The following is a 54,565-nucleotide window of genomic DNA, read 5'->3' on the forward strand; positions in this document are numbered from 1 at the left end:
CGCGTGGCCGGGACGGCGGAACGAAAAATGCTGGAAAACCCGCGTCGCGGGTTTTCTTTAAAGATTCTCAAATCTTTGTAATAATTATGCAGATTGGTTTTTAATCAGGAGAAAACCCGCGACGCGGGTTTTCCAGCATTTTCCACGCTGGCGTTCCGTCCACGCGGAGCCGATGAGGCGAAGCGTAGGAACGCGGCCGAGGAGTGAAACGACGAGGACAAGAAGACAGCGTAAGGAAAATGCGATTCGCGTAGATTCGCGATTATTCGCGGTGGGATATCTCATGTATCTAAACTTATGTCATACCCTTCACGAATTGAATTGAGAGCACACCGCGTAACTCCTATCAAAAAAAAGAAAAGTTCCTCTGGACGTCAATGATCCGCCAGTCTGAGTTCGTGACGCTCGAGGTATTTTCCGAAGGTCTTTGTGTGCAGTGCATGCATATGGGGCCCTTCGATGACGAGCCGGCGACGCTTGAGATGATGGATGCCTTCATCCGCGAAAACGGTTTTGTCCATGACTTCGCCGGCCGCCGGCATCATGAGATTTATCTCTCGGATCCGCGAAAGACCGTGGCCGGCAAAATGAAAACCATTCTCCGGGTCCCGGTAAAAAAAAGTGTGAGCGGTTATCCGGTTTCCCGGATGAACTGTTCCACTCTGCTGCGGATCTCTTCGGGGGAGAGGGGAATATTCGGCGATGCAGAATTTCCCGGGCGGATGAGCAGATGAACGAACGAAGTTCCTTTGACCACGGCGCTGGATATCTCGCCCGGGGTCGCGGCCCGTTCGACCGAGCCGATCCCCGCCGCACGTGCGAGCATCCCGATATCGGCGGTTTCATACGCCGGACTGATCTGATTCCCGGTGCTGCCGAATGTGCCGTTGTCCAGCGCCAGTATATGCAGATTTTCGCATTTCTGTGCTGCGATCACCGGCAGAACTGCCGAGCCGAGCAGACTTCCGTCTCCGTCTATCACATACACGGGCGTTTTCGGTGAAGAAAACGCACAACCGAGCCCGATCGCGGACGCCTGCATGTAGCTTCCGAGCATGTAGAAGTTCCCTGTCCGGTCCTTTGCCGCAAAGAGTTCCTTGGAAGGAACCCCGATGTTGGAGATGATGACCGCGTTTTCCGGAACCGAGGAAACGATCTCTTTGATCGCTTCAAGCCGGGTGAGCTCCGGTTCGGCGTATCCCGGCAGGAAAAATGTCCGGTCCGGAAGCGAACGTTTCGGGTATGTGATGGGCGCATCCTCCTGAGGGTCCCAGCAGGACGGAAGGATCAGGGCGACATAGGGCGTCTGCTCTGCAAACGCACCTCTGATGACCTCTCTGATCCCTTCCAGATCCTCCGCCGATCTGCAAATCCGGTAGGGAATGTTGTACACATCCAGCAGTTTTGGGAGGGGAGCATTGAACGGGATCTGAGCGCAGATCTTCTCATCGCACACGCCGCGCCAGCTTGCCAGGATCGGCAGAGGGAAGTGATACACGCAGGAAAGCGACAAAAGGGCGTTGAGCATATTCCCAAGCCCCGAGCTCTGGATCGAGACGAGCGGACGTTTGCCGGCGAGGACTACCCCTGCCCCGATCCCGACCCCGTCCTCTTCGCGGGCAAGGTCGATGACCGGGAACTCCGTTTCTAATAGCGCAGTGAACCGCTTGTTTTTATCGCACGGCAGCGAGGCGACCATGTCAACTCCCTCTTCGTGCATGATCTGAAGGACCGTCTCTTCGTTCATAATGCCGGCACCTCTCCTGGATCGACAGTTCTGTAAACGCCTATCTGTGCAATCTCGCAGTCCTTTTTCACCCGCTGATATCCCCCGCCGGTGATATTCAGCAAAATGCTCGCATTTTTCCGGATGGAGCCCTCTTCGGCGGCGGAGATGAGGGACGCAAAGGCAACGGCGGCGGCAGGATCGATGTCGATCCCGTTTTCCGCTTCGGCGAAGATTTTGGCGGCACTCGCCGCATCGCTGTTTTCTACGGCATACATCCGCCCGCCGCAGGATCTCATCGCATCATACACCCCGCCGCGGATCCCGTAGGGGGGCGTACGGTTGGTCAGGACATGGGCGGATACCGCGTTGATGGAGGCCTGCGCATTCGGCATATCCTCATCGAGAATATGATCCCTGCCGGCATTCCATGCACGGACCATTGGAACGAACGGAAGATTTTGTGAAAGATGGAGCTCAGGGAACACACTGCCGAAGCGTCCGTCTCCGATCAGGCGGGCAGTAGCTTCCCATGCGGCGATCCCTCCGGTGCCTGAGCCGACCGCCTGGAAGTAATAGTCGGGCAGTTTTCCTATCGTGACGGCGGCATCGAGCATCACACAGCCCATCCCGTCCCGTCTGGCGATGTTTTTGCCTCCGCCTTCCGGGAAATATCCCGGGGCTTCGCAGATCTTATCGGCCGTTTTGATCGCGTCGGTGTAATCGCCGCGGACCGTGATAAGCCGAATACTGCTGTGATCGAAGTATCCTGCGGTCCAGAGCTTGTCGGCCGAACTTTCCGGTACGACTAAAACGACAGGTGTCCCGAATTCCGCTGACATCTGGGCAAACGCCCGACCAGTGTTTCCGGCGGATGCCACGACCAGCGTTCCCCCTCCTGCCTCTTTCAGTCGGACGATCGTCGGCAAAGCTTCCAGCTCCTTGAACGAACCGGTCGGCACATAACAGCCGCATTCCGGATAGTAGCCGGTAAACGTGATCCAGAGGTTCGGCAGTCCGAGTTCGCGGCAGAGCTCCCGGTTTTGAAAGGTCACGGGCCTTGATCGTGTCGGGACCGAGCCGCGGACTGGGAGCCAGTCACTGAAACGGAATACGCCCGGCAGATTCTTCCGGACGGTCAACTGCGCGGCTGTATATTCTGCACGGACAAAACCCGGATGATTGGGGCAGGCAAGGGTATAATGGTCTTCGAGAAGTTCCCCGCCGGCAAGACAGCGTAATACATAATCACCCATCTAAAACCTCCATTCTCCGGAAGAGATCCGGTCACGAACCAGGGCAGCCGCCCGGTCTCCCCGCACGCGGTCGGACTGGCGAAGACCGATTCGAATATCCGCATCGGGAATATGCAGCGTTCCTGCGTTTGCGGAAAACACCTGATGTCTGCAGACGGTCACGCAGGTCAGGCAGCCCATGCATGCTTTGCCGATCGAGAGGTCGGGCCGGATCGCCGCGACCGGACAGAGATCTTTCGCGCATTCCGTGCAGTCATCCACGCAGCGCGAAGCATCGACACGGACCCGTCGGCCGGTGTTCTGCCAGATATCCGCGTAGGTCGCGGCCGCGAATGGAGTCCTGTTCTGGATGTCGGCGACCGGCAGCGGGATATCCTCGTCGAGAACACGGAGAGCATTCAGCGTTTCGTCATCCAGTACAGGGATCGCGGTCCCGATTGAAGTCAGGCATTCGGCGCCGAGCGCGGTCACAAAACCGCCCATCATATCGGGATGCATGCCCCGCATATCCGCAGAGAGAGAAAGATTCGGTTTCTGCGGCGACGATCTCGTCCCGCACCCAAGGATCAGACCAGGGCCGCCGTTTACGAGTGCTGCCGCTCCGGGGATGTGATAGCGTAATTCCGGATCATTTTCGAGCGGGTTGATCTCCCCGCATCCGGAAACGGACGCGCTCTGCAGATTTGGCTTCATAGGGAAGGTCGAAAAGATCGTGGAGATCTCTTCTTCACTCCGGTTCACAAACCCCATATAATTTTTGAATGCCCCGCGGGTGACGATCAGTCTGGCAGAGGACATATCATTCAGACCTACCTGACGGCGGATCGTTCCCGTGTCGGTAACGATCTCTGCGGTGACCGGCTTTCCTGCGGCAAGATCAGAAAAAAGGTGTCCGCCGCCGTATGAGGGATCGTGTTCTGCATGGGATGTCCCATACACCATACAATCGACATGCCCGTTGCTTTCATTCGGACAGGGGCCGATGAACGCCGGGACCCCGTTCAGCGTCATGGAGACGGCATACCGGAAGGTTCCAGGCGCTCCGGCCTGGAACGCGAGAACCGCGGATGTCCCGGACATCACCCCAAATGTTCCGCAGGTCACCACGTCCACGTCGTCCGGTGTGATGGTTTCTCCCTTGCGGATACGTTCCTTGAGGGTTTTTGCCGTCATGACGACCGCGGTTTTGTCGGCGATTTTCCGGTTGATTTCTGCAAGCGTTTTCATAATATCACGATCCCCTCCACTCTGACGTGGAGGCCGTAGGATTTCTGCAGGATCATATTGACGATACCGGTGTGCGTCCGGTCCATCATACAGAATCCCGGCAGGAACGGATGCCGGACTCCAAACTGCGGGGGCCGGGCGACGACCCTGGCCACTCCCTCGAATCCGATCATATGGTACATCTTCAGATCAATGATATCAGTGTTGTCCCGGGAAAAGGCGGGACCGACCACATGGCCGGTGATCAGCCCGGTGATATGATCCGCTTCGATGACCCGAATGACATGCTGGACTGGGCATCCCGCTCCCGCCGGTCTGCCAAGAACGATATCGCCTTTTTTGATCTCCTCACGTTCGACCAGATCGGGTCGAAACGGCAGAAGGATTTTTCGTGCGGAGGGCTCGTTTGGGAGCGCGGAAATCACGAAGTCGTACGGAGCATTGCAGACATCCGTGCCGGAGTATGATGTTGCCAGTTCTCTGCAAGTGTATTTTGGAACATCCTCATGATAATACGGGCAGGCGGCAAGGTTTTTCAGGCCGGAAGCCGCCTGGCTCATGAATGCTTCGCAGCTTTCCGCTCCGCAGGCTCCGCAGTCCTTTCCCGGCGGTGTCCAGCCCATCAGTCACCCCGGTAGATACTGTCGGGAGCGTCGATTTGACGGATGACCCCGAAATGTTCCTGCCATCCGATCTCCTTTTTCCCGATGCAGATCGTGCAGACGCCAAGCGGCGGGACCCCGCGGAGCATATCCTTGTCTAACGGAGCGGGCGGCATATCCGCGATCACTTTATTGAGATACCGCATCCCGGTCCCTTGGACGGCGTTGGTTTCGATGATGTCGATATTCGGCGCGACCTCTTTGATCCGCTCGCGGAAGACCTCTTTTTCCGCCTGGGAAACAAGATCGATCTTTGTTACTACGGCCACGTCCGCGAGGGCGATCATCGGGGCCATTTTTAGCGGAGCATGCGTTCCCGACACGGCCGAGATAACGCAGAGGCCAAGCGAATTTTTGGTGTAGGGAGTACAGCGCAGACAAAGGCCCGCACTTTCATAGAGCAGATACTCGGCCCCGATCTGTTCTGCCCACTCCATCGCGTCGCGGATAACCATGATCCCCATATGATCCGGGCACATATCTCCTGAATACACTTTTTTCGTGGGGATGCCGAACTCGGCAGCGAGTTCTTCGTCTTCCCATGCCTGCACCACATCGATTTTTAGGTATGCGGCTTTTTTCGGGTCAGGCAGACTCCTAATGATCTGTTTGACAACCGCGGTTTTTCCGGCGCTTGGCGGTCCTGCTATGGAGATCAGCTTTACGTTCATGCCTGGACTCCTTCGAGCCCGCACAGGAGTTCGCCTGCACGAATGCGTTCCCGCAGATTTGTTATTTTCGCATCCATTCGGGCGATCTCCGCAAGTGTCTCCTCCTCTTCACGGCCGGGGGTCAGGATCTTAGTTACGGCACCGTTCTCCATGACGATCCGCGTTCCCGTGAGGAGAGCAACGTAGGGGTCGTGGGTCACGAAGATAATGGCCTTCTTTTCTTCACGCAGAACTTCGATGACCCGGTCTTTGAAGATGCCGGCGTTTTCCACTTCATCCAGTAAAATGATCGGCGTGTCGGAGATGATGATAGCGTCGGCAATAAAAAGCGATCTGGTCTGCCCGCCGGAAAGAGCGCTCATCCGCATATGCGGCAGGATTTTTTCTCCGGTAAACTCGTTTGCGATGCGGATGGTCTTCTCGACAATACCCTCTCCGTCCAGTTTGCGTGAACGGATATGCATTGCCAGAAACTCGGAGACGACCAGATCGGCAAGGCATTTGGTATTCTGGGTGATCATGGCGATGGGTTTTCTGGCTGGATCGCGGACCAGAGCCTCGCCGGGTTCGCTGCCGTTGATCAAAATCCGGCGGTTCGTGACGGTGTCTCCCTGGGCGAACACTTCGATGTCGTTGATGAACGCGGTTTTTCCCGAACCTGTCGGACCGACGATGGAGAACGTGTCGCCCGGGCGGATAACGATCTCATCAAATCCCTCTATTTTTCCATCACGGGTGGTTCCGGGAAGGATGGTGAGGGACTCTATCTCTGTTCGTGAAGAAGACATACCTGATACTATCAACTTGACGCATAATAATACTTTATCTCTAAGGTAGAATTGTTGGTCTTTTGAGATATCTTACGTCATAAAATTATCTTAAATATAATAAAAGAGAATCGCGTCAACTTAATTCATTGAAGCTACGATGGATTGATCAAATCATTTTCAATCAGTATTTGCCATGTGACCTGGTATTAGTGTAATTTCATATGGATTATACGAAATTATATGATAAAAGCCGAGGTTTGGTCAGCCTGAATTTGGCAGTTAGTGGAAATACCACATAATGAGCACCTCTGAGCATTTGTCATAAGCCCTGATAAACGCCCTCGTGAGTCACGTACTTTTTAGAATAGGACGTACGCGGTCTGATTTCGACCGAAAAAAAACTGAGGTACTTATGGGATGCAATGCGATTTCGTTTAAGGCATTCATGTTTCCACACCTAAAATATTTCTTCCCGAATTGAATCCACACCAACACCGCGTAACTCCTATAGAATACATCACCAATATTCCATACATTTATCTAATTATGGGGTGCGGGAGGGCGACTCCGGCGCGGAGCCCGACGCGGCGGAGATATCCCATTCCCCATGGCCCATATATGTTTTCAGGTAGTTCGAAGGAGATGGAATATTCAGGTATTACGTACGCGGTGTTGGGGGTGTATTCACTTCGGAAAGTATTAGATTGTGATCATACTCCCAAGCTGCTTCCGTTCTGACTATTCAACGACAGATTCGCTAAGCAGAACGTTAACGTGAGCCTTGGACATAAGATATTCCCACCGCGTCGGGCTCCGCGCCGGAGTCGCCCTCCCGCACCCCTTAATCAGAAAAAAGGAAAGAGATGTGGGTGAAATATATTTGCCAACTGTCAAATTCAGGTGTCACACCGTCTGCAGCCCGACCAAGCAAAAAAAGATTTTCGGGAAAAAACAGGTTAGAAAAAGTCCAGCGTCGCCTGCTTTGGGGCGAGCTTTTTTTCTTCCGGAGGTTCTTCGAGCGGCAGTTCTTCTGCAGCCGGCGGCGTTTCCGGGACGGGGGGTTCCTGCATTCGAAGTGCCTCCAGCTGCTCCTCGAGTTTTCGCATCTCCGCCCTCTTTGAAGCCGCCATTTTTTTGACCTTTGTGTCCCGTTCTTTTGCGGCCTGCTGGACTGTCTTTACCGCGGCGGCAGCGGCGGCCTTGTCATGCAGAACGATTCCCATCTGATCAACGTCGAGGTTGTGGCGTTCGCAGAATGCTGCAGGATCCTTTTCGGCAAACCGGGAAAGCAGATCCAGATACTGGCTCTGGATCTGACTCTCCGGAATACTGTATCCTTCCGCAAGCGACGCCGCGAGTGTTCGTCTGACCGCTTTTTGTTTCTTTGCGGTGCTCATCCGTTTCCAGCGGGAAGGCGGCATGATCCGGGTCCGAAAGCCGGCGCCTGCGTTTTCCGAAGCGACTCCGAGCGTCATCATCGACGTGGCATACCGCCAGAGGGTGAAATACTGGCGCCGCATCGTTCTTCCCAGATACACATCGGCCCGCGAGATCCTGCCGTATGCCCGGATCCGCCGTTTGGGGTCATGCATCAGCGGGATCGACTCCTCGATCCACTGCATGACAGAGTCGGGTTTTTCGTCGCATTCGAAGGAAAGTTTCTGCAGTTCGCGGTCCGGTGCCCCGGCAAAAACGCCGCCGACTAAATCAAAGATCGTTGCCCGTTCATCCTTTTGGGCAGTATTGATATCTCCTGCGGAGATGCTCGTCTTCCCGGTCGAGGAGCCAAACAGCATGTTTACGGCAGTACGCATATCCCCTGCCGAACTTTCCGCGATCGCTGAAAGTGCGTCTTCCCCGCAGGCGATCTCTTCGAAGCGGCAGATCTCCTTCATCCGTTTCTGCAGCGTAGAGACACCGATCGCCCTGAAAGGGACCGGATCGCAGAGTCTGCGGATCGAATCGGAAACCCCGTATGCATCGTTTGCGATCAGAACGATCGGCTGTTTTGCATCTTTCAGAATATCTGCGATCGCCCGGGCTCCCCCTCTGTCCGCATTTCCCTCGAGGTTATCCACCTCGTCGATGATGATCAGTTTTCGTCCGGCGCCAAACAGACTGGTCGTTGTTGACGAGTTTCCGGCGACCCGTTCGATGATCGCTTTCGTGCGGGCATCCGAGGCGTTCAATTCAAGAACTTCCCAGTCCATATCGCGGGCAAGAGCAAGGGCTGCTGAGGTTTTTCCAATACCCGGTTTCCCCGTAAAAAGCAGCGGGCGTGAGTCCGGCGTCCAGGTCTTGGCCCAGTCAACTATCTGTCTGACCGCGGATCCATTGCCTAAAATATCGGCAAGATGCATCGGGCGGTACTTCTCTGCCCAGTCCATGTTCGTTACTGTAGATATGGGTCGTCTGAAGATAATAACGGTTGGGAAAAGCCCGGGATCGGCAGGACGGCAGATCCTGGAAAAATATTTCAGGGGCTGATCATCATCGTGTTTTTCAAAACGACACGGGTGATGAACTCGGCGTAGATGCTGTTTTTGGTGAAAGCCGCTTCTTCTTTGCCTTCCCGTTCATATACCGAAAGCACCTCCTTTCTGTCTGCATAGATGACCTCCTTTACAGGCATCGAAAGTTTTCTCAAAAGCGGCGGCGAAAATAGGGAATCTTTTGTATCTTCATCCGCGAAATAACACTGAAAAGGAATGCTGTTCGCGGTTTTTCTGCTGCTGACGATACAGCTGACGCGGATGCGTTTTTCTGCCCGGGCAATATCTTCAGCATACAGCTGATAAAATACAGGATCATCGGAGATGATGAGAAGTTCGTTTTTTGCTGTCCTCAGAAGATAACGGATGTGATTTTCCACACCCCACCCGGTCCTGATGTTATAGGTCTGGCCGGGCTGATCTGGGCAGGCAAGGGCAGCATAGGTCTCAAGAGCCATACCCAGCATGTCATACCTGATGACTGCCTCTTTTTTCAGCCGTTCCATGGTGTATGGAATATCAGCAGTACGGTAACGGACCGGAGACCGTCTGTTTGAAATGATAAAACCCTTTTTTTCCAGAGAACCCAGTGTTTCATACACGCGTCCCCGGGGAATCAGTGTGGTCTCGTGGAGTTCTCTGGGGCTTGCAGAGTGGATGCAGGCGAGTATGAGATATATTTTTGCCTCATACTCGCTCAGCCCGATCCCTTTCAGCTGGGCTATCATATTATCTTCAAACATATACCCACATTAACAAGGTATATTTACCATACGTAACGATATAATTTATCCTGCCCTGTACCTGTTAAAACACAGATATTATCATTACAGAAGGGGAATAAATAGACAAGACACAGACTGGGGGCAGCATACCCAGTTTCTTCAATTTCAAGAGGTGATTCAACCATTATGTCTGCAGACACATATACTCCCGAATCCGTTTCAAACGCCGTCAGACAGTATGACGGAGTACGACGCAAAAAAGCAATAGGAAATCTCGTAAAAACCCTCCACATCGACAACATCGATGTCGTTGCTTCCTACGGTGAAGATGCGGCGGTGATACAGAACGGTCGTTCGGCTCTTCTTCTGGCTGCAGACGGAATTTGGAATCAGCTGATGGATCTTGATCCCTACTGGGCGGGATACTGCTCGATCCTGGTCAATATCCATGATATAGCAGCTATGGGCGGCCGGCCTATCGCGATGGTTGATGTTCTCTCTGCAAAAGATGATGAACTCATGGACAAGGTCACACGGGGCATGTGCGATGCGGCAAAAGCGTTTGATGTACCGGTGGTCGGCGGCCATCTCCATCCCGACGCCCCGCACAATGTCATCGACGTTTCGATCCTCGGGATCGCCGAGCTGGATAGTGTGATCTACAGTACGACTGCAGAACCGGGCGATGCGATCATCGTCGCGATCGATCTGAACGGCAGGATCCATCCGAATGCGGGGATGAACTGGGACTCGGTCACGATGAAGGATCCTAAACTCCTCAGGTCCCAGATCGCGGTGATGAAAACGCTCGGCGAACGTCATCTGCTGACGGCAGGAAAGGATATCTCGAATCCGGGCATCATCGGAACGCTCGGCATGCTTCTTGAGTCCAGCGGTGTCGGGGGTCTGATCGATCTTGATGCGATCCCCCGGCCGGATCTGCAGAAGCTCGGTATCGGATTTGAGCAGTGGGTCCGTATGTATCCCGGAATGGGGTTTGTTGTAACGGCAAACCAGAGTTCCGTCGAGCAGGTCTGTCAGCTGTTTAGAAAAGTCGGTATGGCCGCCCAAGTCATCGGAACGGTGACCAACACCCGCAAACTGGTTCTGCAGAAAGGAGCCGAGCAGACCACGCTCTTCAACTTCTGTGTTGAGGGCATAACCAATATTACAACTGTATGATAACGCTTGGGATAGGCTGCGGAGCTGACGCCGGAAAGGTTTTGGCTAGTGCAGAAAAGGCAGCATCAGAGGATGTCCGTGTCCTCTGTTATAGTTATCTTCCGCAGAACGAATCGGCTTATGTCGGTTCGATCTTTTCGGATCGTCCGCACGCAGCGCTGATCGATGATCTGTGCGCAGGAAAGATCGACGGCGCCGTTCGCGGCACTCTCCCGGCAAATGAGACCCTAAGATATCTGAAGACCGCATACGGGGTCCCCCGTCTGGAACGGATAGCCTTGCTGGAAACGGTACATGGCGACCGGTTTTTCCTCGCACCGGTCGGTGTTGATGAGGGGTGGAGTGTGGAAGAGAAGGCGGATCTGGTGGTCCGGGGAAGAAAACTTGCACAAAGGTTCGGCATGTCTGATAAGACCGCTGTCCTTTCCGGCGGGAGGACAGGCGACATCGGCAGACACCCGGTCGTTGACAGATCGATCCGGGATGCGATCCTGGTTGCGGAACAGACCGGCGCCGTGCACTGTGAGATTTTGATCGAGGATGCCGTGAAAGAGTTTGGGGTCATCATCGCCCCGGACGGCATATCCGGGAACCTGATTTTTCGCACACTCACGTTTCTTGGAGCCGGAATCGGGCATGGTGCGCCGGTTACGAATATTCCCGGCGTTTTTGTCGATAGTTCGCGCGCCTCGTCCGGATACGTCCCTGCCCTGAATCTGGCAGCGGCCCTGGCAAAAAATAATACCCGATAATCCTGACCCGATTGATGATCCAGGTTAAAATTGAGACCTGATCGCAAATCCGGGCATAATCGTTAAGCAGAATCTAAAATAACCTTGAAAAACCTTCTGTATGATAAAAATGGCCAATACTGGCATAGTTTTATATATTATTTTGAACCATTTTTTGTTTGAGAATAATTATGGCAGACTTACCAAAAGCAGCAGTCGTCAGACTTGCAAAGAAAGCCGGCGCAGTTCGCGTGGGCGAAGATGCAGCAGATGCATTAGTAGCAAAAGCAGAAGCCTACATTGAAGCTATCGCAAAGCAGGCATTCGAACTTGCCCAGCACGCCGGCAGAAAGACCATTAAGGCAGAGGACATCGACCTCGCCACAAAAGAATAACCAGATTTTGTGTGGTGTGCGGGTCTAAGATTCCCGTGCATAAAACAAGCCCAGGCTTGATTATTTTACACGGGCGGTTTCCTTTGAAGCCCCCCGATTTTCTCTTAAGAGAGTATTAAAAAAGTCAGAGGGTTCCTTTTGTACTTGGAACCGCGGTCTCGCCGGGACGAACTGACAGAGCTTTCCCGAGAGCTATGCCAAAAGCCTTAAAGATCGCCTCGCATTTGTGGTGATCGTTCACGCCTGAGAAGATCACATGGGCAGTGATTCCTGCATTGGTACAGAAACTATAGAAGAAGTGTTCGAACAGATCGTTTGGAATACTTCCTGTCGAGATGCCGGTGAAGGAACCATCCATGACAAGATATCCTCTGCCGGAGATATCCAGTGCCGCAGTAGCGCGTGATTCGTCCATGGGGACGATCGCGTGGGCAAACCGCCGTATGCCGCGTCCTTCGCCGACAGATTCTTTGACGGCCGTTCCAAGAACGATCCCGATATCCTCGATCGTGTGATGACAGTCGACCTCAAGATCGCCTTTTGCCTCAACGGTCAGCGAAAAGCCGCCGTGGCGGGCAAAGGCGTTCAGCATGTGGTCCATAAATCCGATACCGGTCGACATAACGACGGTTCCGGGCGTATCCGGGTCGAAAACGACCCTCACGGCGGTCTCTTTTGTCTCTCTGCTTTTCTCAACTGATCTCATAATGCTGCCTCCAGCGCCTCTTTCAAGGTGATCTTTCCGCTGTACAGGGATGAACCAAGAACGCAGCCGGATGCTCCCAGCTCTTTGAGAGAGCGAACGTCCTGTGATGATGACACCCCGCCGGCGATGACGACTGGAATGCTGACGGCATCCAGAAGTTTTTGGACGGGGGCACGGTCGATTCCGGCCTGTTTCCCCTCCACATCCACATTGGTGTAGAGAAGAGAGCCTGCACCCAGTTCCTCGAACTTTTCTGCCCAGCCGATAAAGTCGCCTGCCAGTTCCTGCCATCCGGAAACGGCGATCTCACCGTTTCTTGCGTCCACGCCTGCCATAATGCGCTCACTGCCGAACTCCTGACTTAGCGTCCTGATAACGGCAGGGTCCTGAGTGGCGAATGTGCTGAGAATGATCCGGGAGACTCCGCAGTTCAGCCAGCCGCGGGCATCTTCAAGACTGCGGATGCCTCCGCCGACCTGAACGAAGACGTCGGTCATCTCGACCACCTCGCGGATCATCGCGGCATTCGTGCTGCTCGCCGCAAATGCCCCGTCCAGATTGACGACATGAAGATTTGCCGCGCCTTCAGCGATCCAGCGGCGGGCATTGTCGATAGGTGATCCGTAGACTGTTGCCGTCAGCCGGTCTCCGCCGACAAGCTGCACACAGTTCCCGGAGAGTATATCGACCGCCGGGAAAACTTCCATCTTATCTCACCATCCGGGTGATGTCCAGAACAAGGATATCCCTCGCTCCGGCGCGTTTCAGCAGATTGATCAGCTGATACACTTTGTTGGTAGAAACGACGGCGTGAAGAGCCACGGAATCGGAGCCGGCGATATCCATAATGGTCGGACCTCCAAGCCCGGGGATCAGCGATTTGATCTCCTCAAGTTTTTCGCGTTTGACATTCAGCATCAGATAACACTGACCTTTTGCCGCGATCACGCTCTCGAAGGCAAGAAGGATCTCTTCGATCTTTTCATGCTTTTCTGTGAGCGAAGTTTTGTTCGCGATCACGTTGGTCGTGCTTGCGAGAATCTCTTCAACGATCCGGAGTTTGTTGACTTCAAGGGTCGTTCCAGACGAGGTCAGATCGGCGATGGCGTCGGCGATGCCGAGGTGGGGTGCCGCTTCGCATGCCCCGGAAACCTCGATGATATTCACATCGATGGATCTTTCGGCAAAGTAATCTTTGCAGATATTTGGAAATTCGGTTGCAATCCTGATCCCGTTCATCTTTTCGACCGAGGTGATCGGGGATTCCTGAGGTACAGCGATCACGAGTTTGGCTGAGCCGAAGTTCAGGTCCAGAAGGCAGGCGACGTCTGCACGGCGTTCCGCGACCATATCCAGCCCGGTGATGCCGATATCGGCAACACCTTTAGCCACGTATTCGGGGATATCGATCGGCCTGACGAACAGGACCTCGATCTCCGGATCTATGGTCTTTGCGATAAGCTGGCGTGAACCGGTCATGTTGATATGGATGCCTGCTTTATCCATCAGATCATTGATCGGCTCTGCTATACGGCCCTTATTTGGAATCGCCAGACGTATTTTTGCCATAATTTCAGAAGGTCTTTAATTTTCCGTCGATGACGAGTCTGGTGATATCAGTGATGTTCTCCAGACGCTTGTTGACGATCTCTTCAACTTCGGGTGCGAAGTCCTTGAATGTGTATCCGCGTTTGGTTATGCACTGAACGCTTGCGATGTGCGGGTAGTCGATCGGGTGACCGATCTGGGAGAGAAGTCTGACGTACATCTCTTCGATACCATCGACTTTCTGGCATGCTTCCTTTGCGATTTCCGTGGAAAGCAGGTTGTAGATCTTGCCGATATGGTTGATCGGGTTTTTACCGGAGGTGGCTTCCATGGACATAGGTCTGTTCGGCGTGATAAGCCCGTTGCAGCGGTTTCCGCGTCCGACGGATCCGTCGTCGCCCATCTCAGCAGAAGTGCCGTTCACGGTCAGGAAGACCGAGGTCGTCTTTTTGCGGATGATATCTGCGGTGTTGATCTCAACTTTGACTTTTCTGTCGGTGTACTGTCTCGCGACCTGAGTGAAGGACTCCGCCATCTTCTCTTTCATCTCGACATACTCGTCGATCCCGGAACAATACCGGTCGACCATAGCGGAAGCTACGGTAATGGTGATCGTGTTGATATCTCTGAGTCCCATGAGTTTGAGATCGTAGCCGACCATCGGGTTTTTCGGGCGGAATTCATTGGCGATGTATTCGTCAAGGCCGAGGATGATCTGCTCGACCTGAGAGAAGGGTGCATGACCAACACCAAAAGAGGTGTCGTTTGCACGCGGAACTGCTGTGTGGCCTTTCTTTGTGTGGAACACATCACGCAGATCGGTGGAACCGGTTCCCATACGGCAGTCGACGATGACATCCGTCTCCATATTGAACGTGGGGATAGTCTGTCTCAGATAAGCGCGCGCCGCTTCTACAGCGATGGCGTCGGTTGCGAATACTTTGTCGCCGAACTGACGGGTAGCTCTTCCTGTAAGGAGGAAGTAGATCGGTTTGATGATTTTGCCGCCGCCAAACTGCGGTCTGGACTCGCCTGCGACGACTTCTCCCTGATCGGTGTTGTGGTGAAGGACAGCACCATCGCACTCTTCCATATATTCTCTGCAAAGTGCCCGGGAAATCGCTTCGGCAACCCCGTCAGCAATACTGTCGGGGTGACCGATGCATTTGCGTTCGACGAGTTCGACTTTCTGCTTTTCCATTGGAGTCTGAGAAAGATGGGTGATACTGATATTTCTCTTCATTTTTGAATCACTTCAGAATAATCTGATGTTTGAATATAAAAAAGATTGTATTGCAAATCAGAAAATTTTGCATCATTGCGGATCGACGGGAAATAAACGATCTTTGCAGACTAAAACGATCCCGCCGTTTTACAGAACCAGTCTGACGTCTGTCCGGATCTGGGCAACGGACTTTCCGCCGACGAAAACACGGATGACGCCGCCTGACTCGGAGACAACGATGCCGACTGCATGTACTACTTTGGTGATCGCCGCGGTGGCAAGATGTCGGCCGCCAAGTCCGCTTTGCAGGTTCGCATCCCGGCTGTCTGCATCGAGGTATCGGCCGGAGGCGGCGATGATCCCTTCTTTATCGATGATGAACACGCCGTCGAGCTGGGCAAACTCCTTGACGCTTTCCCAGTTTTCCCTGATCTTTATATCACGGACCTCTTTTGGATGGCCTTCATACGGGTTCAGGACACCCTGATGGGACCAGCGTTTCAGCTCATCGATGTCTCCCACGATGAACGCAGTGCCCACCGATCTGCCTTCACGTCCGTCATGGGCGAGTTCAAGCGCGAGCATCAGAACGGCATGCAAAGCTTCCGGTTCGACGATGTGGGCATAGTCCCCTACAGAGAAGGAGTTCTCCTGGCTCCCCACATCATAGATGAGCAGGGCATACGGGAACGCGGCGACAACGGTCCCGCAGTCCGCTTTGGTCAGGATCTTATACTGGAGGACAGCGTCGACGATCTGATTGGAACAGTAATCCACGAGTGCCAGCATACTGTGATCACGCAGGATCTCCGGCTGGATATCAACCACATGAACGGTCGGCGTATCAATCACGATATCATCCTCTTTCGGGAGAAATGAGATTACGGCAAGTGCGTTCACCGTTTTTGCCAGATTGTCCGCGGCTAATAGAAGATTTCTGTTCTTATCATTCATCACATACTCCTGATGAGCGCCGGGATCTCTGACGGACGTGTTGCAACCGGGATGTCGAGTCCCCGCAGACGTTCGATCTTGGACGCGGCATCTCCTTCTCCTCCTTCGACGATCGCGCCGGCATGCCCCATACGTTTCTCTTTCGGGGCGGAAACCCCGGCGATATACGAAACGATCGGCATGCCGAGATCCAGCGCACGGCGTGCGCCGTCGATCTCCAGACTGCCGCCAACTTCGCCGATCAGAACAATGGTCTTTGTCCGCCCGTCCGCATGGAACTCATCCACAACTTCGGAGAAAGTCTGACCTATGACGGCGTCTCCGCCTATTCCTATGATCCCGGACTGACCGAGACCGGCAGATGTGAGTTCGGCAATGACCTGGTATGTCAGGGTGCCGCTGCGCGAGACGACACCTACATCTCCTTTCATACAGAGATTTGCCGGAATGATACCCAGTTTGCATTCGTCTGGTACAAGCATGCCTGGACAGTTGGGGCCGATGACCCGTGATCCGCGGGAACCGGCATAGGCCACTGCCCGCATGATGTCATGAACCGGAACATGTTCGGTGATCGTGACGATGGTGGGGATGCGTGCATCGGCGGCCTCCATGATGGCGTCGCCGCATCCGCCGGCCGGAACGAAGATGACCGAAGCTCCGATTTCATGTTCCTCTGCTGCGTCCATAACCGAGTTGTAGATCGGGACGCCGAAGACCTCCTGACCGGCTTTTCCCGGCGTCATGCCGGCAACAACCCCGGTGCCGCCCACCTGTTTTGCATAGGCGTTCATCAGATTGATGTGGAATTTTCCCTGAGAACCGGTCGCTCCCTGCACAAGGATGCCCGTGTTTTTTCCTGCATAGATCATTGTACTGCCTCCACTGCCTGGCGAATCGCCGCGTCCATCGTGTCGGACATGACGTATCCGCACTCCTGAAGAAGTCTGCGGCCTTCTTCTTCATTTGTACCGGCGATCCGAACGATCACCGGCTGCGGGACGCCTGCCTCGATGATTCCTTTGGCGACCTCGTCACAGCGGGTGATCCCGCCGAGAAGATTGACCACGATCACTTTTACGCCCGGCATGGATGCAACCAGTCTGACCGCATACATGACCCGGTCCGAAGCCGCTCCACCGCCGACATCCAGGAAGTTCGCGGCTTTGCCGTGATAATGCGAGATGATATCGAGGGTCGCCATGGTTAGACCCGCGCCGTTTCCGATCACGCCGATGTCTCCGTCCAGTTCGACATAGGAAAATCCGTGTTTTTCGGCCTCTGCCTCGCGGGGGGTAAGATCTCTGTTCTCGGAGATTCCCTGACGGATCAGAGCATTGTCATCCAGAATGATCTTGCCGTCTGCTGCGAGAATGCCTTTTTGCGTCATCACCAGGGGATTGATCTCTGCAAGAACGGCATCCTTGGACAGGAAAACGGCAAAAAGATCACGAACGATTTTACCTATTTCTTTTGGGGCGTTACCTATCACGTTTCGGACGATGAAATCCGGAAGGGTGACAAATGACGGATCCACATACACGCGGCGGAGTGCCTCGGGTCGTTCTTTTGCGAGTGTCTCGATCTCGACACCCCCTTCACTGGAGAAGAGGATCAGCGGCATCTTTTTTGCACGGTCGATCGTAATACTCAGATAATATTCATGCGAGATCTCGAGCGCCTCTTCAACCAAAATTTTTTCGACGGAAAGTCCCTTGATCGTCTTGCCGAACAGATCGCGGGCGACCTCGGAGATGTTCTCCGCTGTTGCCGGAAGGATGCCGCCGGCTTTCCCTCTGCCGCCGACATCGACCTGAGCTTTGAGGACGACCTTTTCCGCGACTTTTTCCAGAGCCGGTTTTGCCTCTTCGGCGGAGTTGATCAGAACGCTTTTTGGCACCGGGATACCTGATTCCCGGAAGATCTGTTTTGCTTCATATTCACGGAATTTCATTGCTGACTCCTGACAAGTTCCTGCCCGATCGCAAGTGCCCGTTTGTTATTCTCTTCTGTGCCTTTGGGGACACTGTCCAAAACCGCGTGTTCAAGCGCATCGTAGGACACGATCCCGGTTGCTTCGAGGATCCCGCCGAGCATGATAACGTTGGCAAACACGGTTTTTCCAAGCTGGGATTTTGCTTCTGCGGTTGCAGGCACCTCATAATATCTGCATGCCGGCCGGCTCGTCACATAGCCCGGATCGAGAAGCATCACGGCATCATTTTTCACATGTGAGCCGTATTTATTGTATGCCTCCTGGGACATAATGGCATACACATCCGGATCCGTTACCTTGGGATAATGGATCGGGTCATCCGAGATGATCACTGCGGAGGCAGAGGCGCCGCCGCGTGCCTCGGGACCGTAACTCTGGGTCTGGACAACATGCTTATTCCCATACAGGGCGGCCGCTCTTCCGAGGATGACCGCCGCCGTGATGATCCCCTGCCCGCCAAGACCGGAGAACCTTATCTCGGATTTCATTTCGCCGCCTCCACGCCGAGCGGGGGATTGTTCCTGCGGACAAACTGACCGACAACGAACTTTTCCGGAGAAAGCTGAATCCCTTTGGCCGCATCGCGGTCTGCTTTGACCTTCAGGACAGCATTTTCTCTGAACATGTCGATCATCTGAGTCACCTGACGCATCTTGTTTTTACTGCCGAACGAAGTCGGACACTGGGTCATGACCTCGATGAACGAAAGACCCGGGGTCTCGAGTCCGGTTCTTATCGCCTCGGTCAGCTCTTTTACATGGAAGGAGGTCCAGCGTGCAACATAGTTTGCTCCTGCGGCCTCTGCTAACCTGCAGAGATCGAATGCCTGCTCCTGCATACCGTACGGGGTCGTTGTGCTGATAGCGCCATACGGAGTGCAGGGACTTCCCTGACCGCCGGTCATGCCGTAGATGTTGTTATTCATACAGATCACGGTTATATCGATATTTCTCCTGCATGCATGGATGAAGTGGTTCCCGCCGATCGCTGAACAGTCCCCGTCCCCGGTAAAGATGATCACATGCTGGCGCGGTTTTACGAGTTTCAGACCGGTCGCAAAGGCGAGGGCCCGGCCGTGGGTCGTATGCAGCGAATCGGATGAGGTGTATCCCGCAGCACGGGAAGAACAGCCGATACCGGAGATGAACGTCGTCTCCTCCTGTTTGTAGTCCAGCTCTTCAACTGCTCTCAGCGTGCAGTTGATGACCGTTCCGTTGCCGCATCCCGCGCAGTAGATGTGGGGGAGTCTGTCCTGCCGATACCAGTCTTCCAGATTCATAAGCACACCTCGGTCACCGGTTTTTTCACGGTTTTTGCGATCTCCGCTGCTTTAAGCAGTTCGGCCGGCGTATGGAGGGCTCCTCCGAGTTTCGGCACGACAACGATCGGAATGTTGGTATGCTGGCGTACCTCTTTTGCGATCTGCCCAAGATTCATCTCGGGGATGATGAACGCTTTGGCGTTTTTGAATGCAAGCAGGGATTCATCGGGGAACGGCCAGACGATACGCAGATTCAGATGGCCGTAGGTATCGGGAACATCGTGGAGGAGCTGACGGACCGTACGGGTCGGAGCTCCGTACGAGATGAAGACCAGCTCTGCGTCCGGGTTGACGATGTCGACATCGGCGATCTCGTTTCTGAAGTCCTCGATCTTTCGGACCTGACGGCGAACCAGTTTCTCGTGGATCTCCGCAGAATCGGTCGCAGGATATCCTTTTTCATTATGGGTCAGTCCGGTGATATGGACATTGTGACCCATACCGAAGGTAGCAAACCCGGGGACCCCGTTCTCGTCCGGGGCGCAGGGAAGTTCTCCCTCTTTGAGCTCGCGGCGGGGTATGATCTCCACATTGCTGTGCAAAGTGATCTTTTCCCGCATATGTCCTATGGTCTCATCCGTCATCAGGAAAACCGGTGTCCTGAACCGGTCGGCAAGATTGAATGCTTTGACCGTCAGATCATACATTTCCTGAACGGAAGACGGAGAAAGTGCGATCACGCTGTAATCCCCGTGCGAGCCGTATCTGCACTGAAGCATATCGCCCTGGGCAGCCATCGTCGGCTGACCAGTGGAGGGGCCGCCGCGCTGAACATTCGCGATCACGATCGGTGTTTCAGTGAAGGCAGCATAGCCGATATTTTCCATCATCAGGGAAAAGCCGGGTCCAGACGTCGCGGTCATCGTCCGTGCGCCGGCCCAGGAACCTCCGATGATCGCGGCGGCGCTCGCAAGTTCATCCTCCATCTGGACGAAGGTCCCGCCGATTTTTGGCAGACGGACCGCCATACGCTCGGCGACTTCTGTTGAGGGGGTGATAGGATAGCCGGCGAAAAATCTGCATCCGGCAGCCAAAGCTCCTTCTGCGCAGGCAACATTACCATTCAGGAAATCAGTTTTGTCCGTCAATATTCAATCACCACTTTCTGAGGCTCGAAGGGTTTTTCATCAATCCAGGATATTGCCTGGTCCGGACATATCATCTGACACATTCCGCAGAGCTGACGACCATAGAGCTTCTGCAGACGGCAGTTTGTACACCTTTCCGGGTGATCCAAAACCGGGATGATGTAGCCGCGTGAACCTGGTCTCTTTCCTTCCTGGAAAATTCCGTAAGGACAGACTTTCGTACACATATTGCAGCCTTTACACCGGCGTTCATTGATAACGAGCTTCATTATTAATACTATTAATATTATGAGTCTTTAACAGGCTAAAAGTTCTTCCGTTGAGTATGCCGGAGGCATCTCCTTCTGCAGACATCTGCGTGAAAAAACCTCCAGCCCCCCTCTGTATAGAGAATGATATGGGGTCCTATGGGAATCCTTATCCATTTCTAAAAGAAGAATTATTAAGAATAAGAGGGATACGCTTGCAGAAAAATGTCAGAACCTCACTACGACTTGAGCTCAAAGACAAACCCGGGCAGTTACTTGCTGCAATAGAACCAATATCCAAAAGCGGGGCAAATATCATAACAATCTCCCATCAGCGCGACACGAAGTCAGTCAATGGGGCCTTAATTGTCGACATCGTCATATCACTTCCAGAAAAACGGCTCGTGGAACTGATGGACGCTCTCCGTGCAAACGGCGTTGCCATCGTCCGGATCGGGACCGAACATCTTACCTGTACAAAAACATTCATTCTCATCGGCCACATCCTGCACACCGATCTTACGGACACGGTCAACCGGATCGATAAGGAAAATGTTGCTGAAGTGACCGAACTCGATCTGGTCATGCCCGGAATGGCCGAGCCTTCGACGGCAAAACTCACGATCAAAGCGATGAGCGAGCTGGAGATGAATCAGGCGGTCACAACGCTCAAGGACATCGCTGCCGAGAAACATCTTCTGATCATCAACCAGATAGGAGGCGGCTTATGAAAACATGGAACATCGCCCTAATCGGCCTTGGTTCGGTTGGACGCGGCGTTGCTGAGGTGCTTGGAGCCGATGCCCGTTTCCGTATCGTTGCGGCGGCCGACTCAAAGAGCGGCGCCTTCGATCCCGCCGGTCTTGATATAGAAGAGATCCTTGCAAAGAAAAAGAAGACCGGGCGGTGCGGCGACCCCGCGTGGCCTGCATCGCGTATCGCGGCGGAATCCGAATACGATATTCTGGTCGAGGTCACGCCGACGAATGCCGACACAGGCGAACCGGCGCTTTCCATCATAAAAACAGCGCTGACCCGCGGCAAACATGTTGTAACATCCAATAAAGGCCCTGTCTCTCTTGCCTCAGCCGAACTTCTTGAACTGGCGGAGAAGAACAATGCCGCATTTTTGTTTGAAGGAACCGTCGCCGGCGCCGTACCCATTCTCCGGGGGATCAAATACGGACTTGCCGGCAACAAGATCAAAGCACTCTACGGTGTTTTGAACGGGACCTGCAATTATATCCTCACCCGAATGGAGGAGGAAGGACTTACCTATGTCCAGGCCCTCGCCGAGGCCCGCGATCTCGGATATGCCGAGGCGGATCCGACATACGACATCAACGGAACCGATGCGGCGATCAAACTCGTCATCCTGGCAAACACCATGCTTGGAATGAATGTCACCCTCGCCGATGTCAAACGTACCGGCATCTCCGATCTGACCGTCGATGCCCTCCTGATGGCTGAAGAGACCGGGCACTCGATCCGTCTGATCGCATCCCTCTATCCGGAGAAAAATCTTCTGGAGGTCTCTCCGCGCCTGATCTCCAAGACCAATCCTCTTGTGGTGACCGGGACGCTGAACGCCGTGACCGTCGAAACCGAGTATGCCGGCGCGATAACGTTCATCGGCCGGGGAGCCGGATCCGTTGAAACGGCCAGCGCAATCCTGGCCGATCTCCTGTTCATCACCGATAAATATGACCGGTAAGGAAAAACCCGGCGGCGTTCTTGAACGCCGGGGCGCATTCCTCGCAGCCATGAGACGGATGACCTTCGAAGAAGGCCACTTCACGACTGCCGATCTGGCAGCTGCAGCTAATGTTCCGCGTTCAACAGCCCAGGACTGGGTCAACCGGCTGATCAAAGAGGGCTGTATCTTCGTAAAAGAAGAACCGCACGGCAGAAACCCGGCACAATACGCCTTCAGAAGCGCCCTCCCGCAAACCACCTGCAAACGGATCTTTACGACCCTTGACGGCAGCGATGTCGAGATCTTCCATGAATGTCTCTCAAGCGGATGCGCGGGTTTTTGCGAGTTCCATCACCGGAAAGCCGGCGGCGCGGCGATCTCCGTCACGCGTGACGGTATGATCTTCCGTGAGCGTGCACGCATCGGCGAAGCGAATGAACTCAGACTGGATTCTGCCGCCGTGGGTCTTGCTTTGGTGAGAAAAGAGGGAACCGAGATCGTCCAGACCATCCGGTCGGTCCCGGGCGGGCCGGCATATTCCCTCTCCTCAATGATGGGCCATGCAAAAGGCGTGAACGGAGTACAGATCAGCGCGGCCGGCGGGGTCATCACCGGTGAAGTGCGGACATCCGCCCTGACCCCGGTCACCATCGGCGTGGATGATACCGACCGGAAAGGATGCGGGGGGGCGACATTTGCCCTTTCCCAGGCACTCATGAAGTATCTGACCGACGCAGGAAGCATCATCGGGATCCGGCATCAGGTCGCCGCCCTCTGTCAGGATATCGAGGAAAAAACTGCAGGAAACTCCTGCAGTTTCATCGAACTGGCCGTTGACCCAAACGTCCTGAACTCTCTTGCCGCCCGCGTCTGCAGATTCGTCGATGAGGAAAGCGTCTCAGATGAATGGGGGGTCGCGATCATGACGTCCATCACGGTCCCAAAGGATCTGCTCCTGCTTGGAAAAAAGATCCGTCAGGAACGCGTCACAATGGAAGAGGTCATGACTGCCGCACAGAAATGCGGGGTCGCCGTCTACGGCAAAAATGGCATTATCGGCGCAGTCGGCGCAGTAAGCCTGAAATCCCAGCCGCAGGAAGTCCTTCTGGATCCGGACTGTCCGATGATCCCTGCATACTGACACCAAAAATTTCAGAAAAAAAGTGGTGAAGATTAATGCACCCATTCTCCCCGGGCATTTCCGGAGAGCTCCTGTTTCCAGATCGGGACCTTTTCTTTCAGCTTCTCGATGATATAACGCGAACCTTCATACCCCTCGCCGCGGTGGGCTGCCCCGACCAGGATCACCACGATCGTCTCGCCTAAGGCAAGACGGCCGTACCGGTGTATGATATCGACCGAGTTCAGATGAAAAAGTTCCATTGCTTCTGCCGCGATATCGGCAAGATCCTTTTCCGCGACCGGAACGAACGCCTCGATCTCGAGCGCGTCCATATCGCCGTCATCCCTGACGCAGCCGATGAAAACGACCTGCGCCCCATCCTTGTTCGTGCGGGATCCTGCGATCAGCGCGGCGACATCGATATCCTCCTTTTGCAATGCAAGGACCATGTTCATCCTCCGGAAACCGGCGGATAGATCACGATCTCGTCACCCTCTGCCGTATGAAGGGTCTTTGCATCGTCGGAATCGATCCGTTCCCGGTTATACATAAGAATAATGTGTGACCCAAACGCCCCTTTAGGGAAGAGTTCGTCCATTCCGTCTTTCTGTGTCTTTGCAAAAGCCAGAAGAGCGCCCAGAACAGACGTCCCCTCCGGGACGCTGAGAGTATTCACCTCTCCGAAAAGTTCACGAAATCTGGCAAACGAGCGTATGGTTATCTGCGGCATAATCGTAGTTAAGATGTATGGCCTGAAGCTATGAATAATTATGCGTCGGGGTTCGTTTCAAGGATCTCTGCCAGAGTGATCGTAAACACAAGGGTCTTGCCCGCCAGAGGATGATTTGCGTCAAGCGTCACCGTGTCCTCATCGATCTTTGTGATGGTCACCGGGATCTGGTTTCCGTCGCCAAGCTGGATCATCAGCTGTTCGCCCGGTTCTGCGGTGAACCCTTCGCCAAACTCTCCGCGAGGAATCTCCACGGTCATCTCATCGGTCTTTTCACCGTATGCATCTGCCGGAGAAATCGTCACCGATTTTGTTTCGCCGATCTCCATTCCGAGAACCGCGGCATCGAACCCCGGGACCACCATGCCGGAACCAACGATAAACTCGAGGGGGTCACGGCCCTCCGATGAGTCGAAGCGTGTGCCGTCGAGAAGTTCGCCGATGTAATGTACGCGAATGGTATTGCCGTTTTGTACTGACATACCGTTTTTGTGGGCTCTGACTATATAAGTAGCTGACGCACCCGGACCGAGGGGTCCGCATCGCCCGGTGAATCACGTTTTTCCCCGGGAATACTGACTGAAGAAACACAGGAGTTCAGGCGCCCTCATTAGGGAGACCAAAATCCTATATCATACCACATCACATATAATTTATCATGTTAGTTTACATAAACGGGAAATATGTTCCTGAAGATCAGGCAACTGTCTCGATCTTTGACCACGGGTTCCTTTACGGGGACGGTGTGTTCGAAGGGATCAGGGCATACAACGGCCGTGTGTTCCGTCTTAGTGAACACGTTGACCGTCTCTTCGACTCAGCCAAGGCTATCGATCTCAATCCCGGGATCACCCGCGCCGAGATGGCCGAGATCATCAAGGAAACACTGCGGAAAAATGATCTGAAGGATGCCTACATCCGACCGATCATCTCCCGCGGAAAAGGAACGATGGGTCTCGATCCCCGTCACTGTGAAAATCCCACGATCATCTGCGCCGCTTCAGCCTGGGGTGCGATGTACGGCGATCTGTATGAGACCGGCCTGACCGCCGTCACCGTCTGTGTGAGAAGAAACCCTCCGGACACCCTTCCGCCCAACATCAAGTCCCTCAACTACCTCAACAATATCCTCGGCAAAATCGAGGCAAACTATAAAGGGGGCGACGAGGCGATCTTCCTCGACCGAACAGGCAAACTGGCAGAAGGCTCAGGCGACAACATCTACCTCATCAAAAACGGCGTTCTCTCCACCCCTCCGACCATCAACAACCTCAAAGGCATCACCCGCAGCGTTCTTCTCGACATCTGCGCGAAACTTGCGATCCCCTTTGAGATCTGCGAACTTGGACTCTTCGATCTCTACACCGCAGACGAGGTCCTGGTCACGGGAACGGCAGCGGAAATCTGTGCGATCACCAAAATAGACGGCAGAATGATCGGAAACGGCGTTCCAGGCCCAGTCTACAAAAAACTTCTTGCCGCATTCCAGACGGAGACGCAGAACTCCGGCGATGCATACTGACCCCGAAATCACACAGGGTCAAACAAAAATCTTTTTATAATTCAGCGTTGACTATTATAGGCAGTTTGAGCTGATATAGTGTAGAGGCCAATCATGCCGGCCTTTCACGCCGGCGACTCGGGTTCGAATCCCGATATCAGCATTTCCGGCGGCATCTATGTGCTGCCCATCCAGATCATGACCCTTTTACATACGAAATTTTCTGCAGTTTCATTATGACATTTCACCCGACCAACAACCCTGTCTTCTGGAAAACGACCGCCGAGTCGCTGTTTTCAGAGGAACGCTATGAGAAAGCAGCCGAAGCATACCTTCGGTTGACGGAACTTCTGCCAAACGATGCCGAAGCATGGAAAGGAAGGGGAGCCGCGCTCTTTGCCCTGGAAAAATACGGTGACGCAGTCAGCGCTTTCGAGCGTGCACTGATCCTTTCCCCGGACGACAGAACCTCGCTGGAAAACCTGGCCGCATGTTTTGAAAAACTCGGCGCCTCTGAGAAGAGGGCAGCCTGTCTTCTCCGGCTCAGCGATCTCTGAGTCCCGGCAGGAAGATATCCTTATCCGCTAAGACGCCAAGAAAATTATATGCCCGATTTTCAGTGCCCAAAGTGCGGCGCATCACTTCAGGTCAAACCCGGAACGCAGATGGCGACCTGTTCGTTCTGCGGGACCGTCACCTATATCGACAGGCGCTCTGCGCTGTTTTTTTATCTGCTCCCCTTCTCCATCGACGAGAATGCGGCAAAAGGTATCTTTAAACGCTGGACAGCCGGTCCGGCACAGGCGAAAGATCTCGAATCATCTGCAAATATCACAAAGTTTGCAAAGGAGTTCTTCCCGGTATTCAGATTCCGCCGGACGGTGAACGGCAAAGAGACCGTGTTTGTAAAACCGGCAAAGGGAACACTTCTTCCGGGAATGCAGGATCTGACCATCCCTCCCGGAAATATCGTCATATATGATGCGAATGCATCAACGAAAGGAGCCGACGTGATCCAGCCGGACATCGCGATCGATTCATATCTCCCCGAACTCACCGGCACGCCTATCGACCAGGCACTCGTCTACTTCCCGATCTATGAGATCGCCTACACGTATAAGGGCGCCGCTTATCAGGCGGTCGTCGACGGATCATCCGGCGCGGTCTATACGACCTCATCGCCGACCCGGAGTTCGGGCGCCTACATCGCAGTCATGGGACTTGCATTCACGCTCGGGCTGCTCGGCGGCATTCTTGGAATTATGGTCAGCCCGATATTTTTCGTTCTGGTGATCGCCGGATTTTTCGCAGGAAAACTTCTTGCGGCCCGGGTGGTCGAAAGACAAAAACCTGCTGACGCGGAGGTGAAAGCAGAATGACTGAAGCGCAAAAGATCCTTGTCTCGATGACCTGCCCCTCGTGCGGAGGTCAGGTGCAGTGTGAAGAGGGAGAGGATCTGGTCCTGTGCAAGTTCTGTGAGTCCGTGTTCGCACTGACGACCGACGAGGGCGCAAACAAAGTCATGTACAAAATGACGGTCGATAAAGACAAGGCCCTTGCAAAAGTCAGAGACTGGTGGAAGACCGGTCCGAAAGCACAGGACCTTGTCCAAACCGCACAAGTTACCGAGGCATACCCCATGTATCTTCCGTTCTGGCGGCTGATCGCCCGGGGGAAAGCATGCGTCTGCGGTATCGAGGAGGAGAGACGGGGCAAAGACAACCAGAAGGTCGAGATCCCCCGCGAAGCACTGATCAACCGGGAGTACATCTACTCGGAAATAGCCTGTGAAACGGGAGACCTCGGGATCCAAAGCATCGTGATCCCGGAACGCGCACAGGCAATTTCCTATGATGATCAGGAGATCGTCACCTTCGGCGTCACCTCTTCGCGTGACAACGCATACGAGGCCGGAGGACGGGCCATCCGGCAGACCGCAGTCGAAGACGGGGGAGCGAGGATGGACAAGATCTACTTCTCGAAGTCGTTCTTCTTCCCGAAAGCATTCACGCTGGTCTATTATCCCTTCTGGATCGTCAGATACTCCTATGAGGGCCGGACCTACTTTGCGACCGTGGACGGAATCACCGCACGGGTCGTCTCGGGCAGGGCGCCGGGAAATGCAGGCAGCCAAAGTACCGCTGCCGGTATCGGAGGCGCTCTTTCCGGCGGACTTGCAGGGTTCGGTATTGGTCTTGCGATCGTGACCGAAGGGACAGATGTAGGTATCGGCGTTCTCGTTGTCGGGATCGTGGCCGCCGTCGCTCTTCTCGGCTACTTCTATAACCGGTTCAGATACGGTGATGAGATCCTTGAGGGAGCAGTGAACGGAAAAGGATTGAAGTCAGGCAGGACCCAGAAAAAAGTACAGCCGATCTACAATGAAACATATGACTACTTCAAATAAAGGTGATCTGAGATGCTGTTAAAAGAACTAAAATGCCCGGGGTGCGGTGCGCCGCTCAAATCCAAGGAACGCGACATGATGCTTGCCTGCAGTCACTGCGGAAGGATCAGTCTGTTTGCAGACGGAACCGTAGGAGATGTCTCCTACTCAATCGCCGCCCCGGCCGAAAACCGATCGGAGGAACTTATCTATGTTCCCTTCTGGATCGTGAATGCTGATCTGAATGTCAAAAAAGAGAGCATCTCCGGCGGCAGGATCTCCCGGTTTATCACCGACAGGAAACAGATGAGGGGCACCCGGGACTTCTATGTCTGCGCCGCCGCACTTCCCGAAGATTCCTGCAGGAAATGGAACATGGACCTCACGCTCGATCAGCCGGAACTCACGTTCATTTCCGGGTTCAAAGGAGCAAAGCGTGCGGTAATGACGATGGAGAAGGGGATCGCCGGAGAGAATGCGGAGTTCCTGTTCCTTCGGTATGAAACGGAGATCCCCGGGACCCTGCAGACACTTGAGTATGACTTTAAAATAAACAGCACCAAAGTGCTTTATCTGCCTGCATACAAAATCAATGATACATATATATTAGGTATCTCTCATGAGTGATGTTGAAGATAAACGCATGCACCTGATATGGGCGTCAGTCATCCTGATGCTTGGTGTTTCCATTCTGGTGACATATCTTGTACCGGCGGTCGGATTCTGGGAAGGCGCAGGCATCTTTCTGACGGGGGTCGGCGTGATCTCGCTTTGTCTTGCCATGTTCATGGGCAAACGGGTCTCACCGGTTTTTCCCCTGTTCCTGATCCTCGCAGGAGTGATCCTCCTCGTCCAGGGACTGCTGACAACAGTTTTCCCGGTTCTTACTGCCCCGATCCTGATCGGCGCAGCACTGGTGATCGTGGCGGCAGGAGCCATACTTTTCCTGATATTGAAAAAATAAGTGGATTATGACAGTAGATTTACGAGACAAAGTTGAGGAAGACCGGGGTCTTATCAAAAAGATCCAGCTGTGTATCCCGGGATTTCGCGGATACAGGCAAAAGGAGGATATCCGGATCGCCGACTCGATGCTTCGTCAGCAGATCGCTGATGAACTGAAAAACACTGTTCTTCTGCCTCTGGAGATGACCCGCGAGTCAGCATCCAGAGCGCTCGAACTCGATCTCATGAACGATCTGGCAGCCGTGATCTCCCAGGCAAAAACCGCCGAGGCAAAGATCCGTCACGCAGAACAGGGATACACCGGCATCTCGCCGGCAGCCCGGATCAAAAAGACCGAGCTGAATGCGCTCTACGAGTATGATCTCGCGCTGATCGACGGGATCCGCGGGCTTGGCGACCTGGCAAAGGCCGCATCCGGCAGTGCCGGGACCGGGAATTTTGTGAAAACTGCCTCCCTTCTTCGCGAGATCCGGGAAGGATTTGGTGAATTTACCGTGATATTTGACAAACGCTGCGTAGATATGGCAGGAATAGGTGCATTCTGATGGCATTCTTCTCTAAAACAAACAAGAATATCGGCTCGGGTTCTGACATCGAAGGTGCAGATTCCCGAAAAGGTTTCTACTGGGTCGAGGATCAGAAAGGTGAGAACGTCATGTGGCGGCTCCCAAGAAACGTTATGTGGAACGATAACGTGCTCGTCCGTGAAGACGAATACGGTATTTTTTTCCGTGACGGAAAAGCCCTCGCAGTTTTCGACCGGCCCGACCGGTACGCCCTGACGACGCAGAATATTCCTGTCCTGAAAAACATTCTCGGGACCGTGGTCGGCAATGTCCAGATCGGTGAGTTCTACTGGGCCCAGAAGCGTGAGTTCCGGGATAAGTTCGGAACACCCCAGCCGCTCGCATTCCGCGATGTGGACTTTGGCGTTGTCCAGCTCAGGATCTTCGGCCAGTTTTCCTATAAGGTCGTCGATCCGCTTCTTTTGATCACCCAGTTCGTCGGAACAAAAGGGATCACGACCTCGGCAGAGATCGTTGACTGGCTCAAGTCCCAGATCGTCACTATTCTGAATGATACCCTCGGCGAACTGAAGGCCAAAAAACAGATGGGCGTTTTGGATATGCCTGCTTATCTGCAGGAGATCGAACAGCTCTGCCTTGGCAAACTGACGACCGAGACTGAGGTCTATGGTCTCAAGATCATGAAGTTCGCCGGCCTGAACATCAACATGCCCGAAGAGGTCCAGGAAGCGATCAACAAGCGCGGGGCGATGTCGGCACTCGGGGTGAATTACATCCAGTATCAGTCCGGAAAAGCCATTGAGGGCATCGGACAGGGCGCTGCAAAAGGAGGCGAAGGATCAGGATTTGCCATGATGGGCGCCGGTATGGGTGCCGGAATGAGTATGGGAAATATGATGGGACAGGGGATGGCAGGCGCCGGAAGTCAGCCGGCTCCTTTCGGCGGCCAGCCGGGCGCAGGCCAGACAGCAGAGCCAAATCCGGCAGAGAATATGGAGACATGCAGCAGCTGCGGGGCAAAAGTTCCTGCAGGCACGAAGTTCTGCCCGGAGTGCGGACAGAAGATGGTCCCTGCAGGCAAATCGGCCTGCACAAACTGCGGCGCAGCCCTCATGCCCGGGGCGAAGTTCTGTCCGGAGTGCGGCACGAAAGTTGAGACCTTGCGAAAATGTCCGCAGTGCAATGCCGCGGTTCCTTCGGGAACAAAATTCTGTCCGGAATGCGGACAGAAACTCTGATTTTTTTTTATTGATAAAATGTTGATATTTTTTATCTGACCGGAAAAAACAGCCGTCAGCTTATGAGCGCCGGCTCTATTCGTCCCTCTCGAAAAGAGCATCCAGTACTTTTTTTCCAAGGATCCCCTCGATCTCGCTGAGCTCTTCATCCGATACGCCGGTAAAGAGGCGGCGCGATCCCGCAGGCGTTGTAAAGATGCCTACCCGTTCGGTACGGGTCAGATACCCGTTCGCTTCAAGTCCGGCAAAATAGGGGAGAACATAATAATGCGGCACATCCAGTTCGGCAGATATCTTGCGGGTCGTCGGGAACTTCACTTCAAGCCCGTCGGAGCTGACGGTGAAGGAGATCTTTCCTTCAGCGATCAGGAGTTTTCTGCCGCACGCAAAAATCGCATCTTCTGAAAGAGGTTGTGCCATCTGAATAGTATATTGACACGCTGTCCTCTTGATGGTTATGATGTATCGGGTATCACATGGACCACATCAGACCGCCAGCCGATCCATACACGTTCCCCGGGAGCATACACATCCCCGGTCTGTCTGAACGGCACGATGACCGTGAAAAGACAGCCGGCATTCACACTGACCTCCAGAAAAGCTCCTGACCTGGCCGATGAGATGACAACGCCTGACACGGATCTCCGGTCTCCCGTGATCCCTGTTTTCGAAAGAGTGATGTCTTCGGCGCGCAGCATAATCTGCACATTCTGCACGTTCCCCGCCAATGATACGGGGACCTGACAGAAGCTGACCTGAGAAGATACGACCTCCCCGTCTCTGACATGACCGGTGAAGATGTTTTGAATCCCGACGAACTTTGCCACCTTCCCGCTGATTGGATGATAAAACACTTCGTCAGCCAATCCGATCTGGACGAATGTCCCGTCCATCATCACGGCGATCCGGTCGGCGAGCCGCTGACCCTGAGCCTGATCATGGGTATTGATGATGATTGTCGTCTTGTTTTCCCGGTTTTCCCGGATGATCATCTCTTCCAGGATCCGGGTCGAGACGGGATCCAGATTTGCCGTTGGTTCATCCAGAAACAGGATCTCCGGCCGGGTCACCAGGACGCGGGCAAATGAGATACGCTGGCCTTCACCGCCTGAAAGGGTACGTGCCCCGCGTTCTGCAAACCGGCTCAGACCCATATGTTCCAGGATCGCGGCGACCCTCTCTCCCCTCTCTATTTTAGGCAGATGCCGGTATGAAAGACCCAGTTCGACATTTTCAGCGACGGTCCGGTCAAACAGCACCGTCTTTTGAAACAGCATCCCCATCCTTCCCCGTATCCTGTGCACCGAGTGTTTGGTTACGGGTTCGCCGAAGATGCACATCTCTCCCTGTGAAGGCGGTTCGATCGTATCCATCATCCGCATCAGCGTACTTTTTCCGGCGCCGGATGGTCCGATGATCGCCAGTATCTCGCCTTTTTTCACCGAGAGGTCCAGGGGGCGGACGACCTCTTTTTTGCTGTAGCTTTTTGCAAGACCGCGGACGGTAAGGATATCTTCACTCATCCTTCACCCTCCCGTTATAATGCTGAAGTACATTGACACCGAGGTTTACGATCAGGGCGATCGTCAGCAGGATAATTCCCAACGCTATCGACATGGCAAAGTCCCCCATAGAGGTGTTGAGCGTGATGGCGGTCGTCAGGGTCCGGGTAAAGTGCCGGATGTTTCCTCCAACCATCATCACGGCCCCGACTTCGGCGATCGCCCGGCCAAATGCCAGCACGACTGCAGAAAGGATGGCAAACTTCGCTTCCCGCACCAGGGTCAGCAGGGCGCGGTAAGCGCGTGCATTCAGGGCCAGGGTGGTGTATTTCATCTCTTTATCCAGACCCGTAAGGCCGGCAACCGTGAATCCGATGATCAGCGGGGAGACTAAAATGACCTGGGCAATGATCATCGCATTGGTCGTATAGAGGAGATTTAAGGAGCCGAGGGGTCCTGAATAGGAGACAAGAAGATAGACCAGCAGTCCGACGATCACGGTCGGCAGAGCATATAAGGTCTGCACGATATTGATGACGGCACGTTTGCCGCGGAAATCATAATAATAAATAAGAGCGCCAAGAGGGATGGCGACCAGCGCCGCGACCAGGGTTGCCGCAACGGAAACATACAGACTTCTGCCGGCAATTTCCAGGATCTCCGGGTTCAAAGTAACGATAAGTGTTACGGCTTCGATAAATCCGTCGCTGATCTCTCCCATGTGTGTTTATCCTATGCGGTATAGATTAAAAAAAAAGATGGGGTTGTGTTCTTACGCGGACGGTGCAACTACGGGCGTTTTACAGTCGATGTTGAACGGCGGAAGAGTGCTGTCCTTTAATGTGCTCATCGGCGTGAAGAGAGCTTTACCATAGGTCTCGACACCAAAGGCGCCGATGAAGTTCTGTCCGTCTGCGGAGATCAGCCAGTTGGTGAAGGCAGTTGCGTCAACCACATTGGTGTTCGGGAACTTTGCCGGGTTGATGGTCATGATGGTGTATCTGTTCAGAAGGGTTGCACCTTCATTGATGATGATCTCGAGCGGGAGGTTGTTGTTCTTCTTGTAGGCAAGATAGGTTGCTTCGTCAGTAAGGATGTATGCGCCAAGCTGACCTGCGGTGGTCAGGGAGTCGCCCATACCGGCGCCGGTCTCTTTGTACCAGGGTCCGGATCCGGTGATCTGGGCGGTGTAGTTGAATCCTGCGGATTTCCAGATGGCCTTTTCTGCAGAGTGGGTACCTGAGTTGTCGCCGCGGGAAACAAAGACGATGCCTGATGTGCCTGCTTCGCCGAGTTCTTTGAGTTTGGCAACTCCTTCTTCAGGAGTCATGCCGGCGATGCCTGCGGGATCGGCTGCGGGTCCGACGATGACGAAGTAGTTGTAGGCAATGCCCCGGTGATTGACACCATATCCTTCATCGATAAATGCTGCTTCCTGAGCCGGAGAGTGGACGAGAAGTACATCTACATCACCATTTTTGGCGGAGGCTATAGCTTTTCCAGTACCTTGGGAAGTGATCAGAAGATCAACATTGAACTTTTCCAGATAATAATCCTGGACGGCGTCCAGAAGTCCCGTATCATAAAGCGAAGTGGTGGTCGCTATTTTGAGCTGCGTGGGCTCCTGCTGATCGGCGGTCACACATCCTGCTGCAAAGATCACTGCAAAGAGAATGAGGAATACGCCCATTACGGACACTAATTTTTTCATACATTGTAATTTATATCAGGCAGCCAATAAATAAGGTTGTGAAAACACTGCATCAATGTTAACCGGATTTATGAATAATTTTTTGAAAATATTTCTAAATTTTAGAATAAATTTGGCATTGTTAGAGACCATTAATGGTTGTTGATCCTGATAACCAGTTGTTATATCAGCGTGGTTCAAAGCCTCGCGGTCTCAACCGCCGGATTTCTCCCCGATCCATCAGCAGCGCATACTTTTGTTTTCAGAGGAGTGAGTCGTAAAATAGCGTTTTTGCCGCAGGATCAGTATACGTAGATGATCCCGGTCGTATTAAGATAGATGTTGATATCCTCTTTTACCGCGGTCCCTGCAAGCTTTTCCGGGACCGCGAGCATGATCCGATTGATCAGTGCACTGGTATCATACTGGACTTTGATATTGAGCTGACGGGCTGATTTATATATTGTGTAGGCTTCCCGTGTCAGTTCGCTGCCTGCAGAAAGGGTGCATACCAGCGTGGAGTTCTGAGAGTACACATATGCCAGGGCCTCTTTGGCCAGGCGGATGTTTTCATTTGCAGATTTTTGGATCAGACTGATATTTGATCTGGTTGTCTGCAGAAGATCGGCGATCTCCTGCTGGGTCAAACCATCCTTACGGTATTGAATCACCATCTTTTGACGATCAGTAAGGAGAGGTTTGGGCACAAAGATAATTTATTACCTGAATACTATAATAACCCTTTTATCCTGCATGATAAAATAAAATCAGCTGATTGGCATGCGGCGCACCCTGAATTTGCCAAACCCACCGATAATAATCACAAAAATATTTGAAACCGCGGCAAATTCCCTGAATTTCGATAAATCCCAATATTCTTTGTCCGCTTTGAAATCTGGAATTCGCCATTATATTGCGCGTATTGACAAAACCGGCCCAATTTGACCGTATATTGATAATCAAACATTTGTGTTTATAATTTATTTTTGTAAATATATTTTAGATTTTGAAAGGGTGTTTTGTTAGCAGGTAAACTAACAATAGTTAATGTTAACTTATAATACCAGTTCGGCATGAAGGTTAATATGCGCAGTTTCAAACCTATATTCATATGAGGTTTTACAAATGACTGATTTGAAGTATGTAACGACAACCTGTCCGTACTGCGGAACCGGCTGCTCATTCAACCTCGTTGTCCGTGACGGAAAAACCGTAGGAGTAACTCCCTTCACCCGTTCACCAGTCAACGAAGGTAAACTGTGTCCAAAAGGCATGTATGCGCATGAGTTCGTCAACAGCCCCGACAGACTTACCACCCCTCTGATTAAGAAGGACGGAAAGTTCGTTCAGGCAAGCTGGGATGAAGCAACCGACTACATCGCACAGAAGATGAAGACATTCAAACCCTCCGAGATTGCCTGTCTTTCATCCGCCAGAACCTCTAATGAGGATAACTACGCTTTGATGAAGCTTGCTCGTGGTGTGTTCAAGACGACTCATATCGACCACTGTGCACGTCTGTGCCACTCCTCCACCGTTGCCGGTCTCGCAACCTCTTTTGGCTCCGGTGCAATGACAAACAGCATTCTCGATATCGAGAAGTCAAAATGTCTCTTTATTCTTGGTTCCAACACCTTTGAACAGCACCCGCTGATCGGACGCCGTGTCACCATGGCCAAGAAGAACGGCGCCAAGATCATCTACGCCGACCCGCGTTTCACGCCGACCGGAAAGCAGGCAGATCTGTACATGCAGTTCCGCAGCGGATCCGATGTGGCAATCCTCAACGGTCTGATGCAGATCATCATCAAGAACGGCTGGGAAAACAAGGACTTCATCGCAAACCGTACAAAAGAGTACGAAGCAATGAAAGCTGTCGTCATGAAGGACACCTACTCGCCTGAAAATGTCGAGAAGATCTCCGGTATCCCGGCAGCCCAGCTCAAGCAGGCAGCAGAGTGGATCGGAACCTCCGGCGCCACTGCTATCCTCTATTCCATGGGTATCACCCAGCACACAGTCGGTGTCGACAACGTTCACTCTGTCGCCAACATCCAGATGCTCTGCGGCAACCTCGGCCGCCCCGGAACCGGTGTCAACGCACTTCGCGGACAGAACAATGTGCAGGGAGCCTGCGATATGGGAGCACTCCCCGTCAGCTTCACTGCATACCAGAAGGTCACTGACCCGGCAGCACACAAAAAGTTCGAAGATGCATGGGGCTTCCCGGATGGTATCTGCGAACCGAAGAACGGTTACGAAGTTACTGTCATGATGGATATCTTGACCGACAAGCCAGGAGATCTCAAAGCACTCTACATCATGGGTGAAAACCCGATGCTTTCCGACCCGGACTTAACCCACGTCAAACACGCCCTTGAGGCAGTTGAGTTCATGGTTGTCCAGGATATCTTCCTCACTGAGACCGCAGAGCTCGCAGACGTCGTTCTTCCGGCAACCTGCTATGCAGAACGTGACGGAACCCAGACCTCGACCGAACGCCGTGTCCAGAAATGGAGAAAGGCACAGGACCCGCCAGGAGAAGCAAAACTCGACTGGGAAATCATCGCAATGGTCGCAGCAAAGATGGGCTACGCAGCACAGTTCCCGTGGAAGACCTCCGAAGAAGTCTTCAACGAAATGAGAATGCTCACCCCGTCCTACCGCGGAATGACCTACGAGAGACTCGACAAACCCGAAGCACTCCACTGGCCATGCCCCGAAGAGACCCACCCGGGAACCCCGATCCTTCACGGAGCTAAGTTCTCCCACCCGGACGGACTTGGAATCTTCTTCCCATGCGAATGGAAAGCACCTGCTGAAGTTCCGGATGCAGAGTATCCGTTCATCCTTACCACCGGCCGCTGCCTGTGGCACTGGCACACCGGTACCATGACCCGCAGATCCGGCAGTCTTGACCACGAAGTCCCGACCGGATGGATCGAGATCAACACCGAAGATGCAGCCGACCTCGGTATTGCCGACGGCGAAATGATCAAAGCAATGACCCGCCGCGGCGAAGTCGTTGTTGGTGCAAGAGTTACCCCTGACATCATGAAAGGCGTCATGTTCATGCCCTTCCACTTCGTTGAGTGCGCAGCAAACATGCTGACCAACAATGCACTCGACCCGGTCTGTAAGATCCCGGAGTTCAAGGCATGTGCTGTAAAAGTTGAAAAGATCACGGAGGCCTAAAAATGTCAGCAAAAGGCGATATGTTCTACGCATGGACCAACGTATCCGATATCAAAGGCGAATGCGGCGGAGCAGTAACCTCAATCCTCAAGTACCTGCTTGAGAGCAAAACCGTCGATGCAGTACTCACTGTTCAGAAAGGCGCCGATGTCTTCGATGCCGAACCTGTTGTGATCACCGATCCGGCTGACCTCGTAAAGTCTGCCGGTTCCCTCCACTGCGGAACCCTGCTGCTGCCCAAGCTCATCAAGAAGTACCTCAACGGTGCAAAAGACATGAAACTTGCCGTCACCTGCAAAGGCTGCGACGCAAAGGCAATGTACGAGCTTGCAAAACGCCAGCAGATCAACCTTGACAACATCGTCATGATCGGTCTGAACTGCGGAGGATCCGTCTCACCGGTTCTCGCCCGCAAGATGATCACCGAAAAGTACGGGATCGACCCCAACGACGTCGTCAAAGAAGAGATCGACAAGGGACAGTTCATCGTCATGACCAAAGACGGTCAGCACAAAGGCATCAAGATCGATGAGCTCGAAGAGGAAGGTCTTGGCCGGAGAAAGAACTGTCAGCGCTGCGAAACCAAGATCCCCCGCCAGACCGATATCGTCTGCGGTAACTGGGGTGTTATCGGCGAGAAAGCCGGCAAGGCAACCTTCGTTGAGATCTGCTCCGACAAAGGCGCAATGATCTTTGACGGCGCTGTCAAAGCAGGCGTCCTTGCAACCTCCGCACCTGAAGAGAAAGGCCTCGAGATCCGTGACAAGATCGAAAACGTCATGATCAAGATGGGCAAGAAGAACCAGGAAACGCAGTTCGCCGCGATCGGTGAAGGCACCGACCGTCTGAAATACATCATGGCAGAGACCGGCCGCTGCATTAAATGCTACGGCTGTATTGAAAACTGTCCGATCTGCTACTGTGTCGAGTGCTCCACCAAGAAACCCCACCTTGTCAGACCCGGTCAGGTCCCGCCGGACTTCATGTTCCAGATGATCAGATTCGCCCACATCGCCGACTCCTGTGTCAACTGTGGTCAGTGTACAGACATCTGCCCGCAGAACATCCCGAACTCACTCTTCATGCACGCCCAGCAGGTCGAGCTTGAAAAGATGTTCGGTCACAAACCGGGTATGGACATGGAACTCCCGGTCCTTGCATTCGCCGAAGAAATCGACGAGCGCGCCCGCCTGAATGCAACCGGCTCGGACATGATCTACGAGAACGTGTTTGGCGAAGAGAAATAATCTTCATCAGCAGTTACAGGAAAAAACCATTTACAGGGCCGGCCGGAGAAGCACTCTCTCACTTCTCCAAAAGCCGGCTCTGCTTTATTTTTTGGATTTGTACACGCGGATCTATTTTCAGCAGATGTTTCGTCGGCAGTGAAACGTATCTTTCACCAGGCGCTGGAAAAAAAGAAAAAAAAAGTTCAGGACCGGCGGATCATTACCGACGCGGCATGGGCGGCAAGTCCTTCGGCTCCGGCCAGAAGTTCTATGATGTCCCCGATCGAATCCAGCCCGTCCCTTGTCACCATCTGGACCTGCGAACGCTTCATAAAGTGATGGACGTCCAGCGCCGAGTAACTCTTTGCATAGCCGGCAGTAGGGAGAACATGGTTCGTTCCGGACGCATAATCCCCGCAGGCCACCGGCGTGTAGGGACCAATGAAGATCGACCCTGCATGCCGGATCTTTCCAAGCGTCGCCAGCGGATCGAAGGTCTGGATCGACAGATGCTCCGGAGCGATCTCATTCATCAGATCGACTGCCTCATCCAAATCACCGGCGATCACATAGCCTGAGTGGGCCAGAGCTTTTTCCATGATCTCCCGGCGCGGGGCGGACGCGATCTGCTTTTCGATCTCGGTCCCGACGTCATGAGCGATCCGTTCCGACGAGGTCACCAGAACGCAGGCCGCGTTCGGATCGTGTTCTGCCTGAGCAAGGATATCGGCTGCGATGAACGCGGGATTTGCCGACTCGTCCGCAAGAACGCCGATCTCGCTTGGACCTGCCGGAAAGTCGATCTCCGCATATTCGCGAAGCAGCATCTTTGCCTGGGTAACAAACACATTTCCCGGGCCGACGATCTTCTGGACCGGCCGGATCGTCTCCGTTCCAAGAGCCAGCGCTGCAATTGCCTGGGCTCCGCCTATCGAGTAGGCTTCCGTCACGCCGGCAATGTCGAGAGCGACAAGGGTCAGCGGATGTACCGGCGGCGGCGTACAAAGAACGATCTCAGGAACGCCGGCAACGCGGGCCGCAACGGTTGTCATAAGGACCGTGGAAGGATACGCCGCCCGTCCGCCGGGAATATAGGCGCCGACACGGTCCAGCGGCGTCGTCTTCACTCCAAGCGTGATCCCCGGTTCCGTCTCCTCAAGCCAGAGCGATTTATCCATCTGGAGTTCATGGAACCGGCTAATGCGTGCCTCGGCCTCGATCAGCGCCTGGACAAGGGCCGGATCGACCTCATCATATGCCGCATCGATCGCTTCCTGCGAGATTTGAAGCGAGGAAAGCTTCTGCTTATCGAACTTTTCCGTCAGCGCAAAAAGAGCCGCATCGCCATTTTTCCGCACATCCCCGATTATTGCTTCGACCGATTCCTTTACGTCGGCCAATGAGCCGCGGCGCATCGAAACCCACGACTCAACATTAAGCGGCTGCCATAACATGATAAACAGTATGGGTCGTGGAAAGATTTAGAGTATGGGGATTACTTTCTTTCGTCTGCTTCCCATTCGCCCAGCTTTTTTTCAAGGATAACGGATGCGGACTCCACCATCTTGGGACAGATCGTTTTAAACAGGCCCTCCTCTTTGATTATCGCGAGTTCATGCTCCTTCAGGATATCGTATCCAAGAAGGTCCCGGCAGAGGATCGAGCCGTTTTCCGCTTTGAACGCATCGAGAAATTCCACGGTTTTTTCATTCGTATCCGCTTTTGCTTCAACATCTTCTGCAGTGGAGGCGCCGTATTTCAGACCGATCACCATCAGCGCACCCGTAACTGCGCCGCAAACTTCGCCGTACCGCATGCCTGAACCGAAACTTCCGGCGATTTTCTTTGCGGTCTTTTCATCGACACCGAGGTCGTTCGAGAATGAGGAAAACACCGACTGTGCACAGTTTAACCCCTGGGAAAACGTAGCCACTGCTTTTTTTGCATTATCCATAAGTAAATCCCTTAAAGATATTCCATTAATTGGAAAAAAATCATTCGGCGAGCAGCTCGACTTCCATCGAAAGACGCCAGATCTTTCGTTTCGAACGGGCAGGCAGATCCGCGATCAGCATCATCCGCTCATAGATCGTCACCTCGCGCGATCCGGACACCAGATTATCCGCATGTGCTACGATCTTCTCCTCAAGTGTCTCCGGCACCGCAGAAACCGGCGGCAGACCAAGAAGAACGGATTCGTCTTCGGTCAGACCGGCGCCCGTATGCCTTCCGACGATTTTGGCGATATCCTCGGAAAGTTCCAGACGGCGGCAGATCTTCGCCCCTTTCGCGGCATGTTTGATTGAATGCGTCTTCGATCTCCCGATGTCATGCAGCATCGCCCCGGCATGTACCAGATCGGAATCGACCAACTCGCCGCTATAGCGTGCGGCGACCGCGGCAACTTTTTCGCAGTGGGAAACGACTCCGGCATCACAGCCGGCCAAAAAAAGAGTATGGGAATATTCAGGCATTGTCAAGCGCGGTCTGCATCTTGGCCAGACGTTTTTTCAGCGCAGCAACGATCAGCTCGTCGTCAAAATGCACAAGCATCGTCCCGCAATGGGGGCAGGAGAAGTTGGTCGTCATGGCGTTATTAAAGGTCGTCGTGATCCCGCAGTTCTTGCACTGATAAAAGTCGTTTGCCTCATCATATCTCAGACGCCCGGCAAGTTTTCCTGCCGCGACCTCCATCTCGTTACGCAGGACCATGTTCATATGATCCATACGCATAAGCCAGAGATAGGTCAGCCAGCCGGTCTCATTGTTTTTGATCCGGCGGTATTCGGCAAGCCGGTGCTCGTATAAATTATAGAGAGTGTGACGAACCGAGTTCAGATTGATCCCGGTAAGTTCGGCGATCTCCTCATCGCTGCGTTCTGCACCGGTGAGCTCCTCATCGGAACGCCGGGACTCGGCCAGGAACCGCGCTTTGTCGGATGCCTTGAGATCCTCACTGCTCAGTTTTGCCTCGATCCACCTGCGCGCGTATTCCACGTCTGACCAGCGGCGAAGGAGTTCCAGGCCCTCTTCTCCCACTAATTTCAGCAGATATTGATAGATTGCCGGATTCCCGAGTTGCTCTTCTGTGATGACCGTCATTCCTTAATAAGTTGGAGTGCATCCCTAATATGTTTATCCAGCGAGGCGAACGCCTCTTCGCGGGTCTTGCCAAAACCGGTCACGGAAAACATCACCTCTCCCTCTTCAAAGGAGGTGCCCGGATACGGAATGTCGGTGATGTCTGCAGATATCGCGGAAAGATCGGCATTGATCGTTATATCGCAGGGGGCGGCGAGGATCCGCCTGACCGCAAAACAGACCGGATCCGGGCGTTTTTTCGGCAGGATGCCCCGGCATGCATCGGCGTGCAGGGAAAAAAGGTTGATCCCAAGCGCCTTTTCCACCGTCTCGACCGTTCCCTGAAACCGGGGATTTATTTCGATGGCGTAAGCCTCCTTATCGGTCAGAACAAAATCCACCCCGACCGAACCGACACATCCGCTTGCAGCCACGATCTTTTCCGCAAGCTCCATCATCCGTCCGGCAAGCGGATGTCTGCACGGAGTGAGAGAACCGGAGAAGGCATAGGCGCAGGTGTCCCCGCCGCGAAGGATCTGTTCGTTTGCGCAAAGAGCCAGCGCCGAGGTCCCGGTCCCGAGACAGGAAACGCTTGCCGGCTGTCCGGCGATCGGTTCCTGCGCCATGCAGGGAACATGCTCCACGAACTCTTCCCAGATCCCGCGTTCCGCATCCGAACGGACACAGGCGTTTCGCCAGCCTCCGGCGCCGGAAAGGGTCTTCATCATCGCCGGGTACTCGCCCTTTTCCAGCCTGCGGGGAACGGGTACGCCGATCTCCTCAAAAAAGTCCTGGGTCTTTCCCTTGTCCATGAATCGTTTCGCGACATCTGCCACAGTTCCAAGACGGCGCGGCATCTCGAGAAGTTCCGCGCCGGATGTGGTCACGACATGATCGATGTCATACCTCTCCAGCATCCCGTCAACGGCAAACGGCAGTTCGTCCAGCTCATCGAAAGCGAGATGATCCTTCGTACACGAGATCAGGTCCTGGTCGCAGAAATGGTCTACTGCATAGACATCATACCCGGCACGTGAGGCCGATGCGGCAACATGGCGGGTGGTGTATCCGGCGACAAGAACGCTCTTCATAGCTCTTCTTCGTTCCCGTGCTCGTGTTTGATCGTGGTCTTTCCGATCTTTGTCGGCAGGACCTCCAGTTCGGCGTCCGGGAAGGCAAGATCCAGTTCCCTGCCTTCATACAGATGATCCAGACAGAGAGCAAGAGCCGAAATTTCCGAATGCGGCTGGTTTGCGACCGCGACATTGTAATCGGCAAGTTCATAGAGATCGCCCGGGACTTTTTCGGCGCCGACCACGATCATGACCTTCTCCTCCTTTCTGATATCGGCGATAACGTCCTGAAGCCGCAGACCGTACATGGTCAGGTGGACGACTTTGCCGCCGCTCTTTTTGAACTGGTTGATGCAGGACTTCCACTTGACATTGTTTTCGCAAAAAAAGGTCCCGCCAAATCTTGCTGCAACATCCGTGATACTGTCAGCAACCTTGGCATCATCGGCTGCAAGATACATGCCGCTTGCCCCCAGAGCGCGGGAGCTTAAACCGACATGGGTGGTGACACGCTGATCCCTTTCGGGACGGTGTCCTATTCTGAGGATATAGGATTCAGGTTTGAGATTCATTTTCGGACCTTGATAACGCCGTTTTCGATATAGATATCTGAGGGGGCGTTTTTGATTTCGTTCAGTATGAACATATCATTGAGTGAGAGAGCACAGACCGTATCGCCGGCAACGTGAATGAGACAGGCTTTCTCGAGTCGTGCAAGGGAGGCTTTTATCTCTTCCACGGAAAACAGTGAACGCTCTGCCAGTTCGGCGACCGTCATGTTCCCGCATTCAGGGATACAATGAAAGAGCGCCCAGTCTATGTCCTCATTTCTCATGTCCTAACAATTAGGAGGAGAGAGACATTATACTTTATTGAATCACACAACAGAAAAGTACCTTATATGGCGTACACCTCCAACTCCGAGCTTGACTCTCTGGCCGATGAACTGTATGAAGCGTCCGGGGATGACGACTTCGTCCTCGCGGAACTTCTTCGCGGCCTGCCAAAAGAGACTGCGGTCAGGCTCTGCACATCGGATCTGACCAATGCTCTTCAGACCTATCTTTACGCCTTCGAAGAGGAACCCGCAGTCGAGATCTATGAACGTCTGCTGCTCCAGCCCTCTTCACAGATCCTCCGCGGGATCAAGATCGGAAACGCGGAGCTCGCGGAGCTGATCTTCGGGTTCGATAAGAACTCTTCGCTCTTTTTTATCGCGGTCTGGAACGGGGAAAAGTTCCTCAAAGCCTTCTCCGGTCCCGGCGCCTACCGGGAAGCGGTGAAGTGTGCAAAAGAGCAGTGCGCCTAACCTTTCGTGATAAGATCATACCTGACATCTGCCGCGGCGATCTTTGGAAGATCCCCCCACTGGCCGATCCAGTCCCCGATCACCGCATACACGGCAGAGACCGAGGATCCGGCAACCTGTTCCATGACCTCGTCAAAGTTCTCCGGCGTAAGTATATTGCAGAGTCCGGTTGCCCAGGCATCGGCCTTCGCCGGATCACGGGAAAAACAGGTCACTAAGTCCGCGATCCCGAAGGAGACCGAAGGGCCGACGGTCGCTGAGGATGTGCATATCCCGAGGATCTCGTTTTGCGGCGGGATGATGAATGCGGTTTTTCCCGAAGACGGCGCGGACCCGGCGTAGATCCCGACACGCACGTCCCGATCAGAAAACAGTACGATATCCCCCCCGTTGTCGATCAGTCCGAACGCGGCGCCCAAATCCCGCATCGCCAAAACACCCGCCCAGCCGATCGATGCGGCGACCGCGGCCATAGGGCCGACATCAGCTTCAAATGCGGCATCCGCCATCCGTCTGACCGTTTCCGGGGAGCCGGCGGATGCCGGAACGGGTCCGTAACTCATCTGAAAAAAAGGATCGGCCAAAAGATACCGCTCAAGACTGGTCCGCGCCGCGATCATCCCTTCCTTTGCCGCTTCGATGTGACAAACATCGTCGGCGAGGATCGTGGTGATCGTCTCGCGGTATGCGAACTTTTCGCGGATCATGTGAGCCGTTACTTCTGGATGCTCAGCGCCCGCTGGGGGCAGTAGGTCGCACATCTTCCGCAGAGGACGCAGCGCTCGGAATCAACGACGAGCTGCCAGTTCTCGTCAAAGGAGAAGACCTGCTTTTGACAGATGCTGATACAAAGTCCGCAGTCCACACAGTCTGTACGGTTGTGGGAAACCGCGTCCTTCTGAATACGGATCGTGACCCCTTTTCGCGTGAGTGCCGCGATGAATCTGCCGGCATCATTGTCATCCACATCGAGGAGCGCCCAGCCCTCATCCCCGTCGATCAAGGCGCGTTCCACATTCACCATCACGCCTGACCGGAGGATAGCGGCGGCAATGTTTGGGTACTGGACCCCGTCGGAGTCAAACTCGACCATCAGCTTCATCTTCGTCCCCTCCCGCCGACAAGATCACCGAGATCATACGAGTTCAGCATCCCGAGGATATGCCGGGACGAGTCGATCACCACAAGGGCGCCGATGTTGTGCTGCTGAAGGATCCGGGCGGCAAAGTCCACCGGCGCGTCCGGACCGATCGTGATGACGTTTTTGGTCATGATCTCCGAAACGGTCATATCCTGCTCATCATTTGCAAATGCTTTGGAGACATCATACGTTGTCACGATACCGATCAGCCGGTTCTCCCTGTCGATAACCGGCAGATGGTTCGTCTCGCCTTTCAGCAGACGTTTCGCCGCCTCTTTGACGCTTTCGCCGCCGGTGATCGTCACGAATTTAGCGACCATCATCTCATTCACATGACAGACATACCCCTTCTCCGCCATGGGTTTGTTCCTCTTTTCGGCATCGATCGGCCGGGAAGCATGAGCCATCGTAAAGGAGCCTTTTTCGATCCGGACCTTCAGCTCGGCTGCGACCTCACGTGCCTTTTTATAACTCGAGAGGGGAGAACAGCGGACCTCTTCTCCGTCGATCTCGACCGATCCGCTCTTCAGCTCGGCATAGGTGACCTCGCGGATCACGGGCCGGTCCCGAAACGGCGTGCCGTAATCGACGATGCTCGTTTTCAGATCCTCATCGCGGACCGCGGTATGCTGCACGATCTCCTCGTTCAGAAGAGGGATCGGAACGCCGATGCCGACATACATCGTGACGCCGTATCCGGTCATGGTTGCGGCGCGGATAAAATCAGGAGACATATCCTTCATGTTTCCTGCGGTCATCAGGGTGCCGAATCCCGATCCGGGTGATGACTGCGTGCCTTCCCCGACCACGACGCCGTTTGCGCCGCCGATAAAGATCGGAGTGCCCGAACCGATCACGGAAAAGGTCGGATCGTTTGGAAGAGGAGAGAGACACCCGGCGCCGGAGTAGGTGATATTTCTGTGGGAAGGCAGAAGATAGCCCATATAGGTTTTTATTGCCCGGTCGCTCATATTCACGGCTGCATTATAGGACTGGTAGGCGTTTCTCGGATTGACCATGATTGCCTGATTGAGTTCCTGGAGCGTGAACTCGTTGGTTATGGAGGTGCGGGGATAACAGTCGGTCCCTTTTGCCCGTGCATGGAGCTCCACGGATTTTCCGGCGATCAGATCCTGAATGACATGGGCCCCGCCGTACTCCGCGTTCCTGGTGGTCGACTCCTGGGTCGCTCCAAGATAACAGTCGACGGCTGCAATGCCTGCATATGCTTCCACATTATTGAGCCACATCTTCTCCATCCTGATAGGGATCTCGGGATGACCAAAGTTCAAAAATGCCCCGGACGAGCACATCGCGCCGAAAGTACCGGTGGTGACCACGTCCACTTCACGAAGTGACCCGGTAACGCCGAGTTCGTCGACGATATCCGGCATCTCTTCAGCGCTGACCACACGGACACTTCCATCACGAATACGCTCATTTATTTCGTCGATGGATTTGTACATATAATTATTAGTTAATCCCGCTCATCCTATATTAACTGCGTTATTTTGCCTGAGGATAATCCTGTTTTGCCCGGATTACCGCCCGGATGCCCCCGCGCGGATTTATAACGTCACCGGCATATCTCGGGATGAGGTGCAGGTGGGCGTGCATGACCGTCTGGCCTGCCGCCTCCCCGCAGTTCACCCCGATATTGTAACCTGCAGGCGAATACGCCGCATCAAGATGGATCTTCGCACGGCCGATCAGTTCACTCACGGCCGCGTGTTCGGCGGGGGTAAGGTCGAACCAGGAAGAAACATGCCGGCGGGGAATGATCAGGACATGACCCGGTGAGACCGGATAGAGATCCCATTTCACATAGGCGAGATCATTGCCGAACAGACAGGCGTCGTCACTGCAGAACGGGCAGTCCATGGTTACGTCCGCTGACCTCTGCCGAGCAGGGCACGCAGATCGTCCCGGTAGATGAACAGGATCTCTCTGATATTGCTTATCAGTCCGGGTGAAAACCTGAAGAGCAGGTAGGCGATCACGAGGATCAGGAGGAACGCCGCTCCTTCGCAGATGACATTGTGAGACCAGAAAAAGCTTGCATACCCGGGGATCATCGGGTGAGCGAGCTCCTCCTCAAACCAGGGGAACCACTGTCCGAAGTATGCCATGATCACAAACACGTTCCTGAAGATGTTTATAATAAATATCGGCGCCGCGACCAGCAGCGTCAGACCGATCTTCTGTTTCCACGAGGTCTTAGTGAGAGCGATGACTCCAAGAAGGATCGCGACCGCCGTAATCCCGGTGCATCCGAGGATGATCTGATCCATGTATCCGTAGGTCTGACCGGGAACGGCCCAGACCGACTCAAACATATCCCAGCCGGCCATGATGTAGGGGAAGCTGAGCATATCGAACACCGCCCGGATACAGAACACAACCACGGAGATCAGCCAGTTCCCAAGTTCGGTGATCAGGGCGAACGGAGCATACACGATCCCGCCGACCGCGGCCGCGTAGGTGAGCCGCAGGATCCGCACATCACCGGCAGTCAGGCGCCTGACCGTAATATAAATGAGCGGAAGACCGGCGATCACCATGACCGGGTAGAAGATGTTCCCCTCTTCGATAAGGGCGGGCAGCATCAGAAGAAAGCTGAACTCCAGAAGGATCCACCCGGTGATCGCGGTGAATCGTTCATGTTTTCCCGGGATCAGCGTAAGAAGAAATGCAGTCAGACTGATGATAAGGATCCAGAGTATAAGGGTATCCAGCATATTAGATGCTTATTGGTAGGGCATAGTCGGATAAATGGGTTTGCCACCCGGACTGACGGATCCCATAAGAGTATTTAACGTTGAAAAACCAATAGTGTATTCTATGATGTTCTGCCCAACATGCGGAAAGCTGATGAAATCAAAGGACGGCCAGTTATGCTGTTCAAAATGTGGATATACCGAAACCATCACCGCCGAAAATAAGGAGCAGATGAAAAAAGTCGCGTACATGCAGGAAAACGACATCCTCATCGTGGAAGAAGGCGCGGATATCGGAACGAAACCTACGATCGCGATAAAATGCCCGAACTGCGGTCACGGCCTGGCCGAGTGGTGGCTCCGTCAGCTGCGCAGTGCTGATGAATCCGAGGTCAGATTCTTCCGCTGCACGAAATGCAAACACACCTGGCGTGAATACGATTAAGCCGGTTTCCCCCCTCTTTTTTTAAGCAGGTCACACGAGTATTTATATACTTACCTGTAATATCTTATAAATATGTCAAACCTTCCCGAAGACTCACTGAAGATTGAGAATATCGTTGCATCAACCAAGGTGAATGACAGTCTGGACCTGGTGGCCTTGGCCGCCCAGATTCCGGGAGCGGAATATAATAAACAGCGTTTCCCGGGAGTCGTTTTGCGTATGCAGAATCCAAAGATCGCGGCATTGGTCTTTGGATCCGGAAAAGTCGTTCTCACCGGTGCAAAAAGTCTGGAAAACCTCACCAAAGGACTGGAGTATCTCGTTACCCTGTTAAAGGATCTAAAGATCCAGATCATCGACAATCCGACCTACACAGTCCAAAACATCGTCACCTCGGCGGATCTCGGCAGCCGGATCAACCTCAACAAGATCGCCATGAGTTTCAATCTTGACAAGATCGAGTATGAACCCGAGCAGTTTCCCGGACTCGTCTACCGGCTGGATGATCCGAAAGTGGTCGTTCTGCTCTTCGGTTCGGGAAAACTGATCATCACCGGCGGGAAGAAAACGGCCGACGCCCAGCGTGCGGTAAAAAAGATCTACGAAGATCTGATCGCTCTCAAACTTCTGCAGATAGAATAATCGATACCAAACCCTCTTCAATACTGTTTTTTTTTCTGCAGCCGCTGACGGGAGCGGCTGTGGAAAAATCAGGGGTGTTATCCCTGATAGACTACTTCGAGACTGCCGTGCGCGACGGTCTTTCCATCACGAAGCGCCTCGATGACCTCATCCATTTTCGCATTTGCCGCAATGACGAGCGGTTCGACCCTGCCGAATACCTGGAAAAGGAGCCGGTCGGTGATCCCAAGGCCGGGCGACGGACCGTGCCAGGCATGCTCGCCGAAGTCGTTGAGTCCCTGGACTGCCGGGAAAGGAAACTTCGGCGCAGGTCCGGCGTCGTATCCCGGCGGGATGTACCCGACGGAGGGAATGTTCCAGACGGTCCAGATACATTTGGTGTTCTCGCCGCCGGACTTGTTCTGAACGACCATTGCTATATACTGGACTTCCTTTGAGACACCCTGGAGTTCGATCTTCGGGGAGATGTTGCCGCCGGGAAAGCTGCTTGACGCAGTCAGCCCGTGGGTTCCTACGTGAATGGTGATTGTGTCCATATTCTATACTCTAACAGGCAAATTAATTAAAGTATAGGTCGAGTTACTATTCCATGGACCAGTTGACGATCTACACCGACGGAGCAAGCCGGGGAAATCCCGGACAGGCCGCAGCAGCCTGGCTGATTTTGCGGGGAGACGATGTGCTGGAATCGGATGTGCTGACCCTCGGCCGGGCAACCAATAATGCGGCCGAGTATGCGGCCCTGAATGCGGCTCTTGGCCGGGCGGCGCGGCTTTGCACCCCGAAAGAGACCAAAGTGGCGGTCTTTTCCGACAGCAATCTGATGATCTCCCAGATGACCGGAAGATACGCGGTCCGGTCGCCGGATCTTCTTCCCCTGTATGAAAAGGCACGATCTCTGGCATCGGTGTTTGCGGGCGTCACCTACACGCATGTTCCGCGGGAGAATCCCTATGTAGGTTCCTGCGACTGGTTATGCAATAATGCCCTTGATCTGCTGGCACGCCCCTCCCGCCCGGTGCAGAAGAGAATCGAGTGCGTCCCGATCGGGATCGTTCATTCGCCGTTTGAGACCAAAGAGGATGCTCCCCGGCAGGGGATCTTTACCGACAAACCGAGCCGGATCACGATCTACGAAAAATACCGGGACGGTCTTTTTGGTCTTTGTGCAGGGGACAAAGTCTTTGTTTTGTGCTGGTTCGACCGGGCAGAACGCGATATTCTGAAGGTGAAGCCGCATGGTCACGGGGACGGGAAAATGCGCGGCGTTTTTTCGACCCGGGCGCCGGTCAGGCCCAATCCGATCTCCCTCACGCTTGTCACGATCACGTCGGTCAATGATCTGGTCCTTACCGTCAAAGGGCTTGAAGCGCTTGACAATACCCCGGTCCTTGACATCAAACCGTATTACGGGGATATCGACAGCTGAGCAGCATTTTGTCGGCGATCTCGACCATTTCCCTGACTTCGGCTTCACACCTTCGTTCGACGGCGCTGTAATCCTTCGCGTCGACCATATCCCATACCTTTTTTCCGGTAGGTTTCTGCTCACGTTCGGGCAGGAGGGCGTCGGCGAGCTGGTTGTGGGAACAGGGATGCAGAATAGGGGTTTGGTTCCTCACGAATCCTATCCCGGCGACGGAGAGGTCGACGATCCGGCATTTGCCGAGGGTTTCATAGATCTCTTCGGGCGCGGCCGCGTTGTACTGGAGACATTTTGCCATAAGGAACGGCATGTCGAATGTGGATATGCCGACCCCGCAAACCACAGGATCCGCCTGGATCATTTTTTTGGTATTGACACGCGCCCACATCTCAGCAAAGACCTGATAGAGTGAGAGCACGACGTTTTCTTCGCTTCCTTCGCGCCACATCCAGAAATGGGCATAATCGTTGGTGACTTCGCCGGCGAGCGGGAGCCCGCTGTAGACCACGCCGCCGAGAAGGGTGTGACCTTCCCGAAATGCATTTACCGCAAGGGAAGCGCCGGTCCGTTTTTTCCGGTCGGCCGGCGGGACGAATGCTTCGAGATCGAAGACGAGGAACTCGGTCTGGTTCGGGGTGAAGATGACCATGTTCAGATGACCGAGAGACTGATGAGGCCGAGGATCCCGGTCCAGATCGTGTGAACTGCGATAGCAGTCAAAAGAAGACCGACGATCTTTGAGAGGATGACGAGGACGGTTTCCCCGAGGAGTTTTTTGATCTGCGCCGAGAAGATGAGGATCAGCCAGATACACAGGAGAGCGAGGATGACGGCGAGGAGCGTCAGAAGAATGCCGTCCTGTGCGCCAAGGATCATGACGGTGGTGATGGTTCCCGGCCCGCACATGACCGGCGTGCCGATGATGACGCCGGCCATGGATTTTTTGCCGATCCGGTCACTGCTTTCAAGGTTTTTGTGGCCGGCCGAAGAACCGCCGATCTCCAGACCCAGAACGATCTGCAGACCAAGAATAAAGAGGATGATACCGCCGGCAACTTTGAAGCTTTCGAGTTCGATCCCGAGCAGATCGAAGAGGAGGTTATTGAATATCAAAAATGTCAGCATGAGAATGCCGGCGACGCCTGTTGCGACGAATGCCTGGCGGATCATCTCGGCTTTCTGGAGATCTCTGGTGAGATTGATGAACATCGAGACCGAGAGAAGGGGATCCAGGATAATTATCAGGGTAAACGCGGCTGATATTATGGTCACCAGTAGTTCCAGCATATAAGTAGTATTGAGCGTTCCCGCATATTATACCTGGGGCACGTTCCCGGTTTCCTGATAAAAAAGATACGGGACGGGGTATTTTTCCCGTCGGATCACTTGCGGGTGAGTTTGCTCCAGCGTAACTTTTCGATGCCGGTTCTGCCGACACATGCGTATCTGCGGACAAAAAAGGCAAAAATCGCAACACAGAGAGGAGTGACGACACACATCACCGGTACGCAGAATGCGATCGTAGAGAGGACCTGGTCAGTGGTCATCGTTCCCATACTTAATACATAGATGGGGAAAACGACGATCACGTGCAGGAGTTCAACGATCAGTGCAATGATAACTGCACGCAGGACGGTCAGTTTTCCCTGCCAGAACCGGATCGCAATACCTGAGAGGAAACCTGCCAGAATCGTCCCTATCATACAGGGTACGGCGACGATGCCCCCCTGCAGGAATCTGAGATATCCGCTGACAAGACCTGCGATAGTGCCAATGACCGGACCGCCGATAAGACCGGCGAGAATGACGCCGACGTCACGGAAGTTTACCAGGACACCGTTCACTTCAACCCCGCCGTAATTACCGTAAAGGGAGATCCCCAGAGTCAGGAGTGCTGTCCAGACAAGATCCGTGAGTTTTGCTTCTCCGGAGACCAGACGTTTGAAGACTCCGGTGATCGTAAACAGATAGAGAATAACTGAGGCAATCATCATCCGGGCAAGGAGCAGGATGAGAACGGCATACTGGGATGTACCTTCTCCGAGGGTAGAGAATCCCGCATCATATGCCAGAAGGAAGGCGGCAAGCACCAGTCCTATAATAATCGACACGAGGATTTTTGTGGTTTGTGTGGGTTTTTCTTTAGTTTCTGCCATAGAGAGGCCTTCAACATAGTCATTTTTGATGAAATGTCATCTCTATTGGAAAAAGAATTATTTATGGGTAATTATTTTACCCTGCCGTGAGATCACGCCGCACTCATTGATTAAACCGGATCTACTCCTCATCAGCCGAGAAGGCCGTGTCGGCCCGCAGTTTCCGTCCCTGCCTGACCAAAAAGAAATAGACCGCCGCGGTCAGGGCGCCTGACACGAGATACGACATCTCAAGAGGCATCCCGATCCCAAACGGCACCCCGGCAAGATGCTCCGGACTCGACCAGAGTATGAACGAGATCACGACAAACAGGATCCCGGCGCCCGGGATCATCGTGATCCAGAACGGTTTTCCTTTACTGATCAGATACACCGTCGCCGTCATCAGCGCAAACGAAGCTATCACCTGATTGAACCAGGAAAAGTAGTTCCAGAGGACCGCATACCCGGTAGGGATCAGATTCGACCAGAACAGAAGCAAGGTTATCGCGGCAACCAGCGGAAGAGCCAGAAGAATGCGCTTTCTCATCGTCGACTGATCGAATCCGAAATGGCCCGCGACCGAGGTCCGCATGACACGAAGGGCCGTGTCCCCGCTCGTTATCGCGAGGATGATCAAAACGAGTATCGCGAGCACGATAAGAAACGTCGGGAACACCAGATCCAAAATCTCGAAGATGATCGCGTTGCCGTTCGCTGACGCAAGCATCTCGGGTCTGAGCGTAAAAATGATCGAAGCGCCCGCCGCCCAGATCATCGCGATGATGCCTTCCGCGACCATCATCCCGTAGAATACTCTTCTTCCTTCGCGTTCCGAGGTGATCGTCCTTGATGTGATCGGCGACTGGGTCGCGTGGAACCCGGACAGGATCCCGCAGGCGATAGTGATAAAAAGCATCGGCACGATCGGCTGGCCGCCGGGATGGGCGGAGAATGCTTCGGTGATCCCTGCCGGCGTCAGGACAAGGTCAGGAATAGACGAAGCAAACGGGATGTAGGCAAAACACAAAAGGGCGGTGACCAGAATCAATGCCACGCCGAATACCGGATAAATTCTCCCGACCACTTTGTCGATCGGAAAGATCGTCGAGATGATATAATAAACAAAGATCCCGACAACCGCACAGACCAGAACCGCCGGCCCAAAGGGCAGCAGAAGAAGAATGAAATTTGCCGGAATGTTTGTAAACGTCGTAACAAGAAGCAGAAGTGAAAGGATCACAAGAACAAGAAAGATCGCGCCTGAGGTCCTGCCGAGAAATTTGCCGACCAGGCCCGTCATATCGGAACCATTGTTTCTGGCCGAGATCATCCCCACGTAATAGTCATGGATCGCCCCGCCGATCACGTTGCCGACCGGGAGGATGAGAAAGACGACCGGCCCGAACTTCATCCCAAGGACAACACCCACGATCGGCCCCATCCCGGCGATGTTCAGCAGCTGGATCAGCATGTTCCGCCGTCTGGAAAGAGGAACACGCTCGACCGCGTCCGGATTCTTCAGTGCAGGGGTTTTCCGGTCGTCGGGCCCGAATATTTTTTCCGCGACTTTACTCCAGAAGAAATAACCGAAGATGAGGATACAAATGCCTGCAAGAAACGTGATCATACTGATGATTCTATAGTGAATCATCCGACACGTTAAAAATTGTGAATCGGACTTACTCGGTGCTGGTGCGGCGCCGATTCGGGAAAGGTAAGGTTGGGTGTGGAAGCATGAGATAAACCAACCGCGAATCGGCGCGAATCCCGCCCTTCGGGCTCCCAGAATCGGATTTGCTTAACCTCACTCTCGCCCGTCGTGTCTAGTCGCAAGGCAAAGCCTTGCTCCGCTAAGGTTGTCCGCTTTCAGCGTCCAACCCGCTATCA

General features: G+C 53.8%; 65 protein-coding genes and 1 tRNA gene. 22 read left to right on the top strand and 44 right to left on the bottom strand.

The features are described 5' to 3' along the window. Positions 1-446 precede the first annotated feature (446 nt). Positions 447-734, top strand: coding sequence for a hypothetical protein (locus tag EYA77_RS03265; protein WP_342764969.1), 288 nt, complete (start codon positions 447-449; stop codon positions 732-734). On the opposite strand, the gene comE is transcribed toward EYA77_RS03265, so the two are convergent. From comE to EYA77_RS03305, 8 genes are all read right to left on the bottom strand, one after another. Beyond that, positions 632-1,747, bottom strand: coding sequence for a sulfopyruvate decarboxylase subunit beta (gene comE / locus EYA77_RS03270; RefSeq protein WP_095642469.1), 1,116 nt, complete (start codon positions 1,745-1,747; stop codon positions 632-634). The two genes, EYA77_RS03265 and comE, sit on opposite strands and share 103 nt — an antisense overlap. Next, on the bottom strand, positions 1,744-2,982 hold the full coding sequence (locus EYA77_RS03275; protein WP_095642468.1) for a cysteate synthase: 1,239 nt from the start codon (positions 2,980-2,982) through the stop codon (positions 1,744-1,746). Before EYA77_RS03275 ends, comE begins: the two co-directional genes overlap by 4 nt. After that, on the bottom strand, positions 2,983-4,209 hold the full coding sequence (locus EYA77_RS03280) for a methanogenesis marker 16 metalloprotein (RefSeq protein ID WP_095642467.1): 1,227 nt from the start codon (positions 4,207-4,209) through the stop codon (positions 2,983-2,985). Next, entirely contained in the window at positions 4,206-4,832 is a 627-nt protein-coding gene (locus EYA77_RS03285; protein ID WP_167815860.1) for a (Fe-S)-binding protein, read from the bottom strand. The genes EYA77_RS03280 and EYA77_RS03285 overlap by 4 nt, the downstream gene beginning before the upstream one ends. Continuing rightward, entirely contained in the window at positions 4,832-5,542 is a 711-nt protein-coding gene (locus EYA77_RS03290; protein ID WP_095642465.1) for a GTP-binding protein, read from the bottom strand. Before EYA77_RS03290 ends, EYA77_RS03285 begins: the two co-directional genes overlap by 1 nt. Further along, on the bottom strand, positions 5,539-6,330 hold the full coding sequence (locus EYA77_RS03295; protein WP_095642464.1) for an ATP-binding cassette domain-containing protein: 792 nt from the start codon (positions 6,328-6,330) through the stop codon (positions 5,539-5,541). Before EYA77_RS03295 ends, EYA77_RS03290 begins: the two co-directional genes overlap by 4 nt. 938 nt (positions 6,331-7,268) lie before the next feature. Further along, positions 7,269-8,699 carry a replication factor C large subunit gene (locus EYA77_RS03300; RefSeq protein WP_167815861.1) on the bottom strand — a complete coding sequence of 477 codons (1,431 nt, stop codon included), beginning with the start codon at positions 8,697-8,699 and terminating at the stop codon, positions 7,269-7,271. Positions 8,700-8,788: 89 nt separating this feature from the next. Continuing rightward, a complete protein-coding gene (locus tag EYA77_RS03305) occupies positions 8,789-9,547 on the bottom strand; it encodes a TrmB family transcriptional regulator (RefSeq protein ID WP_042698412.1) in 759 nt (252 codons plus the stop codon). A gap of 168 nt (positions 9,548-9,715) precedes the next feature. On the opposite strand from EYA77_RS03305, the gene EYA77_RS03310 reads away from it, so the two are divergent. The 3 genes from EYA77_RS03310 (at position 9,716) to EYA77_RS03320 (ending at position 11,837) form a co-directional block, all read left to right on the top strand. Next, positions 9,716-10,711: a methanogenesis marker 2 protein gene (locus tag EYA77_RS03310; protein ID WP_042698415.1), complete on the top strand. Its 996-nt coding sequence runs from the start codon at positions 9,716-9,718 to the stop codon at positions 10,709-10,711. Then, positions 10,708-11,463 (top strand): methanogenesis marker protein Mmp4/MtxX, encoded by a 756-nt coding sequence (gene mtxX / locus EYA77_RS03315; protein WP_167815862.1) that lies wholly within the window; start codon positions 10,708-10,710, stop codon positions 11,461-11,463. Before EYA77_RS03310 ends, mtxX begins: the two co-directional genes overlap by 4 nt. A 170-nt stretch (positions 11,464-11,633) precedes the next feature. Further along, positions 11,634-11,837 (top strand): histone family protein, encoded by a 204-nt coding sequence (locus EYA77_RS03320; RefSeq protein WP_011832869.1) that lies wholly within the window; start codon positions 11,634-11,636, stop codon positions 11,835-11,837. A 124-nt stretch (positions 11,838-11,961) separates the two neighbouring features. Here EYA77_RS03320 and hisB read toward each other — a convergent pair whose 3' ends face one another. The 11 genes from hisB to EYA77_RS03375 all read right to left on the bottom strand — a co-directional run bounded on the left by hisB (position 11,962) and on the right by EYA77_RS03375 (position 20,944). Further along, positions 11,962-12,543: an imidazoleglycerol-phosphate dehydratase HisB gene (hisB, locus tag EYA77_RS03325; RefSeq protein ID WP_042698422.1), complete on the bottom strand. Its 582-nt coding sequence runs from the start codon at positions 12,541-12,543 to the stop codon at positions 11,962-11,964. Next, positions 12,540-13,250: a 1-(5-phosphoribosyl)-5-[(5-phosphoribosylamino)methylideneamino]imidazole-4-carboxamide isomerase gene (gene hisA, locus EYA77_RS03330; protein ID WP_095642462.1), complete on the bottom strand. Its 711-nt coding sequence runs from the start codon at positions 13,248-13,250 to the stop codon at positions 12,540-12,542. The genes hisB and hisA overlap by 4 nt, the downstream gene beginning before the upstream one ends. 1 nt (position 13,251) lies before the next feature. Further along, a complete protein-coding gene (hisG, locus tag EYA77_RS03335) occupies positions 13,252-14,112 on the bottom strand; it encodes an ATP phosphoribosyltransferase (protein ID WP_042698428.1) in 861 nt (286 codons plus the stop codon). Between the two features lie 4 nt (positions 14,113-14,116). Continuing rightward, on the bottom strand, positions 14,117-15,334 hold the full coding sequence (locus tag EYA77_RS03340) for a methionine adenosyltransferase (RefSeq protein WP_042698431.1): 1,218 nt from the start codon (positions 15,332-15,334) through the stop codon (positions 14,117-14,119). A gap of 129 nt (positions 15,335-15,463) precedes the next feature. Next, complete coding sequence (locus EYA77_RS03345; RefSeq protein WP_042698434.1) at positions 15,464-16,270, bottom strand: diadenylate cyclase; 807 nt, start codon at positions 16,268-16,270, stop codon at positions 15,464-15,466. Further along, positions 16,270-17,142, bottom strand: a complete 873-nt coding sequence (locus EYA77_RS03350) for a CoA-binding protein (RefSeq protein WP_042698437.1) — start codon at positions 17,140-17,142, stop codon at positions 16,270-16,272. The genes EYA77_RS03345 and EYA77_RS03350 overlap by 1 nt, the downstream gene beginning before the upstream one ends. Next, positions 17,139-18,224 carry an ADP-forming succinate--CoA ligase subunit beta gene (gene sucC / locus EYA77_RS03355; RefSeq protein ID WP_167815863.1) on the bottom strand — a complete coding sequence of 362 codons (1,086 nt, stop codon included), beginning with the start codon at positions 18,222-18,224 and terminating at the stop codon, positions 17,139-17,141. Before sucC ends, EYA77_RS03350 begins: the two co-directional genes overlap by 4 nt. Continuing rightward, a complete protein-coding gene (locus tag EYA77_RS03360; RefSeq protein ID WP_042698443.1) occupies positions 18,221-18,754 on the bottom strand; it encodes a 2-oxoacid:acceptor oxidoreductase family protein in 534 nt (177 codons plus the stop codon). Before EYA77_RS03360 ends, sucC begins: the two co-directional genes overlap by 4 nt. Then, entirely contained in the window at positions 18,751-19,545 is a 795-nt protein-coding gene (locus EYA77_RS03365; protein WP_042698446.1) for a thiamine pyrophosphate-dependent enzyme, read from the bottom strand. Before EYA77_RS03365 ends, EYA77_RS03360 begins: the two co-directional genes overlap by 4 nt. After that, positions 19,542-20,675 (bottom strand): 2-oxoacid:acceptor oxidoreductase subunit alpha, encoded by a 1,134-nt coding sequence (locus EYA77_RS03370; RefSeq protein ID WP_167815864.1) that lies wholly within the window; start codon positions 20,673-20,675, stop codon positions 19,542-19,544. Before EYA77_RS03370 ends, EYA77_RS03365 begins: the two co-directional genes overlap by 4 nt. Continuing rightward, positions 20,672-20,944 carry a ferredoxin family protein gene (locus EYA77_RS03375; protein ID WP_042698452.1) on the bottom strand — a complete coding sequence of 91 codons (273 nt, stop codon included), beginning with the start codon at positions 20,942-20,944 and terminating at the stop codon, positions 20,672-20,674. The genes EYA77_RS03370 and EYA77_RS03375 overlap by 4 nt, the downstream gene beginning before the upstream one ends. Positions 20,945-21,138: 194 nt before the next feature. Between EYA77_RS03375 and EYA77_RS03380 the strand changes: the two genes are divergently transcribed. The 3 genes from EYA77_RS03380 to EYA77_RS03390 are packed head-to-tail and all read left to right on the top strand — an operon-like array spanning position 21,139 to position 23,760. Further along, positions 21,139-21,654 carry an ACT domain-containing protein gene (locus EYA77_RS03380; RefSeq protein ID WP_042698454.1) on the top strand — a complete coding sequence of 172 codons (516 nt, stop codon included), beginning with the start codon at positions 21,139-21,141 and terminating at the stop codon, positions 21,652-21,654. Then, positions 21,651-22,637, top strand: coding sequence for a homoserine dehydrogenase (locus EYA77_RS03385; protein ID WP_042698457.1), 987 nt, complete (start codon positions 21,651-21,653; stop codon positions 22,635-22,637). The genes EYA77_RS03380 and EYA77_RS03385 overlap by 4 nt, the downstream gene beginning before the upstream one ends. Further along, positions 22,627-23,760, top strand: coding sequence for a sugar-specific transcriptional regulator TrmB (locus EYA77_RS03390; RefSeq protein WP_167815865.1), 1,134 nt, complete (start codon positions 22,627-22,629; stop codon positions 23,758-23,760). The genes EYA77_RS03385 and EYA77_RS03390 overlap by 11 nt, the downstream gene beginning before the upstream one ends. Before the next feature lie 32 nt (positions 23,761-23,792). Here the strand turns inward: EYA77_RS03390 and EYA77_RS03395 are convergent, their stop codons facing one another. Genes EYA77_RS03395 through EYA77_RS03405 form a run of 3 tightly spaced genes read right to left on the bottom strand, consistent with a single transcriptional unit; the run spans position 23,793 to position 24,954 of the window. After that, entirely contained in the window at positions 23,793-24,191 is a 399-nt protein-coding gene (locus EYA77_RS03395; protein ID WP_042698463.1) for a molybdenum cofactor biosynthesis protein MoaE, read from the bottom strand. A 2-nt stretch (positions 24,192-24,193) separates the two neighbouring features. Beyond that, complete coding sequence (locus EYA77_RS03400) at positions 24,194-24,472, bottom strand: MoaD/ThiS family protein (protein WP_042698466.1); 279 nt, start codon at positions 24,470-24,472, stop codon at positions 24,194-24,196. A 38-nt stretch (positions 24,473-24,510) separates the two neighbouring features. Beyond that, entirely contained in the window at positions 24,511-24,954 is a 444-nt protein-coding gene (locus EYA77_RS03405) for a peptidylprolyl isomerase (RefSeq protein ID WP_042698469.1), read from the bottom strand. A 176-nt stretch (positions 24,955-25,130) separates the two neighbouring features. On the opposite strand from EYA77_RS03405, the gene ilvE reads away from it, so the two are divergent. The 9 genes from ilvE (at position 25,131) to EYA77_RS03450 (ending at position 31,090) form a co-directional block, all read left to right on the top strand. Next, positions 25,131-25,994, top strand: coding sequence for a branched-chain-amino-acid transaminase (ilvE, locus tag EYA77_RS03410; RefSeq protein WP_042698472.1), 864 nt, complete (start codon positions 25,131-25,133; stop codon positions 25,992-25,994). A 69-nt stretch (positions 25,995-26,063) separates the two neighbouring features. Further along, a tRNA-Glu gene (locus tag EYA77_RS03415) sits at positions 26,064-26,136 on the top strand. 73 nt (positions 26,137-26,209) lie between these two features. Beyond that, positions 26,210-26,530 carry a tetratricopeptide repeat protein gene (locus EYA77_RS03420; RefSeq protein WP_042698474.1) on the top strand — a complete coding sequence of 107 codons (321 nt, stop codon included), beginning with the start codon at positions 26,210-26,212 and terminating at the stop codon, positions 26,528-26,530. A 48-nt stretch (positions 26,531-26,578) separates the two neighbouring features. After that, positions 26,579-27,352, top strand: coding sequence for a hypothetical protein (locus EYA77_RS03425; RefSeq protein ID WP_042698477.1), 774 nt, complete (start codon positions 26,579-26,581; stop codon positions 27,350-27,352). Further along, the gene (locus EYA77_RS03430) at positions 27,349-28,380 is read left to right on the top strand and encodes a hypothetical protein (RefSeq protein ID WP_095642454.1); all 1,032 of its coding nucleotides are present in this window, start codon (positions 27,349-27,351) and stop codon (positions 28,378-28,380) included. Before EYA77_RS03425 ends, EYA77_RS03430 begins: the two co-directional genes overlap by 4 nt. A 12-nt stretch (positions 28,381-28,392) precedes the next feature. Further along, entirely contained in the window at positions 28,393-28,986 is a 594-nt protein-coding gene (locus EYA77_RS03435) for a hypothetical protein (protein ID WP_167815866.1), read from the top strand. Continuing rightward, positions 28,979-29,323, top strand: a complete 345-nt coding sequence (locus EYA77_RS03440) for a hypothetical protein (RefSeq protein WP_167815867.1) — start codon at positions 28,979-28,981, stop codon at positions 29,321-29,323. Before EYA77_RS03435 ends, EYA77_RS03440 begins: the two co-directional genes overlap by 8 nt. Before the next feature lie 7 nt (positions 29,324-29,330). Next, a complete protein-coding gene (locus EYA77_RS03445; RefSeq protein WP_167815868.1) occupies positions 29,331-29,870 on the top strand; it encodes a hypothetical protein in 540 nt (179 codons plus the stop codon). Continuing rightward, positions 29,870-31,090: an SPFH domain-containing protein gene (locus EYA77_RS03450; RefSeq protein ID WP_052319959.1), complete on the top strand. Its 1,221-nt coding sequence runs from the start codon at positions 29,870-29,872 to the stop codon at positions 31,088-31,090. The genes EYA77_RS03445 and EYA77_RS03450 overlap by 1 nt, the downstream gene beginning before the upstream one ends. A 75-nt stretch (positions 31,091-31,165) precedes the next feature. On the opposite strand, the gene EYA77_RS03455 is transcribed toward EYA77_RS03450, so the two are convergent. The 5 genes from EYA77_RS03455 to EYA77_RS03475 all read right to left on the bottom strand — a co-directional run bounded on the left by EYA77_RS03455 (position 31,166) and on the right by EYA77_RS03475 (position 34,989). Next, the gene (locus EYA77_RS03455; protein WP_042698489.1) at positions 31,166-31,510 is read right to left on the bottom strand and encodes a hypothetical protein; all 345 of its coding nucleotides are present in this window, start codon (positions 31,508-31,510) and stop codon (positions 31,166-31,168) included. 35 nt (positions 31,511-31,545) lie between these two features. After that, a complete protein-coding gene (locus EYA77_RS03460; protein ID WP_167815869.1) occupies positions 31,546-32,613 on the bottom strand; it encodes an ABC transporter ATP-binding protein in 1,068 nt (355 codons plus the stop codon). Continuing rightward, positions 32,606-33,313 carry an ABC transporter permease gene (locus EYA77_RS03465; protein ID WP_042698495.1) on the bottom strand — a complete coding sequence of 236 codons (708 nt, stop codon included), beginning with the start codon at positions 33,311-33,313 and terminating at the stop codon, positions 32,606-32,608. Before EYA77_RS03465 ends, EYA77_RS03460 begins: the two co-directional genes overlap by 8 nt. A 51-nt stretch (positions 33,314-33,364) precedes the next feature. After that, positions 33,365-34,303, bottom strand: coding sequence for a substrate-binding domain-containing protein (locus tag EYA77_RS03470; RefSeq protein WP_167815870.1), 939 nt, complete (start codon positions 34,301-34,303; stop codon positions 33,365-33,367). Positions 34,304-34,584: 281 nt separating this feature from the next. Then, positions 34,585-34,989 (bottom strand): Tfx family DNA-binding protein, encoded by a 405-nt coding sequence (locus EYA77_RS03475; protein WP_155897849.1) that lies wholly within the window; start codon positions 34,987-34,989, stop codon positions 34,585-34,587. A 418-nt stretch (positions 34,990-35,407) separates the two neighbouring features. Between EYA77_RS03475 and fdhF the strand changes: the two genes are divergently transcribed. After that, a complete protein-coding gene (gene fdhF / locus EYA77_RS03480) occupies positions 35,408-37,477 on the top strand; it encodes a formate dehydrogenase subunit alpha (RefSeq protein ID WP_167815871.1) in 2,070 nt (689 codons plus the stop codon). Positions 37,478-37,479: 2 nt separating this feature from the next. Then, positions 37,480-38,724: a Coenzyme F420 hydrogenase/dehydrogenase, beta subunit C-terminal domain gene (locus EYA77_RS03485; protein ID WP_167815872.1), complete on the top strand. Its 1,245-nt coding sequence runs from the start codon at positions 37,480-37,482 to the stop codon at positions 38,722-38,724. A gap of 185 nt (positions 38,725-38,909) precedes the next feature. On the opposite strand, the gene hisD is transcribed toward EYA77_RS03485, so the two are convergent. Genes hisD through EYA77_RS03520 form a run of 7 tightly spaced genes read right to left on the bottom strand, consistent with a single transcriptional unit; the run spans position 38,910 to position 43,695 of the window. Next, positions 38,910-40,160, bottom strand: coding sequence for a histidinol dehydrogenase (gene hisD / locus EYA77_RS03490; protein ID WP_245241155.1), 1,251 nt, complete (start codon positions 40,158-40,160; stop codon positions 38,910-38,912). A gap of 41 nt (positions 40,161-40,201) precedes the next feature. Then, the gene (locus tag EYA77_RS03495; protein WP_167815873.1) at positions 40,202-40,660 is read right to left on the bottom strand and encodes a C-GCAxxG-C-C family protein; all 459 of its coding nucleotides are present in this window, start codon (positions 40,658-40,660) and stop codon (positions 40,202-40,204) included. Positions 40,661-40,700: 40 nt separating this feature from the next. Next, entirely contained in the window at positions 40,701-41,180 is a 480-nt protein-coding gene (locus EYA77_RS03500; RefSeq protein ID WP_167815874.1) for an HDIG domain-containing metalloprotein, read from the bottom strand. Continuing rightward, positions 41,173-41,808, bottom strand: a complete 636-nt coding sequence (locus tag EYA77_RS03505) for a TFIIB-type zinc ribbon-containing protein (protein WP_095642448.1) — start codon at positions 41,806-41,808, stop codon at positions 41,173-41,175. Before EYA77_RS03505 ends, EYA77_RS03500 begins: the two co-directional genes overlap by 8 nt. Next, positions 41,805-42,878 (bottom strand): ATP-grasp domain-containing protein, encoded by a 1,074-nt coding sequence (locus tag EYA77_RS03510; protein WP_167815875.1) that lies wholly within the window; start codon positions 42,876-42,878, stop codon positions 41,805-41,807. The genes EYA77_RS03505 and EYA77_RS03510 overlap by 4 nt, the downstream gene beginning before the upstream one ends. After that, positions 42,875-43,432 (bottom strand): tRNA (cytidine(56)-2'-O)-methyltransferase, encoded by a 558-nt coding sequence (locus EYA77_RS03515; protein ID WP_042698522.1) that lies wholly within the window; start codon positions 43,430-43,432, stop codon positions 42,875-42,877. The genes EYA77_RS03510 and EYA77_RS03515 overlap by 4 nt, the downstream gene beginning before the upstream one ends. Then, the gene (locus EYA77_RS03520) at positions 43,429-43,695 is read right to left on the bottom strand and encodes a hypothetical protein (protein ID WP_095642446.1); all 267 of its coding nucleotides are present in this window, start codon (positions 43,693-43,695) and stop codon (positions 43,429-43,431) included. Before EYA77_RS03520 ends, EYA77_RS03515 begins: the two co-directional genes overlap by 4 nt. Before the next feature lie 66 nt (positions 43,696-43,761). On the opposite strand from EYA77_RS03520, the gene EYA77_RS03525 reads away from it, so the two are divergent. After that, a complete protein-coding gene (locus EYA77_RS03525) occupies positions 43,762-44,169 on the top strand; it encodes a hypothetical protein (RefSeq protein WP_042698528.1) in 408 nt (135 codons plus the stop codon). On the opposite strand, the gene EYA77_RS03530 is transcribed toward EYA77_RS03525, so the two are convergent. From EYA77_RS03530 to artA, 5 genes are read right to left on the bottom strand one after another with little or no spacing between them, the layout of a single operon-like run. Continuing rightward, on the bottom strand, positions 44,166-44,876 hold the full coding sequence (locus tag EYA77_RS03530; RefSeq protein WP_042698531.1) for a UPF0280 family protein: 711 nt from the start codon (positions 44,874-44,876) through the stop codon (positions 44,166-44,168). The genes EYA77_RS03525 and EYA77_RS03530 overlap by 4 nt on opposite strands. Before the next feature lie 8 nt (positions 44,877-44,884). Beyond that, on the bottom strand, positions 44,885-45,271 hold the full coding sequence (locus EYA77_RS03535) for a 4Fe-4S binding protein (protein ID WP_042698533.1): 387 nt from the start codon (positions 45,269-45,271) through the stop codon (positions 44,885-44,887). Beyond that, complete coding sequence (locus EYA77_RS03540; RefSeq protein ID WP_167815876.1) at positions 45,268-46,776, bottom strand: homocysteine biosynthesis protein; 1,509 nt, start codon at positions 46,774-46,776, stop codon at positions 45,268-45,270. The genes EYA77_RS03535 and EYA77_RS03540 overlap by 4 nt, the downstream gene beginning before the upstream one ends. Positions 46,777-46,816: 40 nt before the next feature. After that, a complete protein-coding gene (locus tag EYA77_RS03545; RefSeq protein WP_042698539.1) occupies positions 46,817-47,191 on the bottom strand; it encodes an HIT family protein in 375 nt (124 codons plus the stop codon). A 2-nt stretch (positions 47,192-47,193) separates the two neighbouring features. Continuing rightward, positions 47,194-48,048, bottom strand: a complete 855-nt coding sequence (artA, locus tag EYA77_RS03550) for an archaeosortase A (RefSeq protein WP_167815877.1) — start codon at positions 48,046-48,048, stop codon at positions 47,194-47,196. 106 nt (positions 48,049-48,154) lie between these two features. On the opposite strand from artA, the gene EYA77_RS03555 reads away from it, so the two are divergent. Both EYA77_RS03555 and EYA77_RS03560 read left to right on the top strand, forming a co-directional pair. Beyond that, positions 48,155-48,472: a transcription factor S gene (locus EYA77_RS03555; protein WP_081406662.1), complete on the top strand. Its 318-nt coding sequence runs from the start codon at positions 48,155-48,157 to the stop codon at positions 48,470-48,472. 72 nt (positions 48,473-48,544) lie between these two features. Beyond that, entirely contained in the window at positions 48,545-49,114 is a 570-nt protein-coding gene (locus tag EYA77_RS03560) for a TATA-box-binding protein (RefSeq protein WP_095642445.1), read from the top strand. Between the two features lie 77 nt (positions 49,115-49,191). On the opposite strand, the gene EYA77_RS03565 is transcribed toward EYA77_RS03560, so the two are convergent. Further along, entirely contained in the window at positions 49,192-49,650 is a 459-nt protein-coding gene (locus EYA77_RS03565) for a YbhB/YbcL family Raf kinase inhibitor-like protein (protein ID WP_042698547.1), read from the bottom strand. 53 nt (positions 49,651-49,703) lie between these two features. Here EYA77_RS03565 and tsaA point away from each other — a divergent pair, with 53 nt between their 5' ends. Continuing rightward, positions 49,704-50,543, top strand: coding sequence for a tRNA (N6-threonylcarbamoyladenosine(37)-N6)-methyltransferase TrmO (gene tsaA, locus EYA77_RS09945; RefSeq protein ID WP_306463687.1), 840 nt, complete (start codon positions 49,704-49,706; stop codon positions 50,541-50,543). Here tsaA and EYA77_RS03575 read toward each other — a convergent pair. The 4 genes from EYA77_RS03575 to EYA77_RS03590 all read right to left on the bottom strand — a co-directional run bounded on the left by EYA77_RS03575 (position 50,512) and on the right by EYA77_RS03590 (position 54,305). Continuing rightward, the gene (locus tag EYA77_RS03575) at positions 50,512-51,189 is read right to left on the bottom strand and encodes a hypothetical protein (RefSeq protein WP_042698550.1); all 678 of its coding nucleotides are present in this window, start codon (positions 51,187-51,189) and stop codon (positions 50,512-50,514) included. The two genes, tsaA and EYA77_RS03575, sit on opposite strands and share 32 nt — an antisense overlap. Positions 51,190-51,191: 2 nt before the next feature. Further along, complete coding sequence (locus EYA77_RS03580) at positions 51,192-51,827, bottom strand: MarC family protein (protein ID WP_042698553.1); 636 nt, start codon at positions 51,825-51,827, stop codon at positions 51,192-51,194. A gap of 95 nt (positions 51,828-51,922) precedes the next feature. Next, positions 51,923-52,696, bottom strand: coding sequence for a LytS/YhcK type 5TM receptor domain-containing protein (locus tag EYA77_RS03585; protein ID WP_167815878.1), 774 nt, complete (start codon positions 52,694-52,696; stop codon positions 51,923-51,925). A gap of 121 nt (positions 52,697-52,817) precedes the next feature. After that, complete coding sequence (locus EYA77_RS03590) at positions 52,818-54,305, bottom strand: carbon starvation protein A (protein WP_167815879.1); 1,488 nt, start codon at positions 54,303-54,305, stop codon at positions 52,818-52,820. Positions 54,306-54,565: the final 260 nt, after the last annotated feature.

This window comes from Methanocorpusculum sp. GPch4, from assembly GCF_012062385.1.
Lineage (GTDB): Archaea > Halobacteriota > Methanomicrobia > Methanomicrobiales > Methanocorpusculaceae > Methanocorpusculum > Methanocorpusculum parvum.

Bases quoted from the DNA above. Each gene is read 5' to 3' on its own strand.
- EYA77_RS03520 (WP_095642446.1), bottom strand. From the start codon at position 43,695: ATGAGAAATGAGGACATAGACTGGGCGCTCTTTCATTGTATCCCTGAA.
- EYA77_RS03300 (WP_167815861.1), bottom strand. From the start codon at position 8,699: ATGGACTGGGCAGAGAAGTACCGCCCGATGCATCTTGCCGATATTTTA.
- EYA77_RS03540 (WP_167815876.1), bottom strand. From the start codon at position 46,776: ATGTACAAATCCATCGACGAAATAAATGAGCGTATTCGTGATGGAAGT.
- EYA77_RS03385 (WP_042698457.1), top strand. From the start codon at position 21,651: ATGAAAACATGGAACATCGCCCTAATCGGCCTTGGTTCGGTTGGACGC.
- EYA77_RS03460 (WP_167815869.1), bottom strand. From the start codon at position 32,613: ATGAGTGAAGATATCCTTACCGTCCGCGGTCTTGCAAAAAGCTACAGC.
- fdhF (WP_167815871.1), top strand. From the start codon at position 35,408: ATGACTGATTTGAAGTATGTAACGACAACCTGTCCGTACTGCGGAACC.
- EYA77_RS03530 (WP_042698531.1), bottom strand. From the start codon at position 44,876: ATGATCCGCGAAAAGTTCGCATACCGCGAGACGATCACCACGATCCTC.
- EYA77_RS03310 (WP_042698415.1), top strand. From the start codon at position 9,716: ATGTCTGCAGACACATATACTCCCGAATCCGTTTCAAACGCCGTCAGA.
- EYA77_RS03500 (WP_167815874.1), bottom strand. From the start codon at position 41,180: ATGCCTGAATATTCCCATACTCTTTTTTTGGCCGGCTGTGATGCCGGA.
- EYA77_RS03420 (WP_042698474.1), top strand. From the start codon at position 26,210: ATGACATTTCACCCGACCAACAACCCTGTCTTCTGGAAAACGACCGCC.
- EYA77_RS03435 (WP_167815866.1), top strand. From the start codon at position 28,393: ATGCTGTTAAAAGAACTAAAATGCCCGGGGTGCGGTGCGCCGCTCAAA.
- EYA77_RS03465 (WP_042698495.1), bottom strand. From the start codon at position 33,313: ATGGGAGAGATCAGCGACGGATTTATCGAAGCCGTAACACTTATCGTT.
- EYA77_RS03580 (WP_042698553.1), bottom strand. From the start codon at position 51,827: ATGCTGGAACTACTGGTGACCATAATATCAGCCGCGTTTACCCTGATA.
- EYA77_RS03395 (WP_042698463.1), bottom strand. From the start codon at position 24,191: ATGGTCCTTGCATTGCAAAAGGAGGATATCGATGTCGCCGCGCTGATC.
- EYA77_RS03505 (WP_095642448.1), bottom strand. From the start codon at position 41,808: ATGACGGTCATCACAGAAGAGCAACTCGGGAATCCGGCAATCTATCAA.
- EYA77_RS03495 (WP_167815873.1), bottom strand. From the start codon at position 40,660: ATGGATAATGCAAAAAAAGCAGTGGCTACGTTTTCCCAGGGGTTAAAC.
- EYA77_RS03585 (WP_167815878.1), bottom strand. From the start codon at position 52,696: ATGGCAGAAACTAAAGAAAAACCCACACAAACCACAAAAATCCTCGTG.
- EYA77_RS03390 (WP_167815865.1), top strand. From the start codon at position 22,627: ATGACCGGTAAGGAAAAACCCGGCGGCGTTCTTGAACGCCGGGGCGCA.
- EYA77_RS03590 (WP_167815879.1), bottom strand. From the start codon at position 54,305: ATGATCACGTTTCTTGCAGGCATTTGTATCCTCATCTTCGGTTATTTC.
- EYA77_RS03265 (WP_342764969.1), top strand. From the start codon at position 447: ATGGGGCCCTTCGATGACGAGCCGGCGACGCTTGAGATGATGGATGCC.
- hisG (WP_042698428.1), bottom strand. From the start codon at position 14,112: ATGGCAAAAATACGTCTGGCGATTCCAAATAAGGGCCGTATAGCAGAG.
- EYA77_RS03305 (WP_042698412.1), bottom strand. From the start codon at position 9,547: ATGTTTGAAGATAATATGATAGCCCAGCTGAAAGGGATCGGGCTGAGC.
- EYA77_RS03425 (WP_042698477.1), top strand. From the start codon at position 26,579: ATGCCCGATTTTCAGTGCCCAAAGTGCGGCGCATCACTTCAGGTCAAA.
- hisA (WP_095642462.1), bottom strand. From the start codon at position 13,250: ATGGAAGTTTTCCCGGCGGTCGATATACTCTCCGGGAACTGTGTGCAG.
- EYA77_RS03350 (WP_042698437.1), bottom strand. From the start codon at position 17,142: ATGATCTATGCAGGAAAAAACACGGGCATCCTTGTGCAGGGAGCGACC.
- EYA77_RS03575 (WP_042698550.1), bottom strand. From the start codon at position 51,189: ATGGTCATCTTCACCCCGAACCAGACCGAGTTCCTCGTCTTCGATCTC.
- EYA77_RS03285 (WP_167815860.1), bottom strand. From the start codon at position 4,832: ATGGGCTGGACACCGCCGGGAAAGGACTGCGGAGCCTGCGGAGCGGAA.
- EYA77_RS03365 (WP_042698446.1), bottom strand. From the start codon at position 19,545: ATGAATCTGGAAGACTGGTATCGGCAGGACAGACTCCCCCACATCTAC.
- EYA77_RS03340 (WP_042698431.1), bottom strand. From the start codon at position 15,334: ATGAAGAGAAATATCAGTATCACCCATCTTTCTCAGACTCCAATGGAA.
- EYA77_RS03405 (WP_042698469.1), bottom strand. From the start codon at position 24,954: ATGTCAGTACAAAACGGCAATACCATTCGCGTACATTACATCGGCGAA.
- EYA77_RS03555 (WP_081406662.1), top strand. From the start codon at position 48,155: ATGTTCTGCCCAACATGCGGAAAGCTGATGAAATCAAAGGACGGCCAG.
- EYA77_RS03535 (WP_042698533.1), bottom strand. From the start codon at position 45,271: ATGAAGCTGATGGTCGAGTTTGACTCCGACGGGGTCCAGTACCCAAAC.
- EYA77_RS03345 (WP_042698434.1), bottom strand. From the start codon at position 16,270: ATGAATGATAAGAACAGAAATCTTCTATTAGCCGCGGACAATCTGGCA.
- EYA77_RS03430 (WP_095642454.1), top strand. From the start codon at position 27,349: ATGACTGAAGCGCAAAAGATCCTTGTCTCGATGACCTGCCCCTCGTGC.
- ilvE (WP_042698472.1), top strand. From the start codon at position 25,131: ATGTTAGTTTACATAAACGGGAAATATGTTCCTGAAGATCAGGCAACT.
- comE (WP_095642469.1), bottom strand. From the start codon at position 1,747: ATGAACGAAGAGACGGTCCTTCAGATCATGCACGAAGAGGGAGTTGAC.
- EYA77_RS03375 (WP_042698452.1), bottom strand. From the start codon at position 20,944: ATGAAGCTCGTTATCAATGAACGCCGGTGTAAAGGCTGCAATATGTGT.
- EYA77_RS03510 (WP_167815875.1), bottom strand. From the start codon at position 42,878: ATGAAGAGCGTTCTTGTCGCCGGATACACCACCCGCCATGTTGCCGCA.
- artA (WP_167815877.1), bottom strand. From the start codon at position 48,048: ATGCTGGATACCCTTATACTCTGGATCCTTATCATCAGTCTGACTGCA.
- EYA77_RS03560 (WP_095642445.1), top strand. From the start codon at position 48,545: ATGTCAAACCTTCCCGAAGACTCACTGAAGATTGAGAATATCGTTGCA.
- EYA77_RS03360 (WP_042698443.1), bottom strand. From the start codon at position 18,754: ATGAAATCCGAGATAAGGTTCTCCGGTCTTGGCGGGCAGGGGATCATC.
- EYA77_RS03525 (WP_042698528.1), top strand. From the start codon at position 43,762: ATGGCGTACACCTCCAACTCCGAGCTTGACTCTCTGGCCGATGAACTG.
- EYA77_RS03545 (WP_042698539.1), bottom strand. From the start codon at position 47,191: ATGGACTGCCCGTTCTGCAGTGACGACGCCTGTCTGTTCGGCAATGAT.
- EYA77_RS03440 (WP_167815867.1), top strand. From the start codon at position 28,979: ATGAGTGATGTTGAAGATAAACGCATGCACCTGATATGGGCGTCAGTC.
- EYA77_RS03450 (WP_052319959.1), top strand. From the start codon at position 29,870: ATGGCATTCTTCTCTAAAACAAACAAGAATATCGGCTCGGGTTCTGAC.
- EYA77_RS03320 (WP_011832869.1), top strand. From the start codon at position 11,634: ATGGCAGACTTACCAAAAGCAGCAGTCGTCAGACTTGCAAAGAAAGCC.
- EYA77_RS03400 (WP_042698466.1), bottom strand. From the start codon at position 24,472: ATGCCGCAGATAACCATACGCTCGTTTGCCAGATTTCGTGAACTTTTC.
- EYA77_RS03290 (WP_095642465.1), bottom strand. From the start codon at position 5,542: ATGAACGTAAAGCTGATCTCCATAGCAGGACCGCCAAGCGCCGGAAAA.
- hisB (WP_042698422.1), bottom strand. From the start codon at position 12,543: ATGAGATCAGTTGAGAAAAGCAGAGAGACAAAAGAGACCGCCGTGAGG.
- mtxX (WP_167815862.1), top strand. From the start codon at position 10,708: ATGATAACGCTTGGGATAGGCTGCGGAGCTGACGCCGGAAAGGTTTTG.
- EYA77_RS03455 (WP_042698489.1), bottom strand. From the start codon at position 31,510: ATGGCACAACCTCTTTCAGAAGATGCGATTTTTGCGTGCGGCAGAAAA.
- EYA77_RS03485 (WP_167815872.1), top strand. From the start codon at position 37,480: ATGTCAGCAAAAGGCGATATGTTCTACGCATGGACCAACGTATCCGAT.
- EYA77_RS03470 (WP_167815870.1), bottom strand. From the start codon at position 34,303: ATGAAAAAATTAGTGTCCGTAATGGGCGTATTCCTCATTCTCTTTGCA.
- hisD (WP_245241155.1), bottom strand. From the start codon at position 40,160: ATGTTATGGCAGCCGCTTAATGTTGAGTCGTGGGTTTCGATGCGCCGC.
- EYA77_RS03280 (WP_095642467.1), bottom strand. From the start codon at position 4,209: ATGAAAACGCTTGCAGAAATCAACCGGAAAATCGCCGACAAAACCGCG.
- EYA77_RS03295 (WP_095642464.1), bottom strand. From the start codon at position 6,330: ATGTCTTCTTCACGAACAGAGATAGAGTCCCTCACCATCCTTCCCGGA.
- tsaA (WP_306463687.1), top strand. From the start codon at position 49,704: ATGGACCAGTTGACGATCTACACCGACGGAGCAAGCCGGGGAAATCCC.
- sucC (WP_167815863.1), bottom strand. From the start codon at position 18,224: ATGAAATTCCGTGAATATGAAGCAAAACAGATCTTCCGGGAATCAGGT.
- EYA77_RS03275 (WP_095642468.1), bottom strand. From the start codon at position 2,982: ATGGGTGATTATGTATTACGCTGTCTTGCCGGCGGGGAACTTCTCGAA.
- EYA77_RS03445 (WP_167815868.1), top strand. From the start codon at position 29,331: ATGACAGTAGATTTACGAGACAAAGTTGAGGAAGACCGGGGTCTTATC.
- EYA77_RS03515 (WP_042698522.1), bottom strand. From the start codon at position 43,432: ATGAATCTCAAACCTGAATCCTATATCCTCAGAATAGGACACCGTCCC.
- EYA77_RS03565 (WP_042698547.1), bottom strand. From the start codon at position 49,650: ATGGACACAATCACCATTCACGTAGGAACCCACGGGCTGACTGCGTCA.